Origin of the sequence: Mesorhizobium sp. M0040 (genome assembly GCF_040323505.1) — a bacterium.
In the GTDB taxonomy this organism is placed as follows: domain Bacteria; phylum Pseudomonadota; class Alphaproteobacteria; order Rhizobiales; family Rhizobiaceae; genus Mesorhizobium.
Map to the genome: position 1 here is coordinate 1 of NZ_JAMYVA010000032.1, position 52,257 is coordinate 52,257.

Consider the following 52,257-nt stretch of genomic DNA (forward strand, 5'->3'; position numbering starts at 1 on the left):
GGGGGTCGCACACAGGCCCCCCCCGGCGGCCCCCCCCCCCCCCCCCCCCCCCCGCCGGGGGGGGCCGTCTCAAAAAACCGCGCCGCCCCGGCCGCCCCCCTGCGGGGCCCCCCGCGCCCATCGCACGCTCGCGCTTCCTGATGATAGCAGTGGCGGTTTTTGCCGGCCTCGGTCTTGCTTGGTGGGCGGCAACAGGGCTGGGGCTGGTAAAGCCGATTTTCCTGCCCTCGCCGGGGAGCGTGGTGACCCAGCTCGGCAAGCTCTCGGGTGACGGCACGCTGTGGCTGGACCTCAGGACCTCGATATACCGTATTTCTGTTGGCTTCCTCATCGCCTCGGCATTGGCGATTCCGATTGGCGTGCTGATCGGCAGCTTCAGGACTTGGGAAGCGGCGATCGAGCCGCTTGTGGATTTCATCCGCTACATGCCGGTGGTCGCTTTCGTGCCCCTCTCCATCCTGTGGTCGGGGACGGGCGATGCCCAGAAGTTCCTGATCATCTTCATCGGCACCTTCTTTCAGCAGGTGCTGATGATCATGGACAATGTGAAGCGGGTTCCCGCTGATTTCATTGGCCTTGGCAGGACACTCGGCCTGCCGGATCGCAGGATCCTGACCCGCATCGTGGTTCCCAGCGCCTTGCCAGGCATCTGGGACACGTTGCGCATCAGTCTCGGCTGGGCATGGACCTGGCTGGTGTTGGCGGAACTTGTCGCGGCGACATCAGGGCTCGGCTACCGCATCACCGTGTCCCAGCGTTATTTCCAGACAAACACCATCATCGGCTACATCCTGCTGCTGGGCGTGCTTGGCCTCATCACCGACCAGGTCATGAAGGCACTGGGAAAAGTGCTGTTCCGGCAGGAGGGCCACGTGCAATGAGGCCGGGCCGATGAGTTTGCCCAAACTGCGGATCGAGGGTCTCCACAAGAGCTTCGGCACGGGCGCGCGGCGCACGGAAGTGCTGCGCGATATCAATCTCGATCTTGCCGACAACGAGTTCGTCTCGCTGGTGGGCACGTCGGGTTGCGGCAAGAGCACGCTGCTGTCGATCGTTGCCGGACTGCAGGATTTCGACGCGGGAGATCTTGCCATCGATGGCGCGCCGATCCTGCAGCCGGGCCTCGACCGCGGCGTCGTCTTCCAGTCCTACACCCTGCTTCCCTGGCTGACGGCGCAGCAGAACATCGAGTTCGCCCTCAAGGCCGCGGGTCATGATCGCGCGACCTGCCGCAGGATAGCACGCGAGCATCTCGATCTGGTCAAGCTCCCTCACAGCGCCAATCGTTATCCGTCTGAGCTTTCGGGCGGCATGAAGCAACGGGTGGCCATAGCGCGTGCTCTTTCCTATCGACCCAAAATGCTTCTGATGGACGAGCCCTTTGGCGCGCTCGATGCCTTGACCAGGCATCAGATGCAGGAACTCCTGACGCAGATCTGGGAGGAGCACAGGCTCACCGTGCTCTTCGTCACCCATGATGTGGAAGAAGCCGTCTACCTGTCGGACCGCATCGTCGTGATGGGGATCGGCCCGGGACGCATCATGCAGACCTTCAATGTCGATATCGAGCGCCCGCGCCGGGAAGAGGTCATGGAAACCCCGGCCTTCATGGATTTGCAGCGCAGCGTACACAAGGCGATCCGCGAGGCTTCAAAACGTCCCGAAATGGTTTAGGCGGGCCACTCAATTACTTACAATCGGCGACCACCGTTGCGCCCAATCTCGATATCGCGCCATCGCGATTCCTGACCAGGGGAGCCGCGATCGGCGGCTTTCTCCTCAACCTCGAAAAAAATTTGCAGGACAATGTCGATTTCCTAAACTCCGTTCGTCGTTTCGATGCCGGCCGGTGAGTCCGGCTCAACAAGGAGACAGACGATGCGTGTGATGGTGCTCGTGAAGGCTACCGAGGACAGCGAAAAGGGCTTTGTCCCCACGCCCGAGGCGAAGGAGGCGATGGAGGCGATGGGCAGGTTCAACGACGAGCTGCGCAATGCCGGCATCTTGCTCGACGCCGATGGCCTCAAGCCCTCCTCGCAGGGCAAGCGCGTTGCGTTCGATGGTCCCCGCCGGACGGTCATCGACGGGCCTTTCGCCGAGACCCGCGAACTGGTCGCCGGCTTTTGGCTCTGGGAAGTCAAGGACATGGACGAGGCTGTCGCCTGGGTGAAGCGCTGCCCCAATCCCATGCCCGGACCGAGCGAGATTGAAATCCGGCCGCTGTACGAGATGGCTGATTGGCAATGGGAATCTGACGCCGGAGGTCACGGAAATCCATGACCGGACGCGCGAGAAGCTCAGCGGCAACTGAACCTGTCGGCCGCAACCTGCTTTGCCTTCGTTATGGCTTTGGCCGATAAGGCAGCATGACGGCAGGCGAGACGCAGCAGGCGATCGAGGCGATTTTTCGCATTGAACGTGCCCGGCTCATCGCGGGCCTGGCCCGCCTCGTGCGCAATGTCGATCTTGCAGAGGAACTGGTGCAGGACGCCCTCGTCATAGCCCTATCCGAATGGTCCAGGACCGGCGTTCCGGCCAATCCCGGCGCTTGGCTGATGACGGTCGCCAAACGCCGCGCCATCGACGCGATCCGTCGCGACAAGATGCGCGAGCGCAAGCATGAGGAGATCGCGCGGGAGCTGGACGGCGACTGCGATGGTACGGCCGAGGGAAACGAAATGGCCATGAACGACGATCTTGGCGACGAGCTGCTGGGCCTCATCTTCACAGCCTGCCACCCCATACTTTCGGCCGACGCCCGCGCGGCCCTCACGCTGCGTGTCATCGGCGGCCTGACGACGGACGAGATCGCCCGTGCTTTCCTGTCGAGCGAGGTGACGATCGCCCAGCGCATCGTCCGCGCAAAGAGGACGATCGGAAAGGCCGGGCTCAGCTTCGAGGTGCCGCGCGGCGCCGAGCGTGCGGCGCGTCTGTCCTCGGTGCTGGAGGTCATCTATCTCATCTTCAATGAAGGCTATGCTGCCACGGCAGGCGACGACCTTGTCCGCCCGAGCCTGTGCCTGGAGGCACAACGGCTCGGCCGCATGCTGGCGGGGTTGATGGCCGAGGATGCCGAGGTGTTCGGCCTGCTGGCTCTGATGGAAATCCAGGCATCGCGCCTGCCGGCGCGCATCGGGCCGGACGGCGCCCTCTTGACCCTGACCGAGCAAAACCGCGCGCGCTGGGACCAGCTGCTGATCCGCCGAGGCCTTGACGCGCTGGCCCGTGCCGAAGCCCTCGGGGGCGATGGCCCCTATGTGTTGCAGGCCGCGCTTGCAGCCTGTCACGCGCGGGCGCGCAGTCCGGCCGATACCGACTGGCCCCGTATCGCAGCGCTCTACGACCGGCTGCGTGCAGTGATGCCCTCGCCGGTGGTCGATCTCAATCGAGCGGTCGCCCACAGCATGGCCTTCGGGCCCGAAGCGGGCCTGCGGCTGGTAGACGAGATTGCCGACGCCGCCGCCTTGCGCAATTATGCGCCATTGCCGGCGGCGAGGGGCGATTTTCTGTTTCGGGCCGGCCGGCTGGCCGAGGCCCGCGCCGAATTCGAGGCTGCGGCCAAGCTCACCCGCAACGTGCGCGAAGCGGCCTTTCTCCTCGCCCGCGCAGACGCTTGTGGTTGACAGCATCGCTCTCCGTGCCCGACGCGCCGCTCGGCAACATCGAAAGCCGCCAGTTCGCTCCCGGCCAGCCCCCTTCAATGAGCGTGATCAGCTCGCAACGCGAAAGGGATTAACGATGCGCAAGCCTTCGTCGAGCGCCATTGCGTGCTGCATGTCCTCCGACCAAAGTGTATCGCAGCCAGCGTGAACCGCCGCGGAGGCGATCATCGCGTCATAGGTGGAAAGGCCGTACCGCTCGGCGAGCCTCAATCCTGTTTCGTGGGTCTCGAGCGTGAGCGGATGAACCGTCAACAGGCCGCGCAGCGTGGTCAGCAGCGCATGCGTTTCGTCCCATGACATTTGCATCTTCCGACGCGCGACATTGGTGAGTTCATTGAGAACCTGCACGCTGATCGCCCCGCCATCGGCGATGACCGCCTCGGCCCGATCCGCCTTCGCCGTGTCGCCTGACGCGATATGAAGAAGGACATTGGTATCGAAAAAACTAACGGGCATTTGCCTCGTCCCGATCGAATTTGAAGTCAGCGGGAAGCCGACCGCGGAAGGCGCGGAGACGCTTCAGCAACTCCTCACGCCCGGGCTTCCGCGCGACGCCAAGCTGGCGGGCGTCAGCGACATGGATTTCGATCTCATCGCCTTCCCTGAGTTCAAGCGCTTCGACCACAGCGGCGGGAAGGCGGACCGCAAGACTGTTTCCCCATTTGGCGACCTGCATGCCACTTCCTCTCTTAGATATACGCTGGAAGAAATGTATATCCACAAGTCGTCAAGGTCAAGAATTGCAGCCAATCGGTTTATTCATTTTGGAGGAGAGGGCCTCGATCATGCCAGCAACTGCGTCGGCACGCCGAGAATCGGTCCTGCCTCGGCGAGCCGCTGGTCGAGGGTCCACACCGTGGCGCCATGCTCCGATGCCGTCGCGAGGTGCAGGGCGTCGCCAGCACGAAGCCCGAGCATATGCTGATCGGCGAATTTCGCGGCGACCCGAAAATGCCCGCCCGTCACCGGCAGCACGGTGAAGCTCTCAGCGACAAGCTTATTGAACATCGCGAGCGCTGCCGCGCGTTGCTCCAGGTCGATTTGTCCGGTCCGAAGCTTGATCGCCATGGCGCAGGACATCTCGGTGATGGTCCAGTCGCTGATCACAAGTTGCGCAGGGTCCTGCTCCGCCAGCCAGCCCTGAACGCGCGCGGTCATGGCTTCGTTGGATAGCGCCGCGATGATCAGCGAAGTATCGAGATAGGACGTCAATAGCGATCGCCATCTCGCATCGATCGCACCAGATCGGTGGCAGCCTGAGCCTGCAGAGGCATGGTTGCGGTCAGGGATTGGAGCAGGACGGCGTCGATCCGTTTGCGAGGGCGGGCCACGGCCGTGAGCCTGGCGACCGGCTTGCCACGCCGGGTTATGTCGATCGAGTCTCCAGCTTCAACCCGGTCGACGAGCTCACTCAGATGTGCCTTGGCGTCCGCCAGATTGACCGCGTCCATGTCACGCTCCTGACCATGTAGATAGTCATATAGCGCATCACACTTGACGATTCCAGCGCAGAGTACTTTGGCACACCAGGCTGCCCCCAGGTCAGCGACCGTCGCGGCGCTCGTTCCACTTCTTGAAGCAGACCGCTGTGTGAGCGAAGCAGGTGATCGCTCCTGCAACGAGAATTGTGCCGCTTCCCGCTTGACTCACACATATCCCGGTGGTTATACATCGATCAATAGCCGAAGGGTTATCGATCCCAATGCCAAAGGCTCACGATGTACTCTTCAGAACGCTTGCCGATCCGACTCGGCGCGCTATTTTTGAGCGGCTGTGTCGCGAAGGAGAGCAGACGGTCGGGGCTCTGACGGCTCAGGCCGGGATCTCGCAACCGGCCGTGTCAAAACATCTCGGCGTTTTGAGGCAGGCCGGGCTCGTGCGCGACCGCCATGCAGGGCGACAGACCCATTATAGCGCGCAGCTTGCTGCGCTTGCCCCCCTGATTGACTGGACAAGCCAGATGACCGGGTTCTGGCAGAGCCGGTTCGACGACCTCGAAGACCTGCTCAAACGGATGGACCAGTGAACCGAACGTCGACCGAAACACTCTCCGTCATTGTTGAACGGGAAATCGCTTATCCGCCCGAGAAGATCTGGCGCGCGCTCACGCAACCACACTTGATCGAGGAGTGGCTCATGAAAAATGACTTCAAACCTGTCGCGAACCACCGCTTCAATCTTCACGCAGACTGGGGCTCTGTCGAGTGTCAGGTGCAGACGGTCGAGCCGAACAGAACACTGACTTACACGTGGGATACCAAGGATCTCAAGAGTGTCGTCTCCTGGACCCTCACCCCCACGAGCACCGGAGCCCGCTTGCGCATGGAACAGTCGGGCTTCCGGCCGGATCAGCAGCCTTACTTCCGGGGTGCCAAAGTCGGCTGGCCGAGGTTCTTTGACGATCTGGAGCAGGTTCTGGCGCGGACGGACTGAGATCCGCTGGGCTATCCAAGCAAGGGCTCTGTTACAGAGCGACATCACGAGGCGATAATGGAGGCAAGCCAATGAAGATCAAGTTGGCCAAAGTATACGTGGACGACCAGGAAAAGGCACTGGGCTTTTACACCGAAACGCTCGGCTTTACCAAGAAGGCCGATTTCAGCAATGGGCCGTTTCGCTGGCTGACCGTCGCATCACCCGACGAGCCGGACGGTGCCGAGCTGCAACTCGCGCTCAATGACAACCCGGCGGCCAAGGCCTACCAGCAAGCCATTTTCCAGCAGGGCCAGCCCGCGGTCATGTTCTTCACCGATAACGTCAAGGGCGACTACGAGCGCATAAAAGCGCGCGGCGCCGAGTTCACGATGCCGCCGACCGAAGTAACCGGCTCGACCATCGCCCAGCTGAACGACAACTGCGGCAATCTCGTTCAAATCACCCAACTGGCGCGCTGGTAAAGCATGCGTTCAGTGGCGTGGCTGCCCGGCGGGAGTCGCCAAACGGGCCGCCCGATCCGCTTCGGTTCGTCTTCAGAGGAGGTCTCAATGGATTGGAACAAATGGGTTCGGCAGATCCACCGCTGGCTGTCGATCATCTTTGCGGCGGTCGTCGCCGCCATCTTCATCAGCCTGGGAGCAGGCAAGGAACCCGCCTACTGGGTATACCTCTTGCCGCTGTTTCCACTCGGCTTGCTCCTGCTTACCGGACTGTACATGTTCGTGCTGCCTTACGCTCCCAAGTGGCGCAACGCAGGGGGCACCGGCGCATTGGAGTGAACGCATGGCCAACAAGACGTCCATCAAGTCAGCGGCGGTCGCGAAGAAGCCCGCCGCCAAGCCTGCAGCCGCCAAGCCGGTCCTCCTCGCAGGCGGCAACCCGCAGATCCCGAAGGGTGATGGTGACGCTCCTGTGCAGGCCTACATCGCGGCCATGCCGGGCTGGAAACGCGACGTCGGCCGCCGCCTCAACGCACTCATCGAGCGCAACGTTCCCAACCTGCGCAAGGCCGTCAAATGGAACTCGCCCTTCTATGGCGTAGAGGGTCAAGGCTGGTTCCTCAACTTCCATTGCTTCACAAAGTACATCAAGCTGGCTTTCTTCCGCGGCACGTCGCTGCATCCTTTCCCTCCAGGCGAGTCCAAGCACAAGGACGTGCGCTACCTCGACATCCGCGAGGACGACCAGCTCGACGAAGCTCAACTCACCGACTGGGTAAAGCAAGCCAGCCAGTTGCCTGGCGAGCGAATGTGAGTGGAATGCCAGTCATTCCCGCAAACCCGGTGCCGACTAGCGGTATTCATGTGACGGGCGAGCGGCAACAACCCTAGGGAAAGCGACAATGGTGATGAAGAGTGGCTCTATGGAAGGAAATGCAGAGAGCTCCCCCTCTCAGCTGATAGATGCGAGGATCAGTGAGCTGGGCGATTGGCGAGGCAAGACGCTTTCCCATGTCCGCGCTCTCGTCAAGCAGGCTGACCCGGAAGTGGTCGAGGAGTGGAAGTGGCGAGGCGTTCCGGTGTGGTCGCACGCCGGAATAATCTGCACCGGCGAGACCTACAACAACGTCGTGAAGGTGACCTTCGCAAAGGGCGCCTCCCTGCCGGATCCTTCAGGCCTGTTCAACTCCAGTCTCGAAGGCAACACCAGGCGCGCCATCGATATCCGTGAGGGCGAAGACATAGATGAGAATGCGTTCAAGGCGCTGATACGCGCTGCTGCCGCCCTGAACACGGCCCGATAGTCAGCTCCGGCCGATATGGTCGGCTAGCGGGCCGAGAGCGGCGAGCAAAGCTTCGCCGGTGGCTTGCGTCGCGTTCTCATGCGGCGCGCGCAGGTTCAGCCAGCGTCTGTCGCCGGCCCGTACCGCCAGCACTGCCTTCATCGCGGAGATGAGGCCGGCGTCCTGGATGATTTTGCGGAACGCCTTGATGGCGGCATCCGCGTCAGTAATGTCCTCTCCCGCCAGTGCTGCGTCGTAGAGGGCCCGGATCGCTGCGGCATTTAGATTGACCGTCGCCGAGATGCATCCCGCAGCACCGTTGGCGAGGCCTTTCGTCAGCTGTGCTTCCGAGCTCGGGAACACCGCGACCCTTGGGGCTGCCGCAATGACCGCCGCGGTGTTGTTCCAATCGCCGGCGCTGTCCTTGTAAGCCACCACGACATCCGGAAACGCTTGGCTCAAGCGGGCGGTCAGCGGCGGGCTCACCGGTACGCCGGAATTCTGCGGGATGTGGTAGAGGATCATCCTCATCGCCGGGTTCGCCACCCGTTCGATCAGCTCGCCATAGTAGCGGGCCTGTCCGTTGTCGCCGGCGGCCGTATAGAAGAACGACGGCAGCACCATCACCCCGGCACAGCCGAGCCCGACGGCATGCGCCGTCAGCTCGACGGTCTCGGCAAGTGCTGTGACACCGGTGCCGGGCATCAGATGGCTTGGCGAAATGCCGGCCTCGACCAGCCACTCCAGCGCTTGCATGCGCTCGCGCAACGAGACGGACAAGGCCTCGCCCGTGGTACCGAACGGCGACAGGAAATGCGCTCCCTGATCCAGCACCCATTTGGCGTGGGATATCCAGAGATCGCGGGCGATCCGGCCGTCGTTTTCGAACGGCGTCAGGATCGGTGCGATGGTTCCTTGTGGGCGGATCATTTGCGTCCTTCTAAAGCCGGCATCAAAAATGTCGAGCAAGCTACATGAAGCAATGTTGCTGAGTACCGGCCGTTCGACCTCGAAAGCAAGCGGCTCGCGCATAGGCGCGCGATTGTGATCGGGCGGCGGTTCTGAGGCTCTCGAGGTATATCCTTGTCACGGGATAACGTCGTCTGGCCGAAAGGGGGGTGACAAACGAGTTCTGCTGTTTCATCAATGCCGCCTTTTGAGGAGAAGCCCATGCGGAGGATCGGTGTCGGCATTATCGGCTGCGGCAACATTTCGGATGCCTATCTGAAGGCATCGCCACAATTCCCGGTGCTCGACATTGTCGGCGTCGCCGACATCAACCGGGCGGCAGCCGAGGCGAAGGCAGCGGCCTACGGCCTGGCTGCCATGCCGGTCGACGCGCTGTTGGCCGATCCGCGCGTCGAGATCGTGCTCAATCTGACGACGCCGCAGCATCATGTGCCGGTCGGCCTGCAGGCTGTCGGGCAAGGCAAGCACGTCTATTCCGAGAAGCCGCTGGCAACGACGCTCAGCGACGCCGAGCGGCTGGTCGCGGCGGCGCGCGAACAGGGCGTGCGCGTCGGCTGCGCACCCGACACCTTTCTTGGCGGCTCCCACCAGACGGCGCGGCGGCTGGTCGATGAGGATACGGCTGGGACCATTGTCGCCGGCTCTGCCTTCATGCAGGTGCCCGGCCACGAGCTCTGGCATCCCAATCCGGATTTCTACTATCAGCCCGGCGGTGGGCCAATGCTCGACATGGGACCGTACTATCTGACCTGCCTGGTCAATCTCCTGGGTCCGGTAAAATCTGTGACCGGGCAGGCGAAGTCTTCCTACGCCACCCGCACCATCGGTTCTGGACCGCGCCAGGGCGAAACCATCCGGGTCGAGGTGCCGACCCATATTTCCGGCCTGCTCGCATTCGAGAATGGCGCCGCGGTCTCGATCACCACCAGCTTCGACGTCTGGAAGCATGAACACAATCACATCGAACTTTACGGAACCAAGGGCTCGATGATCGTCTCCGATCCCAACCAGTTTCAGGGCGACATCAGGACCAGCCAGCGCAAGGGCGACTGGACGGTGGCCGATCAGATCCATTCGTATGGCGACGGCAATTACCGGGGCCTCGGCCTTGCCGACATGGCGCAGGCGGTCGTCTCGGGCAGGCAACACCGCGCCAGCCTCGATCTTTCCCTCCATGTCCTGGAAATCATGGAATCGATCATCTCTTCAGCAGAGATAGGCCAGCGTATCGACCTGAGATATGGCTGCGCCCGGCCGGCGCCGATGCAGGCCGACCTGCCTTTCGGAATTCTGGAATAGGGAATAATGCGATGAGCAAGACGGCACTGATTTTCTGGGGCGGCTGGGAAGGTCACACCCCGGCCCGGAGCGCCGAAATCGTCAAGGAGATGCTGGCCGGCAACGGCTTCGACGTGCAGCTGGAGCAGGGGACTTCGGCGCTTGCCGATCCGCAGCTGGGCATGCTCGATCTCATTGTCCCGGTGATCACCATGTCGACGATCGAAAAGCCGGAGCTGCAAAACCTGACCAGCGCCGTCGGGGCCGGCACCGGCCTTGCGGGCTTTCACGGCACGATGTGCGACAGCTTCCGCAACGAGCCGGAATACCAGTTCATGACCGGCGGCCAGTGGGTCGCCCATCCCGGCAACATCATCGACTATCACGTCGACATCACCAGGCCAGGCGATCCGGTCATGCAGGGCATCGACGACTTCGCCTACCGTTCAGAGCAGTATTACATGCATGTCGATCCGACCAACGAGGTGCTGGCGACGACTACTTTCACCGGCGAGCATCTCGATTTCATCGCCGGCGTCGTCATGCCGGTTGTCTGGAAGCGCCGCTACGGCAAGGGCCGCGTCTTCTACAGCGCGCTCGGGCACACCGCCGACGAGTTCGCCGTGCCGCAAATGCGCACGATGTTCGAACGCGGCGCGATTTGGGCCAGCCGAAACTCGGACCTTGGATAGCCGTTCAATCTGAACGCCACGTATCGTTGTAATCTCTCATGGGGCGGCCGCCCGAACGCGGACACAGGCACTGGACTGCGGCAATTGACTGCCATGGTAGCATCCAATACACCGGGGGCTCATCGAAAATTCCGTCGCTGGAGGTCGAATGGAGCAGACGTGGCGATGGTTTGGGCCGAGCGACGCAGCAACGCTTGCCCATGCCAGGCAGGCCGGCGCGACCGGTATCGTGACGGCACTGCACGACATCCCTTACGGCGAAGTCTGGCCGATCCACGCTATCAGGCAGCGCCAGGCGCTTATCGAGGCGGATCCGGCGATGGGCCTCAAATGGAGCGTCGTCGAGAGTGTGCCCGTGCACGAGGACATCAAGCTCGGCCGCGGCGATCTCGACCGGCTCTACGACAATTTCGGGCAGACCTTACGCAATCTCGGCGCCTGCGGTGTGCGCACGGTCTGCTATAACTTCATGCTGATCCTCGACTGGACCCGGACCGACCTGGCTGCGCCGCTGCCGGGCGGCGGACGGGCGCTCCGCATGAACATGCACGAGCTTGCCGCGTTCGATTGCTACATGCTGCAGCGCAAGGGATCTGAGCGCGACTATGCGTCCGATGTTCTCCAGCGGGCAAGCGAATGGTTCGAGGCGACGCCGGATGCGTCAAAAGAGCGTCTGCTTGCCAACATCATGGCCGGCCTGCCGGGCGCCTTCAAGCGCTATAACATAGCGGAATTGCGCGAAGTGGTGGCCGAGCAATCGGGCCTGTCGCACGACCGGCTGCGCGAGAACGTCGTCCGTTTTCTCGAAAACGTGCTGCCGGCGGCCGAAGAGGCGGGCGTCACGTTGGCGATCCACCCGGACGATCCGCCGCGCGATCTCGTCGGCCTGTGCCGGATCGTCAAGAACGCGGACGACATCGCCTTTATCCTGGACGCAGTGCCATCGGCCCATAGCGGCCTTACCTTGTGCACGGGGTCGCTGGGCGCCAACCCGGCCAATGACGTGCCCGCCATCGCCAGCCGCTTTGCGCACAAGATCAACTTCGTGCATCTGCGCAACGTCAGCAAGGACCCGGACGGCTCGTTCATGGAATCCGAGCATCTGAGCGGCGATGTGGACATGGTGTCGGTGGTTTCGATCTTGCTCGACGAGCAGCAACGCCGCCGCGACGCCGGGGAACCGGCGGCGCTGCTGCCCTTTCGCCCGGATCATGGCCACGAGCTGATCGATGACGCCGCGCGGCACACCCATCCCGGCTACCCCGTGATCGGCCGTCTTCGCGGCCTTGCCGAATTGAGAGGCGTGATGACGGCGATTGCCCATCAGCGCGGCTACCGGCTGCAATGACGGCGCCCCGCCTGCTCTGCGTCGGCGCGCTCACCTACGACACGATCTTGCGCCTCGATGTCCTGCCCTCCGGCGCCGGCAAGTTCCTGCCAAGCGAGGCCGTGCAGATCGCGGCCGGCATGGCAGCAAGCGCGGCCGCGTCGGCCAGCCGCCAGGGCGGGCAGGTCTGGCTATGGGCAAGCGTCGGCGACGATGCTGTCGGCCGCGATGTCATCGGCCAGATGGAGGCGGAGCGGGTCGACTGTTCGCTGGTGCGCAGGGTTGAAGGTGGCCGCTCGGCCATTGCCACCATCCTGGTCGATGCCGCCGGCGAGCGTATGATTGTGCCCTTCTACGATGCAGTCACGCAAGCCGATCCTGACCGTCTTCCGCCCGCGGATTTTTCCCGCTTCGACGCCGTGCTGGTTGATGTCCGCTGGCCCGGAGCCGCGGCCCTGGCGCTGGCGAAGGCTCGCGAGTGCGGCATCCCGGCGATCCTTGACGCCGATGTCGCGTCGCGACCGGTGCTCGACCGGCTGCTGCCGCTCGCCTCGCATGTCGTTGCTTCGCTGCCGGCGGCACGCATCCTTTGCGGTCCGGAGATATCCGCCGGTTCTGCCGTCGCCATTCTCGGCGAACGGACCGGCGCCTTCGTGGCGGTCACCGATGGGGCGAACGGCACCGTGTTCCGCTACTCGGGCAGCAATGACGTCCGTCATCTGCCGTCGCCGCGGGTCGAAGCCGTCGACACTCTGGCGGCAGGCGACGTGTTCCACGGCACCTTCGCTCTCGGCCTGGCCGAAGGTTGGGACGAAGAGCGGGCGATAGCAGTGGCCAGCGCCGCCGCCGCCCTGAAATGCCTGCGCTTTGGCGGACGTCTTGGCGCACCGACGCGCGCGGAAACGCTGGCTTTCATGCAAGGATCGACATGATGCCGAACCCGCTTGGGCCGGCTCGGTGGAAAGAGCACGTCAAGTGGCGGCCGTCGACTACCATGGCAGTTCCTGCGCAACTGTTCGAGGGAGGATAAATGGCTGAGTTCAAAAAACGCGCACTGGTCACGGGGGCGGCCATGGGCATCGGCCGTGCTGTCGCCGAAAGACTGGCCGAGCAAGGCGTCGACCTGATCCTGTTCGACCGGGCGGGCGATCAGCTGGATGAGGTCGCGGCGCAGCTTTCGGCGCGCGGCGTGACCGTGCACACCGTGCTCGGCTCGACCGCCGACACTGAGGCCTGCGGCCGCGCCGTCGAGCTTGCCCGGTCCGCGTTCGGCGGGCTCGACATGCTCTCCCACAATGCCGGCATCCAGCGTTACGGAACGGTGGAGACCACGGACGAGGCGCTTTGGGACGAGGTGATGAACGTCAACCTCAAGGCTGCCTACCTGCTCTCCCGCGCGGCGATGCCGCTGCTGCGGCAAAGCCGCGGCGCCATCGTCCATATGAGCTCGGTGCAGGGTCTGGCCAGCCAGGAAGGGGTTCTGGCCTACAGCACGGCCAAGCACGGCCTGATCGGCTTGGTCAAATCGATGGCCGTCGACTATGCGCCGCTCGGCGTGCGCGTCAATGCCGTCGCTCCGGGTGCGGTCGACACGCCGATGCTGCGGGATGCGGTCAAGCTCAACGATAAGCCCGACGAGATCCTGCGCATCCTCGACAATATGCATCCGCTCGGCCGTACCGCCCAGCCGCAAGAGATTGCCGCAGTCGTCGCCTTCCTGCTGTCCGACGATGCCTCCTTCGTCACCGGCGAGGTCGTACGCGTCGATGGCGGCCTGCTGGCGCGCATCGGCGGTTCTCCGCGCAAGGAATAACGTCGGCGCTGCTGCTTGCGCAGGCATTTCATGAACGGCTTGAAGCTGCAGAGCCTATAAGGGGTCGCCGATGGCAGGGCTTTTGGGAATGCGGACCATCACCGAGGGGCGGCTCGGCGAAACTGCCCCTGGCGCTTCAGTTGCGGCTAGGACGTTCGAGGTTTTGCTCGACCAGATCCTGACCTTCCGCCTGAAGCCGCACGAGCTGATTTCTGAAAAGGCGATGTCGGAAGCCCTCGGCGTGAGCCGCACGCCGGTCAGGGAGGCGCTCGCCCGGCTGGCCGGTCTTGGCTTGATCGACATTTATCCGCAGCGCGGCAGCATGGTGGCACCGCTGCGGATTGCCGATCTCGAGAAATCGCAGTTTCTGCGCGAAGCGCTCGAAGTCGGCCTGATCAAGCGCGCGGTCGAGAGCCCGCGCCGTGCCGACCTGCTTGCCGTGCTCAAAGGCGAACTGGCGGTCCAGGAGACGTTCGCCTCCATCGCGGACGACAGGCGCTTCTTCAAGTCGGACGAGCTGTTCCATCAGCACATCGCCAGCCATGCCGGCTTCCCCGGAATCTGGGCCGATATCAGCGCGGCGAAGCTGCACATGGACCGCTTCCGCTTCCTGTCTTTCCCGCGCCTCGACAGCATGTCGGTGGTTCTCGGCCAACATCGGCGGATCGTCGATGCGCTCGAGCAGGCCGACGCCCTTGCCGCGGAAGAGGCGATGCGAACGCATCTTCGCCGCATCTTCGAGGTGCTCGAAATCGTCCGGGAGCGCTATCCCCATTATTTCGAGGCAAACGGCAGTGTGAGCCCGCTTTCGGCCGGCTCAATCCAAGCCTGAGCCTTTCTTGCGCGCTTCCGAAGGCGTCTTGGTCTTGCTGCCGGATTTGTCGGAAGCTGGCTCGGCTTTGCGATCTTGACCCTCGCCGCCTTGCTCCTTGCGGAGCTGCTTTTCCACTATCGATCGCGATCCTTCCGCCGGGTCTTGTTCAGGATGAGTATCGGTTCCCGTCATGTCGGCTCCTATCCATTTTGATCAATTGCGTGCGGCGTGGGCTGACCTCCGCCGCCGGTTCTGTCGCGCCCGATCATCAGCCAGGCGGCGAACAGCACGACCAGTACGACCACGATCCAGGCGACGAAACGAGGCATCGGCCTCATGTCCCTCGCCGCCGCTTGCTGCCGCGTGCCTCCGGATCGGAGCCGGCCTCGACCGTTGGATCGGGCACGACCGGGCCGCGTTCGGCCTCGGAACCCTCAGCTTCGATCTCCTGCACGGCCTGATCCCAGTGCTCGCGCTCACGTCCTTGCGGACGGCCTTCGCGCTCCCAGATCTCATGGGCTCGCTGCCGGATACGCTCTTCCCTGTCCATGGCCTTTGCCTCCTCATCCCCTAATCCGGCGATCGCTGGTTTGTTCCGCGGTGCCAGCGCCGTTCATCGCGGTTCAGTTGACCTGATCACCCAGCGCTCTAGATCAAACTTCGCGCCGAAGTCGCTTGGTGCGGGGAGAACAATCGTGTGGCAGCAACGCTACAAGCACGTATTGTAAATGCCGTTACAGCCGTCGGTCTTCGACCAGACCGCCCGTGCTTGCTGCTGATAATATTTGTATTGACGGCATGCTCGCCTTCCGACCAGGTCGAGCAGCAGTCGAAAACCGCGGCTTCCGCCACACAGACTGCATCGCTGGTCCTGGAGAGCTGGATCGCTGGGGGAGCCCCGTCGGAATACACGTCGCGCACTTTGCAATCGGTCGGCAAGGCGCTCGCCGATGCCGGTGTGCAAATCCAGTCCGCCAAGTCGCCTGAGCCCAGCGGGCAAGCCGGTCTGACGATGGCGGTTGGACGGCTTTCCGCAACGGCAATGCGCGCGGCGACGGCCGTGCAGAACGGCAACCGCTCGGAAGTGGAACACGCGCAGCAGGATCTGCGGGCCGCCGCCGCCGATCTGAGCACGTCCTACGCGAAATATTTCGCGCCGAAATCATGAAGAAGCTGCTCGAAATATCGCTCGGCGTCGTCACCAGCGTTGGCGGCTTTCTTGAGGTCGGATCAGTGGCGACCGCCGCTCAGGCCGGCGCGGCGTTCAGGTTTCAGCTGATATGGGCCGTCGTCCTGGGCACGATCTGCATCATCTTCCTGGTCGAAATGGCCGGACGCTTCGCCGCAGTTAGCCATCACACCATCGCCGACGGGATCCGGGAACGGTTTGGCTTCAACGCCTTTCTGTGGCCGTTGCTTGCGACCTTGCTGGTCAACTTCCTGGTCATGGCAGCCGAAATCGGCGGTGTTGCCATTGCGCTCGAGCTCGCCACCGGCATCGGCTTTCAGTGGTGGGCGCTGCCGGTCGCTTTTCTGGCATGGCTGTTCCTCTGGAAAGGCACGTTCGGCTTCATCGAAAAAGGCATCTCGATCCTCGGCCTCGTCACGCTGTGCTTCGTGGTTGGCGCCGTCATGCTGGGACCCGATTGGGGGCAGGTCGCGGCCGGCGCCGTGCCCACTCTGCCGGACCACGACGCCGCCAAATACTGGTTCATGGCGGTCAGCATTCTTGGCGCGTCGATATCGCCTTACCTGTTCATGTTCTATTCGTCGGGAGCCATCGAGGACCAGTGGGACAAGAGCTATCTCGGGACCAATCGGGCCATTGCCGGATTGGGAATGAGTTTTGGCGGCACAATCTCGATCGGCGTGCTGATCGTGGCGGCGCTCGTGCTGGCGGCGCACGGCATAGAGCAGGTCGACGACTACCATCAATTGCCGCTGATGCTGATCCAGATCTTCGGTTTCTGGGGATTCGTCCTGTTCGTTGCTTCACTAGGCATAGCCTGCTTCGGCGCTGCGCTCGAAATCGGGCTGCAGCAAGCGTACTTAGTGGCGCAGGGTTTCGGCTGGACCTGGGGCGAGGACCTGAAACCGCGCGACGATCCCGGCTTCAGCACCGTCTACACGGTCTCGCTGTTTCTCGCCGCCATTCCGATCGCACTGGGTCTCGATCCGCTGAAGCTAACCATCTTTTCCATGGCGCTGACGGCCGCCAGCCTGCCGCTGACCGTGGTGCCGTTCCTCTTCCTGCTGAATGACGAGCGTTATGGCGGCGAGCACCGCAATGGCATGATAGCGAATGCCGCGGTCATCTTCATCATCGCGCTCGGTTTCGTGCTCGCGATCGTGACCATTCCTTTGCAGATATTCGGAGGCACGTGATGAAGTTGCTGCGCGACATCCTGGACAAGCAAGTGGTCGACCGCGAGCAGGTCAAGATCGGCAAGGTGGACGGGCTGGTGGCCGAGCTCAGGCCAGGCGAGCCGCCTAAAATCGTTGCGGTCGAGCTCGGCTCGATCACGCTGGGGCGTCGGCTTGGCGAGCGACCCGGGCGCTGGATGGCGCGGGTTGCGGCAAGGCTCGGCGGCAAGCGCCATGCCGAGCCGCACCGCATCGCCTGGAACAAGGTGCGCGACATCGGCGTCGACATCGAGTTCGATATCGACGTCCGCGAAACGGCGATTTTCGACTGGCAGGACTGGCTGCGCGATCATGTCATTGGGCGTATTCCGGGAGCTGGATGATGGCCACCGTCAATCTTGAGCAATTGGCTGGCAGGAATGTGCTTTCGCAGCGCGGCAAAAGCATCGGCCGTATCGAGGAGATACGCGCCGAACCGGATGGCGACGACCTGGTAGTTGCCGAGTACCATGTCGGCATCTACGCGGCCTTCGAGCGTCTGTCCGCTTCGGCCATCGGCATTGCGGTCCTCGATGCCTTTCGATTGCGCAGTCGCGACAGCGTGTACCGCATTCCCTGGGACAAGCTCGACATCTCCGACCCGGCGCGGCCGCGGTTGTTATGCACGACGGAAGAACTTTCCGGTATGAAGGGGAGTATCGAGGGCGATAAACCGGAATGAACGATACTTTCCCGCCGTCGGAGAATGGGGTCCAGTGAAAGTCCTGGTTACCGGCGCCACCGGCCTGATCGGTGCCTCCGTCGTGGCGCGCCTTCTTTCCGAAAGGCATGAGGTGATCGGATTGGTCCGCAGCCCCGGCGCAAACCGGGCCGGCAATTATCAATTGCTGGTGCTGGACATGGCGGCGGCGCTGCAGCCCGAAGACTGGCTACCGCATCTCAGGGGTGTCGACGCCGTCGTGAATTGTGCCGGCGTCCTGCAGGACAGCCTTCGCGAAAAGACGCGCGAAGTCCATCGCGACGCGGCGGCAGCACTCTTCCTCGCCTGTGCGCGGGCGGGGGTTGCCCGGGTAATCCACTTCTCGGCGATAGGCGTCGATCGGGCGCAGCCTTCGGCATTCTCGGCGACGAAACTGGTCGGCGACCAAGCGCTTATGGCGCTTGATCTGGATTGGGTGATCCTGCGCCCGTCCGTGGTGCTCGGCCGGCCGGTGTTTGGGGCCAGCGCATTGTTTAGGGGTCTCGCCTCGCTGCCGGTGCTGCCGTCCATGCCCGGCACCGGCCGGCTCCAGGTGGTACTACTCGACGATGTGGTCTCAACAGTCGTCTTCCTGCTCGATTCCGACAGTCCGTCTCGCGTCGTGTTGGAACTTGTCGGTCCCGAACAGCTGAGCATGGACGAGGTCGTCGGCAGCTATCGCCGATGGCTCGGCTGGGCTCCTGCAGCCAGGTTTGTCTTGCCGGCGGCTGTTGCAAGGCTTCTCTACCGCCTCGGCGACCTTGCCGCGATGTTCGGCTGGCGTCCACCGATGCGCACCAACGCGGCCAGAGAGATCGCCCGAGGAGCGGTTGGAGATCCCTCGGACTGGACCGCCGCGACCGGCATACGCCCGCAAACCCTGGCGGGCTTCCTCGCGCTCAATCCGGCAACGGTGCAGGAAAAATGGTTTGCCCGGCTGTATTTCATCAAGCCTGCGATCTTCGTCGTCCTGCCCTTCTTCTGGATCGTGACGGGGATTGTGTCGCTGACAACCGGCTACGGCAGCGGGGTCGATCTGATGCAAGGCACGGGGGCCGGCATCTTGTCGGCACCGATCGTGATCGCCGGCGCTCTTGCCGACATCGCCGTCGGCGCGCTCCTAGCCTGGCGGCCAGCGACGCGAAAAGGCGTCTATGGCGGCATCGCGCTCTCGCTCTTCTACTTGGTCGTCGGAAGCTTCCTGAGCCCCGATCTGTGGAACGACCCGCTTGGGCCGTTGCTCAAGGTGTTGCCGATCCTGGTGCTGCACTTTGTGGCCTTGGCAGTGCTGGAGGAGCGTTGATGCTCTATTTCCTGCTGAAATTTCTGCATGTCATCGGCGCATCCGTGCTGCTTGGTACCGGCGCCGGTATCGCTTTCTTCATGCTGCTCGCCCACAGGACCGGCAATGCCGCGACGGTTGCGGCAGTGGCGCGTATCGTCGTCGTCGCCGACTTCCTTTTCACCGCGACGGCCGTGGTCGCGCAGCCTTTGACCGGAGCCGCGCTCGCCTGGCAGGCAGGCTACTCGCTGTCGGAGGGCTGGATCGTACTTTCGATCGCGCTCTATATCTTCACCGGAATGTTCTGGCTCCCGGTCGTCTGGATGCAAATGCAGATGCGCAAGCTGGCATCGCAAGCCGCCGCTGCAGGCGCGCCGTTGCCGCCGCGCTATCATCGGCTCTTCTGGCTGTGGTTCGCCTTCGGCTTCCCCGCCTTCGCTGCGGTACTCGGGATTTTCTGGCTGATGATCACTCGGCCTGCGATCGACTGGTGAAGACAGGCCGCGTGCAGCTGCCGGGATGAGCGATGACTTTCATTTCAGCGAATAGAGATAGGCCGCGATATCCCGCGCCTCCTGCTCGGAAATTCTGGTCGAAGGCATTGCCGTGTGCGGATTGATCTCTCTTGCGGCGCGTATCCAACGGACCATGTTTCGCGGATTGTTGGACAATACGCCGCCGATATAGACCCGGGTGGCCAAGCTGGCGTCGAGGCGTGGACCGACCAGTCCCTGCGCGCCGGGCACGCCGGTGATCGTGTGGCATCCGGCACAGCCATTGGCCATGATGATTGGTATGGCGCGGGCGCCAACACCGCCGGTTGCATTGTCGGCCTTCTGCTCCACTCGACGGCTTTGCTCGAAGTACAACGCGATCCCGGCCAGGGCTGCAACAAGCACGACAATTGCCGCGGCGCCGAGGATGGGTCCGGACGGAGTGAAGCGCGATGTTGCGCGCACGCCGATGCTGCTAGGGGCATTGTCCGTCTTATGCGCGACCCTGACGAGGCGCTCCGGCCACAACGTCAGCGCCGCCCAAGCTGCGGCCAGCACGGCAATCGCCGTCCCGGCACCAATGACCAGCTTAGACAGCCTGGAGCGCATGCGACGCCTCCCATCTTCTCTGTCCACTTGAGCGAATCCACAGACCGGCCAGCAGCAACGCGGCTCCGCCATAAATCAGCCCGGCCGGAACCCACATCACCAAGCCGGCGAGTTGCTGGTCCTCGAGCGGGCTAAGGCTCCACAATTCCGCGCCGGCTGCGTTTACCGGGTACCACAGCCTTGGCGAGACCAGCAGCAGCACCCCGAGCAGGCCGGTGTGCAGCGAGGTGAAAAAGAGGTGCATGACTGCGCTGCCGTAGGCTTGTTCGCGGCCTGAACGCGGCAGCAGCACCCACCAGAACAGCAGCCCCGCACCGAAGAAGCTGGCATGTTGCGCATAATGCAGGACACCCTGTGCAAGCGCCGCCTCGAACAGCGCCGGAACGTGCCACGCCCATATCGCGACGCCGTGCAGGAAGGTCGCGGCTAGAGGGCGGCTGGCGGCGGCCCGAACGGTTCGAAGCACCTTCGCCTGCCCGGCTGCGCCAAATGCCAGCCGCAGCTTGGTCGGCAATGCCCACATCATCGCCGCCGCCGGACGGGAGGCGACCAGCAGGGGTGCCGCCACCGCCATCAACAGCTCGTGCTCGATCATGTGGGCGGTGAAAACGCGCTCACCGAATGCGTGGAGCGGACTGACCAGTGCTGCCGCCAAAATGGCCCAGCCGGTCGCAAACAGCAGGGCTTGCCGCAACCGCAACGGGCGGCTGCGGGCACTCCGCCGCCACAGCCGAAAGGCGCCTGCCGCGTAAAGCAGTGCGATCATGGTTAGCGGCAGCGTGATCGGCAACGCCAGCGTCCAGCCGGCCTGCGGGGCGCCGGCACCGTAGCAGATCGAGGTCGAGAAGAGCGCGTCGAAGCTCATCGTAGGCAGCCGTCAACAATGAGCGAAGCCGCGCCTTGCATGACGATTACCAGCGCAAACAGCACCGCGCTGAGAATGCCGATATTGGCGACGAAATGCTCGGTGCCGCGCGTACGATCCGGTTTGAAGGCGGCGCCGCCTTGCTGTCGCGCCCGCCACGAAAGCACGCCGCCGAGCAAGGCCAGCACTGTCAGCACCAGCGCAATGACCGGTATGACGGGAATACCGTGGGCGCACTGCCACTCCACGAACGCATAATTCAGCTGCGTCGACACCGCCCAGGCCAAAGGCCCGGACAACAGCCCGCCCCATGATGTGCCCAAGCGAAGCGCACGCATCTCAGTCAAGCCTCGGCATCCAGTAGATCAACAGATAGATCGGGATCCAGGTCGCGACCACGAAATCCCAGTAGAAGACGTTGTCGCCAACGTCCCCGAAACGCCGGCCGCTGTAGCCATGGCGCGTGAACATCAGGACCGTCAGCACCAGCGTGTCGCCGACGTCGGTAATCAGGTGCGTTGTGTGAAGGCCGAGCAGGACCCACAGCATCGAGCCGTACGCATTGGTATCCCAATAAATGTTGAGGGCCGGAAATTCGAACCACCGCACGACAAGCGGTGCGATACCGAGCAGCGACATGACGATCAGGCCGATGCGCACGGGCACCATGGCACAGGCTTCGGCGTAGCGGTTCAGTATGTGATTGGGCACCACGCTGGCGAGCAGCAACAGCGTGACGATGGTGCCCGGCCAATGGTTGGGCGGCGGCACGCCCAATGGCCATTTGGGCGACAGATAGGCGAGGTAAAGATAGGTGCCTGCGGCGAGCGCGAAGCCGGTGCCCTCCAGCGCCATGAAGGCGAGAGTGCCCCACCAGGTCGGGCTGCGCGGTCCGATCCCGAAGGTCGGGAGTTTGGAAAGATCGGCGGCAGGACGCTGTTTCATCCCTCATCCTCCGGATCGCCTTTCGGCCAGAACCAACCGATCAAAGTGATGGCGATCGGCCCGGCTCCCCAGACCACCGCCCACGGGCTGAAGATCGAATAGAGAAAGGTGGCGCCGACGGCGAGCGCGGCGAACAATGGCCAGATCGACGGCGTCGCCGACTTCTCGCGCACATCTGGATGCGCCTCTGCCACGGTCGAAATGACAAGTTCGCGCGCGTCGACGCGAAGCCCGGTCGCGACAGGCAGCGTGTCACGTTCGGCCCAGAGCGGCTCGGCGTGGGTAACCACCGGGATTCGAGCGAAATTATAGCTCGGCGGTGGAGAGCTCGTCGCCCATTCCAGCGTGCCGGCATTCCAGGGATTGTCCCCGGCCGGGGCGCCCCTCGAGGCGCTGTACACCAGGTTTATAGTGAACAGAACGAAGCTTAGGAACAGGATGACCGCGCCGGCTGTGATGAACAGGTTGATGTTGCCCCAGCCGAGTTCCACCGGATAGGTGTAGACCCGCCGCGGCATGCCCCACAGGCCGACAATGTGCATCGGAAAGAACGCCGCATTGAAGCCTAGGAAGGCAAGCCAGAAGTGCCAGCGTCCGAGACGTTCGCTCATCATCCGGCCGGTGATCTTGGGGAACCAGAAATAGGTCGCGCCGAGCAGCGGGAACACCGACCCGCCGACCAGCACGTAATGGAAATGCGCGACCACGAAATAGGTGTCGTGCACTTGCAGGTCCAATGGCACCGACGCCAGCATCACCCCAGTCAGGCCGCCCGCGACGAACGTGAAGAAGAAGCCGAACACGAACAGCAGCGGCGTTCTGATTATCGGGCGTCCGTCCCACAATGTCGCCAGCCAGCAGAAGATCTGCAGCCCGTTCGGGATGGCGATCAGCATGCTCGAGGCGGTGAAGAAGCTCGCGCCGAGCTTGGGCAGACCGGTTGCGAACATGTGGTGAACCCACAGGCCGAACGACAGAAAGCCGACTGCGATCAAGGCCAGTACCATACCCAGATAGCCGAATACCGGACGCCGGGCGAAAGCGGCGATGATCGAGGACACCATGCCGGTAGCCGGCAGGAATATGATGTAGACTTCGGGGTGGCCGAAGAACCAGAACAGGTGCTGGAATAGCAATACGTCGCCGCCCTCGGCGGGATTGAAGATATGGGTGCCGACCAGCCGGTCGAGGATCAGGAACGTCGACGTGATCATGACCGCCGGCATGGCGAACACGATGACGAAGGAGGTGACGAGCATCGCCCAGACATAGAGCGGAATCTTGTCCAGCGACATGCCCGGCGCACGCTGCTTCAGCACGGTGACGATGGTGGCAACCGCGACCGCCAACGATGACACTTCGGTATAGGTGATCATCTGCGCCCACACGTCGGAACGCTTGCCTGGCCCGAATTCAGGACCGGACAGCGGCACGTAGGAGAACCAGCCGACGTCGGGCGCCATGTCGAGTGCAAACGACACCCAGGCGAAGAGGCCACCGGAGAGATAAATCCAGAAGCTGAATGCATTGAGGCGCGGAAAGGCGATGTTGCGGGTGCCGACCATCAGCGGCACGAGGTAGATGCCGGTCGCCTGAACGATCGGCACCGCAAACAGGAACATCATGGTCACGCCATGCATGGTGAACAGCTGGTTGTAGCGGTCCGGCCCGATCAGCCCGCGCTCCGGCCCCGACAGTTGGATGCGCATGGCAACGGCGCTGAGGCCACCGAGGCACAGGAAGGCGAAAGCGGTGATCAGGTAGCGCCGCGCGACAATCTTGTGGTCGACGCTCGAGAGCGCACCGATGATGCCCGGTGCCGTCTGCCATGTCCGCGCCAGCCAGCCATCGAGGCTGGAGTCGTCGAGGCCGGTGTCGCGAGGACCGTCGCGCTCGGGGGCCAGGTCTCCTTTGCCGGCCGCTGCTCGCTCGCCGGCGAGCCGACGCTCACGGGCCACGTCGGCGCTGCTCATTTCAGGCCCTCGAGATAGGCGACGATCGCATTCAGTTCGTCCCCGTCCAGTCGCACCACGGGCATGTGGGCGCCTGGCTTGATCCCCTGCGGATTGGCTATCCAGGCTGCGAGATTGCCGCGGCTCATTGTCAGCGTGCCGGCAGCGAGCGTTTGCCGGCTTGCGATATGGGTGAGGTTTGGGGCGACCGTGCCGCCGGCGATGGTGCCGCCGATCTTGTGGCACATCACGCATGGCCGTTTGAGGAACAGGTCGTGGCCGGTTTTGGCCTCGGCCGACACGGGGGCGGCCGCCGGCCGCAGCTGATCGTTCAGCCAGGCATCGAAGACGGGCCGAGGTTCGGCGATGATGAAGGTGCTCATATTGGCATGCTGCGCGCCGCAGAACTCGGCGCACTGCCCGCGATAGACGCCGGGCTTGTCCGCCTTCAGATCGAGAACGTTCTCGTGGCCTGGAATGACGTCCAGCTTGCCCGAGAGGTTCGGCACCCAGAAGGAATGGATAACGTCGGTCGAGGTCACCACAAGCCGCACCGGCTCGCCCGCCGGGATGTGGATTTCATTGGCGGTCGTCAGGATGCGGTTCGGCTGATCGTTTTCGTAGCGCACCTCCCACCACCATTGATGCCCGGTCACCCGGATCGTCAGCGCCGCATCCGAGCCGATGGCGGCGAGCGTCCGGTTAGCGAAGTAGCTCAGCAGCGTCAGGCCGACCAGGATCAGGGCGGTAGCGGCGAGTGCGGCGACGACAATTCGCATCTTGCTGCGCTCGGCGGCAGCGTCGAGGACAAGCGGGTCGCCGAGCGGCGCCGGGCGCCGGGCCAATGGCACGATCAGCACGGCCATCACCAGGAGCCAGACCACCGTGCACAGTGCTGTGAAGAACCAGATCAGCCATGCGAGCTCGCCCGCGGCCGGGCCCTTTGGGTCGAGCGCGGATTGCCAGCCGCTGCACCCTGCAAGGAGCAGCATGCAGGCTGCGCCGCAGCACACGCTGCAAACAAGGCGGTTCACGGCGACTTCCCCAGAGTCGTGGCATCCGGCAGGCGATTTTCGGACGGATGGGGCATCATGTCGTCGTCGCGGCCCGGCGCGGCGGAGGACGGTGCGTTGCCGCTCAGTGCTCGGACGAAGGCAGCAAGTTCCCATATCTGGTCATCCGGGATCGTGTCGCGGAAGCTCGGCATGCCGTTTGGCCGGCCGTCCCTGATCGTGGCGTGGATGCTTTCGATCGAGCTGCCATAGAGCCACTTCTGGTCCATGAGGGCCGGGCCCATGCCGCCGCCGCCATTGGCATGGCAGCCGGAACAATTGAACCAATTGAACAGACGCTTGCCCTCGCTGAGGTGGAAGGCATTGGCCTCGAACACGCCGGCCTTGTTGTCGGACGAGGTCGGCCGTTGGCCGCCCGGCTCGAGGGCCGTCACGGCTGCCGGTTGATCGCCCGAGCCGAGCGCCGACTGTGGACGCGTTTCGCGTTCCTCACGCTGGCAAGCGGCAAGGACGAGCATCGCCGACAGCAAGCATGGAAGGCAGCGGTTCATCGCACTGCCGCCCCGGCGACGTCGAGGCGAGGCACGCCATATTCCGCCAGGATTGCATCGATCTCGGCGCGGTGCTTGGCGAGCGCTGCGTCTACTTCGCTGCGCAGCGCATCGTCGTCGTGGCGCACACCCATCGAGATGTCGTAGATCATCGGCAGCAGCGGACCGTCGATGCGCGGCGAAACCGGCGTGATCCGCAGCGCCACCTTCTGCCTGGATGCAAAGTAGCCGGCCAACGGTCCCCAGACGACGGCCATATCGATGTCGCCATTCGTGACCGCCTCAATGATGCGTGCTGGCGGGTTCGGCGCCGAATAGTCCCCATAGACGGGGAAACCGATGAGATGGCCGACGATGCCACGACGGCCAAGCGCCAGGACGGGTGGCGAGTTGGCGCCGTCGTCGCCGATCAGCTGGACGCCGATGTGCAGATCGAGCAGGCGAGGATCGTTGAAGGACGCGATTTCCGGCGCATCCCTGCGTGTCACGAAGACATAGGAAGACCGGTAGTAGGGCGCGGTGGTGCGCAGCATCTCGAGATTGGCGGGCGTGCCGGGCACAAGATCGCACAGGCCGGCCTTCAGCGTGTTGCGGACGAAGCCACGGCGCTGTGCCCACCATGTGTAGGAAACCGTTGCGCCAAGCTCCGTCGCGACGAGTTCGGCGATCTTGTTTTCAAAGCCCTGCCTGGCGGCATTGGAGAACGGCATGTTGTTGGGATCGGCGCAGATCCTCAATTCGCGCGCATCGGCAACGGCGGCGACGAGCGAGAGCGCCAGTGCGCCGACCGCGGCGCCAAACCGCCGGGAAGATTTTCTCCGTGCGCGCGCAACTCGGCCGGTCGTCTCAAGGGAGCCGGAACACATACAGCGCACCTCCCGGCGTGGTTACATCCTTCAGATCCTTCATGACGTTGACGAAGCCGAGCGCGGCGGTGGCGTCGCGCGGATCGAGATCGCCGGATACGATCGCACCGGCCCAGCCGCCGACGCCCGAAAGAATCGCGACATATTGGTGCCCGTCCGGGCCGCGATAGGTGATCGGCTGGCCGATGATGCCGGACGACGTCTTGAACTGCCAAAGCGGTTCGCCGGTCCTGGCGCTGACCGCCTTGAACCAGCCTTCCATCGTGCCATAGAACACGACATTGCCGGCGGTGGCGACGGCGCCGCTCCACACCGGAAAGTTCTCCTTCAGGCTCCACGCCGGCTTGGCGGCGGCGACATCCCAGGCAGTAAATGCACCGCGATTGCCGCCCGGCCCGGGAATCATGCGCACGTTCATGCCGACATAGGGCGTGCCGGCGATGTAATTCACCTCGACGCCTTCTTCGTCCATGCACATGTTATTATGCGGGATGTAGAGCAGGCCGGTCTTGGGCGAGAACGCCGAAGGTTGCCAGTCCTTGAGGCCCGATGCGGTGGGACAGATGTCGCGGACGACCTTGCCGGTGCCGGTCTTCTTGTCCGGATTTACAATCAGCCGGCCGGTCTTCAGGTCGACGCCCTTGCTGGAATTGACAGGCCCGAACGGCACTGCCGACAGTACTTCGCCCGTAGTGCGGTCCAACAAATAGACGTAGCCGTTGCGTTCCGGTCGGACCAGCACCTTGCGGGGCTTGCCCTGCCAGGTCATGTCGAGCAGCACCTGTTCGTTGATGCCGTCGTAGTCGTGCAAATCGTGCGGGGTCCATTGATAGAACCATTTGGCTGCGCCGGTGTCGGGATCGCGGGCAAAGATTCCGGCGGTCCATTTGTTGTCGCCAGGCCGCAGATCCGGATTCCACGGACCGGGATTTCCGGTGCCATGGAAGATCAGGTTTAGGTCCGGGTCATAGGAGATCCAGCCCCACACATTGCCGCCGCCGATCTTCCAGGCGTCGGGCGGCCACGACGTCACGCCGAGATCCTTGCCCTTGTCCATGTCGTAATGCGGCTTGAAATCGGGGCCGATCAGCACCTCGGCGTCCGGTCCGGTATTGTAGGCCGTCCAGACGACGTGCCCGTCGCCGGCGTCGAGCGCCTTGATCCAGCCGCGTACGCCCATTTCGCCGCCGGAATTGCCGACCAGCACTTTGCCCTTCACCACCAGCGGCGCCATGGTGATGGTCTCGCCGATGTTGATGTTGCCGATGTGGGTGTTCCAGACCGGTTTGCCGGTGGCCGCATCGACGGCGATCGTGTGGCCATCGAGCGTGTTGTAATAGATGCGCCCTTCGAAGAAGGCTGCACCGCGGTTGACCACGTCGCAACAGGCAACGCCCTGCGCCGCAGGCTCGGGATTGGGCTCGAACTTCCACTTCATCGGCGCGCCGGGCTTGGTAAGGTCAAGCGCGTAGAGAATGTTGGGAAACGGTGTCACGATGTACATCGTGTTGCCGACCACCAGGGGCGCAGCCTCCTGACCCTTGTTGACGCCGGTCGAGAAGGTGAAGGCCACCTGCAGGTTTTTGACGTTGTCTTCGGTGATCTCCGCAAGTTCGCTGTAGCGAGTCGAGGCGTAGTTCTTTGCCGGCATCGCCCATTGGCCGTCGTCGGGCGGAGCAGCTGCGGCAGGCGGATTTATCGCAAAGCTTGACGTTGACTGAGCAACCGCCGCGGTAGTCAGCGCGAAGCTTGCCAGCAGCGTCCATCCCAGCATCGCAGCCAATGGCCTCTTTCCCCTTTTGCCAGGCACCCTATTTTTCGCCGCCACCAGTCGCGCTTGCCTCATTGGCTGTCGAGTTTGCCGACGTTGGCGCAGAGCTCCATTAGCTGCAGCTGCGCCGTGTTTGTTGAACACTCTCCAACGCGTGAGCGGCGCAGAAGTGCCAATGCAACGAAATAAATGTCGGGTTCGGTTGGCCAAAGTCGGCGGCCGGGCGCTCGGAACAGCCGATCCGAGTGTTCGCACTCACGTCGGAAGTAAATCTATTCCGGCGGCGGTCCGGGCTCGGCTGGAACGGAGCGGCGCCTATCGCAGTTGTGTCGAATGCTGTCTGCAGTCGAGCAACTGGCTCAATCGGTGAAAGAGCGACGAGCTATCTTGTTCGTTGGAGCCGGGGTGTCGATGAGCGTCGGCTTGCCGTCCTGGCAAAAGCTCATCGAGCACATGCAAAGCGAACTCGGCCTTCACGAGGACATGATCGGCGCACCGGAGGCCAGCTATCAGGCCCTTGCCGAATACTACCGGCTGAAGCAGGGGAGCCTCGGCCCTTTGCGCAGCTGGATGGATCGCGAATGGAGCGTATCGCGCGAAGAAGTGCAGCGGTCGGCAATCCACAAGCTCATCGTATCGCTCGATTTTCCGATCATCTACACCACCAATTATGATCGCAATCTCGAGGTTGCCTTCGAGATCCATAGCCGGCCCTTTGTCAAAGTCGCCAATGCAAAGGACTTGCCAAAGGCCACCGGCGAGGTGACGCAGATCATAAAATTCCACGGCGATTTCGACGACGACAAATCGCTGGTTCTGGCGGAGACCGATTATTTTGAGCGGCTTTCGTTCGATTCGCCGCTCGACGTGAAGTTTCGCGCTGACGCGCTCGGGCGCACCATCCTGTTCATCGGCTACAGCATGTCCGACATGAACATCCGTCTGCTGCTGCACCGGCTTTGGCAGACCTGGCGCCGCTCCGGCTATGAGAAGAACCGCCCGAAATCCTTCATCTTCATGTCCCAGCCGAGCATCGTCCAGGAGGCTGTCCTCGGCCGCTGGGGCATCGATATGCTGACCGAAGCGGCCGACGATCCTGAGGACGCGCTGCTCGCATTCCTGAACGAACTCAAGGACAGGGTGGGCCGGCCAGACGGCGCGTGAGAAAACTTGCGGAAACTGATTGGCCAGGCGCTGGGAACCGGCTGATCCGGGACCGAGCCTGAATGGGCGCACGCAAACACCAGCGAAAAATGCATGCCAAACACGACCTGTCGGCCGAGTTGGCCTATGAGATCGATTGTTTTGCCCGCAGGTGCGGCCTGACCAGGGACGAAGCACTCAAGATGATGCGAAATGCCGGCAGGTCCAACGATGGCACCAAGGCATCTGGCGAACCCGGGCCGAAGTGGCCGCATGGGTTCTACATAGCGGGCGGCCGGACGGTCATCCGGCACAGCTGCTTCGTCGTCTGTCTCGGTATCCGCATGGCAGTCGGTGGTGGAGCGCACCGCTGAGGATCGAGCGATGCAGCGGCCGCCGATGGAACATCCGCCGACAATTTTCGTTGACATGCTCCACTAGGCGAAGAGGTCGAGCATGTCGAAGTTCCAAGCCGCTACCCCGGAGCGTTTGCAGCAGCTCAGGCTCGAGGCGACAGCGCACTTTGCGCCGCTCATACTGCGCGAGGCGCTGGTGCGTCTCTGCCGAGCGTGTGGAAGCGAGAGCCTCGAACGGTTCGAGAAGACCATGGTTGACCAAATCGAGGCATCGCGTGACGAAAAGGCCGATTTCGACACAATGAAGGAATTTGCCATCGAACAGCTCTATGGCTGGATTCGAGAAGTCAGGTCTTCACCGGACATGACACAGCCGCTGGAGAATGTAGACACCCGAAGGACCCCTGGCCGCTCGGAAGAGCCGCAGACGCTGGAAGACCAGCTGCAGGCGGGTCTGGAGGATTCTTTCCCCGCAAGCGACCCGCCGGCTGTTGTTTCCACCGCGATCCCCGGCGGATCGAAGAAGCTGGTCGGAACCGACGAGGTCCTCAGGCAGCAGCGGGAGAAAAAGGCCGAGGAAGCCAGCCATTCGTGATAAACGGCTCTGCGGGGAAGCAGCCTGCCGGTTCACCCGCCGTCCGGCATGAAGGCCGTCCGGGCATGTGTGTCATGCGGCTCGCCTTCGACAAGAATCTTCGCTTCCAAAGCCGCGTCGATAAATGCTTCGCGGGCTTCCGCTGCCGTAATCTGGCCGATCTGGGCGCCATCCAATGCATCTCCCGCCATCAGCGACAACGGGGCATTGCGGGCAGGCCATTTCTCGCTTTTGAGGCAGTAAGAAGCCTCGAAAACGGAGCTGACCATTCGCGATCGTCCCGGCTTGCCGAAGTAGATGCAAACCGGAGCATCGAACTTTATCTCCAGCATGGCGGTCCTCCCGATTTAACCACCCTTGATATAAATTAGCCTCAGCAGGTCACATGGCCTGCTGGGCATTTTAGCCGACGTCGCGAACCGCAGTGGGATTGGTGCCTGCTGGTATTTCGGCGGCGACATCGTGCGCCAGAATGCCCGCCTTGCGGGCGAATGCTTCGAACGCCGCGCGCACGGTCTCGGCATCGACCTCGTCAGCCAGCCCGGCGCGACAGGCGTCGAACGCCGCCTTGTGCGCCGGGCCGCGACTCGGCCATTCGTTCAAGACGTCATAGGCCTGCCAGATATTTTCGACATGGCGAGGGAAACCAAGGCCGACGAGAATTGGAACGGGGCGGCCAAACGATTTTTTTGTCATCTGTGTCTCCGCGAAAGAGCCTGTCGCATCAACGCTGGGCGGACGCGAGGCCCATGCTCTTTAACGCGGGATTGCTGCACGGGTTGCAGCGGGTTTGTTCGATCGTGCGCCGGCCGATGCTGGCGTCATTTGTTGGTCCGCATCTTTTGCCGTGGATTGATACCGCCTTGAGGCGTGGTGTCGTTCTCGACATCGCCTTCGAACGTGTTGTCGCCCTGATCGAGCCGGTCGCCCTCCTTGATCGTGCCCTTGGAACTGCCGATGCCGGGATCGTTGGCAAGGTCGCTATCGGCCGGCGTTTTGCCTTTGGCGTGCTTGTTTCCTGTCATGGGTTCCTCCTGTTTTGAGGTGGCGGACTGTCCTTGAGGTGGCGGCCCAGGCTCGCTGCGAAAATCGCGTTTCGACACGGCGCCCCGGATTTTCGGACGGCCTGGATTCCAACTCCGCGATACCGGTGGTTGTTCCGTCAAAAATATCACCGCCGGCTGGGTTGCCCAGCCAAGCCGCTCCGGTTCCCGATCCGGGTGATTTTCGCCAGCCGGAACGATCTTTCGCCCAATGCATTTAACTGGTCTGCGCTCACGAACTCATTCTGGACGGGAGCTGGACCATTGCCACCTACAGCCTACGCCTTGGCGACTCGCGAAACCGAAGAAGTTTCCATCGTCGACCTCATACCCGCTTTGAGGGCTTTCGCCCGCACCTTCTGCCGCACTCCCGATGATGCCGACGACCTGGTCCAAGAGACGCTGACCAAGGGCTTGGCCAACATTGACAAGTTCGAAGCTGGAACGCGCATGAAGTCATGGCTCTTCACGATCATGCGCAACACCTACTACACGCGTGTCAGGGCCGCGGTGAGGGAAGCGCCCGGCCTGCTCGACTGCGCTTCGCTGCGGCCGATCTCGGAAGCGACGCAGGAATGGTCCGTACAGGGCAAGGAGGTCCACCAGGCCATCCAGAGTCTTCCTGAGCACCAGCGCGAGGTTCTGATGTTGATAGGCGTTCTGGGCATCAGCTATGAGGAAACGGCCGAAATATGCGGTTGCGCGGTGGGAACCGTGAAGAGCCGGCTCAACAGGGCACGCGCCGGCGTGCTGGAATACCTTGGCGAAAGTTCCTCGCAAACCCTGATGGAAAGGCGCAGCTATCTGTCCGAAGGACAACTGGACTTCGAAGCCGAGAGGCGCCGCTAATACACGTCACGTTAGTTGCTGGTCTCGCGCAAGCGCCTTTCGACAAGCGCATGCTGCAACTCGATCGCAAGTTTGGTCAGCCTGTCAGGAACCCTTTCCTGCTCGATGGCCGCAAGCAAGGAAGCGATTTCCCGATCTATCGTCAGATCGGCACGCCTGCTGCCGGAATCTTCCCTTGAGCGAGACATCGCGTTCTCTTGGCAAATGTTGGTTCCTTCACCTCACTCTGGTGGCAACAGTGCGAGTTTGCAAGAATTTGCAGGGCGTCCATGCGACCGGCATCGGTCCTTGCACAGCTTCGTCAGCGGTTGGGCTCTCGCCGCCTTTCAATTGCTCACCGGCTGCAAGCCACATGCTGCCGCAACGATCAGTCTTCAGGCCGCCGATCCGCTGAATGATCCTGGTACTGCTCGGACTTGACCCGATTGCCGTCGAGCCCACGCTCCTTGGTGTGCTGCTTCTTGTCTCTGTTGGACAGAACGGCGTTCTCTCCGATCTTGTCCTTGGGAAGATCGGTCATCGCGCCAGCGCCAGCGCCTTTGCCGTGACTGCCGCGACCGATGTGCTTCTTGCTGCCGGACGCCATCTTGTCCTCCTTCATACTGTCGAATAGCGGCTTTTCCCGTTCGGCATCCGAACCATCGTTGGGCCGCAATGTTCCGCCGGAAATCGTAAGCAGGAAGGCATCGCCGTCCCAGTGCCGGAACGGCTTTTCGCCGTCGACGAGGACTTGCATGCCATTTGCGTTGGCGAAGTTATGAACATCGGCGCGATCCAGCGCCGGCGATCCGCGATATGAATAATTCAAAAGCACGGCCATGCCCGGTCTCTTCAGCACGCGCGCGATTTCCACGAAATGTCGCTCCGCAAGGCCGGCCAGCACCAGATAGGGAAAGCTGTCGACGGCCAGCACGCGGTCGAAGCTGGCATCGCAAAAATCGGCAAGATCGAAACCGCTCGTAGGGCGGAATTCTACATTGCCGAGCCCGGCGCATCGCCGGCGGGCGATCGAGATCATCGCTGGGGATATATCGCTGCCGACGATCCGGTGCGACAGAGCGGATAGCGCCTGTTCGAACCGACCGATACCACATCCGATATCCAGTATGTCGCGGTCAGTGCCGGTAAAGCCTCGCCTCTCCAGCCATGCAACGATCTCAGCCGTAGCGGCAGAGAGCTTTTCCTCATTGCCCAGCGATGACAGCTGGACGCTCGCCGCCGGGGAGATCGCCGCCGCCGCGTCAAACCCGGCCGCCAGCCGCTTGACGACCGCATCGTCGGTCTCGTCCTCGCCACGCTCGTGCCGAACGGCACCACCTGTTTTGCGCAGCGTGGCGAAGATCTCGGGCCTGCGCCGAAGCAGGTCCGCAATCCGTTGCAGTTTTGCCGTGTTTCGCGGGTCAGCCGAGTGCGTGTTTTGCGCAATCTTCGCCAATTCTGCAGCATCGATTCCTGTCTCGAAACGGAGAGCCAGCCTTGCGATGACGGCTTCGACGCCGGCACCGTCTGCCATGCACTCCTCCAGCACCCGCCTTGCTGATGTCGACCGCCGAGATTCCGGCTGGGTCGCGCTCATCGCCCTTTGCTCCGCGTCCAGATCTTGCGCATCGTCCACCGGTCTACGGCGCCCCAGCTGTACTTGTAGGCCTCTTGTCCGCGCAGAAAATCGAACTCTTCCGCGCCTTCGCAGATCGCCTGCCTTATCGCTTGGCCGATGAGCAGCGCGCCGGGACTTTCCTCGGCATAGGCCGGATCGAAGCCACCGAGATAAGCGCAAGCGCGGCCACGATGATGGAACCCGTAATAGGCGCCCACGATCGCGTTACCGATCGTGATAAGCCAGCATCGGGCAAGCGCTTGGGCGGCCATTTGCGGCAGCGCCTGACGGTGGAATGCTTCCACGCGGGAATCGGACAGCACGCCGTCGCCGTGTCCGGCCCAGCGCGCGCGGTGAAGGCGGATCAGGTGGTCGAGGAATGTCTGCGGATCGGACAAAGCGGGTTCGATGGAGACACTGCCGCGTCTCGACGCGGCCCTGTGGGCGCGGCGCAATTGGCGCCTCCGCCGCGCCGGAACACAGCCTTGAAGCGTCTGGTCGCCGGCGAGGGCGAGCACCGGGCAAGCGGCGTGACCGACGGCTTGGCATGATTCGAGCGCGGCATGCCTGATGGCAAGGCCGGCGCCGCCGGGAGGCAGGTCCTGCAAGATCCACTGTGACCAGCCGACGGAAAGAACGGCGCCACCGATGACTGCGCCGACCGGTTCGGCGATCTCGGGAAGACAAAGGACATCCAGATAGTCGCTCAACGAAATGCCGAGCGGAAGCAATCGCGCGCCGGCGTCGTGGCGTTCCAGATAGAGTGGCGCCAGGCCGACCAGATCGTCGCCACGCCAGATGGCGACCGTCGCTAGCTCGCCGGGAGCAAATGTCCGCCACCATGGCAGCAACCATGCGGGAGACTGGAACGGCGTCGCCGAGGGACTGCGCGACCAGAGTTCCCACCAGTGCGGCTCGAGGGCTTCGAGGTCCGCCGGATCGTCGATGATCTCACTGCGGAGCATGTCGCGCTCACTTTGCCGTCGCGAGCTGCCCGCTGTCTGTGCCGAGCCGTGCCAGCGCCCGATAGGCGTCCATGTAGGAGGAAACCATGCGGTCGAGTGAAAAGCGCCGCCGCGCCTCGGCTCGGCAGGTCTCGGGGTCCAGGCTGGGTGCGGCAGCGATGGCTTCGGCCATCTCGTCGACATCCCCGACCAGATACCCGGTCTTGCCGTGCTCGACCACATCCGGCAGTGCGCCATTCGGGAAGGCCACCACGGGGGTGCCGCAGGCGAGCGCCTCCATGGCGACGAGCGAACTGGTTTCCGCGGCAAGGCTCGGAATGACTAGGCAGCGGGCTGTATTCAGCAGGCGCCGCTTGGCGACAAAGCCGAGCGGACCAAGGAAGCGGCGCCGGTCGTCCAGCCGGGGTTCGACCTCGCCGCGAAAATACGCTGTGTGCGTTTCATAGGGGTAGACCTTGCCACCGATGACCAGCGGCACGCTGGCCTTCTTGGCTGCGTCCAGCGCCAGATGGATGCCCTTTTCCGGGCAGACGCGGCTGAGCACGAGCGCAAAGTCGTGTTTGGCCTGCGGCTCGCTCAGCGCGTCGACGTCCACTCCGTTGGGAATCGGCCCAATCAGCCTGGCTCCCGGCGGCGCGGTTCTTTGCTGAGCCGCCGATACCGCATGCAGCCACAGATCCTCCCGCGCCGGATTGAGAGCGTCGGCCGGATACCAGTCGAGCGGCAAATGCAGGGTCACCAATGTCGGCCCGTCGCCCGGCAGATAGGCATCGAAATCGATACCGTGCAAATGGACCACGTCGATTGGCCAGCGAGCGCGTGCGGTAGCAATTGCGGCGCGATGAGCACGCTGTGCCCGGCGCTTCGCCGCTTCATCGAGCACGCCCGGTTCGGTCGGCGTCTCGATGAGGACACCCGCAGCGCTCGAGCCCTGGCAGCCGATCACGATCGAGCGGTGTCCGGCCTGTACGAGCGCCTGGTCGAGCATCGACAGCACCTGCTCGGCGCCGCCGACCGCATCCGGCCCGACCGGGGCGAGGGGATAGGCGACGTTGAGGACGGTGAGCGTCATGGCTGGAGAGCCGAAGCTCCTCACGCTGCGGAGGCGCGCAGCCTGCCGATCGAAGGAGCGGCGATGCTGCCGGCATAGCGGCGCGTCATTGCCGCGCAGAACTCGGCGAATTCCTCGGGCACCAGCGGCGGGCTGGCGTGGTGCGGCATCATTCCGCGGTGTTCCGGCGTGAAGCAGAAGGTGACCGTCACGTCGAAGTCGGCCAACGCCTCCATCTGCCGGTCAAACCAGTCAAGTGCGTTGGGCCTGAAGCTGTCGGCCCAGGAAAGCCCGGTGCGCAGATTGGTGACGCCGAGCCGTTTCATCCAGGCGACGGCGTCATCCAGCCGGTGATCTTCGAAATGGAACCACTGCACCAGTCCCATTGCCGGCGCGTGGTGCAGGAATTCCTCGAGCGCGGGCTTTGGCGTGCCGTCCTGGCGCAGCAGGCCCATGTAGAAATGGCGGTAGTAGGAAGAGCCTTCCGCCTCGCGATGGCGCGTCGTCGCTTCCCACTCGCGCGGCAGGTCGTAGAGGCTGTACCATTGGATGCGCGGTGCGTTGCCGATCAGCAATTCCGCGGTCCGGCGCAGGCCCCAGACCTGTACCTCCTCGGCGCCGAAGGTCGACACGCCGACCTCGCTGACCCATACCGGAAGATCGGTGACAGCCGAAATCTCCCCGATCTTCTGCGGCCATTCGTGGATCTGCCAGAGGTTCCAGTCGAGCGGGAAACCGTGCACGGCGACAGCATCGACATGATCGAGCACGTCGAACTCCTTCATCCGTGTCATGAAACCGGCATCGATCGGCGAGATGCCGCCAAGGACCTTGGTCAAGGCCGGATTCTCCGACGCGATCGCGTCGGCGGCCAGGATTGCCATGTTGGCGAAGCGGCTCCAGTCGGGGTCGAGCTCGGGATCCCAGTGGGATTTGTTGTTGGGCTCGTTCCAAATCATCGCGGCTTCAATCATTTATCGGTCCTTTCGACGGGTAGACGACGCCGCCACCGGCTGGCACGCCGGCGGTGCGGCAGAAATAGACCTCCTGCTCCGGTTGCAGGACGATCTCGAAGCCGGCGCTGCGCAGCATGGCTTCGGTGCAGGCGCGATTGGGAATCCACCAGTTGGTCGGGTCGTCGGCATAGCGATGCTCGATGAAATGCAGCTTTGGGAACTCCGGCCGGTCGAACAGGTCGTGGGTCCAGAAATGATAATTCTGCTCGAGCGCCGGCACGTTGGTGCTGCCGCGCTGCATCGACTGGAAGATCATCAGGTCCCGGGCGACGTGCTCACGGATCAGATCGAGTGCGAGCAAGGGATGGCGCAAATGGTAGAGCACGCCCATGAACAGCACGATGTCGAACCGCTCATGCAGGGCGCCAACGTCGTAGACCGAGAGCTGCCGGAATTCGATGTCGCAGTCTGCTACCTCAGCGGCAAAGCGCGCCTGCGCCAAGTAAGCCTCATCGAAATCGATGCCAAGCACGCGGCCGGCGCCGCGGCGTTTCATCTCGATCGAATAGAAACCCGCATTGCAGCCTATGTCGAGCACCGCCTTGCCGGAAAGATCGGCGGGAATCGCGTCGGCGAATTTGCGCCATTTGATCAGCGGATAGTTGCCAAGGAAATGGTCGGGAGCGGTTTCGATGCCGGCCAGTTCCATGTTGTGGAACCATGGGCCGAGCGCATCGATACGGCGGCGGATTTCGGCATCGGAATGCAGCATGGCTAGCCTCCTTCGCCTGCGAGGACAGGGACGTGCTGGTGGCCGGGCAGCGTAATGGCGACTTGGTCGTCCTTGGTACCGGCGGCGCTTTCAAGCAGGCGAAGTGCGGTGCGGTAGCCGTTGAAGGTGCCGACGTCGACATAGGCGGTGCCAGCCTTGATGCCATAGGCATCGCCTCCGGCGGCGAGATAGGCATTGACCAGCGTGCCGATATATTCGTCGCACCGGTCCCGTTCCCGCCACAGCGCGGCGAGCTGGTGAAGGGTGCGGCCGGGCATCTTGAACGCACCCCAGATCCAGTTCGATTGGGCATTCTGCTGCTTGACCTGGATTTGCTTCACCCGGTCCTCCTGGTCGACAACGACGGCATCGAAGAACTCCGGCTGGTCCACCGGAAACAGCAGGAAGGACAGGCCGTCGTCCGGGAGGGCCAGGAAGCCGTCTTCGGGAAACCAGATCGTATCGGGCAACCCGACCAGAACGGTCTCATCGGCTGTGACGAGCGGTGCGGCACGGAAGATGGCGTCGCAAAGGCCGACCGGAGAGGGCTGCACCACAAACAGCGCAGTCGCGTCGGCATAGCCGGCAGAATAATATTCGAGGATATCCGACTTACCCGAGCCGATGACGAAGCAGATCTTGTCGGCCCCCGCGCGCACCATGCGGCGCACCAGGTATTCGCTGACCGCGCAAGGCCGCTCGGTGTTGCCGTCGATGCGGCTGCCGACCGGCAGAAGCTCCTTCGAAAAGCCGAGCGGCTGGATGCGGCTTCCCCGTCCGGCTGCGGGCACGATGCCCAACATCAAACTGCCTCCTTCAACGGCTCGCCATGCGTGGAGCCGTGCAGTGCATCGGACAGGATGCGGTCGAATTCCTTCGCGCGCCGCGCCGAGGTGTGTTCGTCCAGCACCCGCTCGCGCGCTCGGCGACGGATAGCGTCAAGCTCGGCGTCGGACAGGTCGAGCGCCGCGACCACGTCGTCGGTGCTGTTCGCCACGACGATCTCTTCGCCGGGCCGGAAAAAGGCCTCCAGTCCCGGCCATGTGTCGCTCACCATCGCGGCACCGCAAGCGGCGGCTTCGAACAGCCGGCCGGAAGGACACCAGCCCCTTTCGGCCATCGCCTCGCGGGTCACGTTCAGGGTCAGCCGTGATGATGAAAAGAAGGCGGGGTGGTCGGCCGGCGGCAGATGCCGGACGAAGAAAATATTGTCGCTCCACGGGAATTCCTGCGGATATTGTGCGCCGCCAATGATGAAGCGGCGCTCCGGCAGGCGCGCAGCCGGACTGACCAGCAGCCTCTCGACCCCGGCCTGGCGGTCTGCCGCATAGGTCCCGAGATAGGAAAGATCGCCGGCAAACTCCGGCCTGGGCGGGGCGGGCCGGTGTCGCTCTGGATCGACATGGCCGTAGAGCGGCATGACGCGGCGCGCACCCAGCATCGACCTCAATGCGTCGATCGCGGTTCCTCCCGTGTAGCTCAGCACGAGATCGAAATCGCGAAGCCCTTCCGGCCCGAAATAGGCCGGAGGCTCACCTTGTTCGATCCGCGCCAGCGTCACCGGCGTATCCAGATCGTAGAACACCTTCAGCCCGCGACAGGCCTGGTGGGCAAGGCGCGACGCGCTCACGGCATCGGGGCAATAGGAGGTGACGATGACCACATCGGCCTCATTCATCGCCTGCTCGGCAACGCGCTGGATGTCCTCCCAATCCTGATAAAGGACGAGGTTGCCGCCATCCAACTGGTCGAGGTCGCGCGTCCCGGCATAATAAGGAGTGTTGCGTTCGAAGAAGGTGATAGACCAGCCCAGCCCGGCCATCGCCCGGATCAATCCGCGCCACAGCGTGGCGTGCCCATTGCCCCACGACGATGTCACGGTAAGACCGAAAATGACCATGCGCATCCGGCAATTCCTCGTCAGGCAGCTTCGTTGAGTCTGATCAGGTTCGACCCCCAGTCCCCCCAAACAACCGTGGTGATCGACGCTGGGTCGATATCGAAGCGAAAGCAGTTTCCCAGCGACAGGCCGAGCACCTTGCACACGGCGGCCTTGATGACGTCGGCATGGCTGACCAGCGCGACGCCCTGGTTCTGGTAGGTGCCGCGGACCTGCTCGATCAATGAGACGACGCGTTGCTGCACGTCCAGCATGGTCTCGCCGCTCGGTGTTCTCGCCTGCTGACGCCGGTCGTTCCACACCCGCCAGTCGGCATCCTGGTTCAGCTCTTCGAAGGTCTTTCCCGACCAGGTGCCGAAGTCGATCTCATCGAGTTCCTCGCGGATCACGATTTCACCGGCATTGCAGGCGAGCGCGATCGGATTGGCAGTCTCCTGCGTGCGTTCGCGCGGGCTGCAGAAGATTGCCGCTATCGCCTCGCGTGCCATGCGGTCTGCCAGATGCGAGGCCTGTGCCTTGCCGGCTTCGCCGAGGCAAACGCCGGCCATCCGTCCGGCAAGATAACAGCCGACATTGTCGTGCGCGGCGTGGCGCACCAGAAAGAACGTCGTCGTCATTCCGCGGCATCGAGCATCGGCTCGTCCTTGCCGGCGATGAAAGAGAGCGTGCGCTGGCGGGCTTCCGCGTCGGTGAACTGCTCGGGCGGCGATTTCATGAAATAGCTGCAGGGACCGGTCAGCGCGCCCGCGATACCGCGGTCGAGCGCCAGCTTGGCGCAACGCACCGCATCGATGACGACGCCGGCCGAATTGGGCGAATCCCACACTTCCAGCTTGAGCTCGGCATTCAGCGGCACACCGCCGAAGGTCGTGCCTTCGACCCGGATATAGGCCCACTTGCGATCGGTCAGCCACGGGACATGGTCGCTCGGCCCGACGTGAATGTTGCCGGGCTCCAGGGGAACATCGATCTGGCTGGTGACGGATTGCGTCTTTGAGATCTTCTTCGATTCCAGCCGCTCGCGTTCCAGCATGTTGAGGAAGTCGGTGTTGCCGCCGAAATTGAGCTGGTAGGTGCGATCGATGCGCACGCCGCGCTCGCGGAACAGGTTGGCGAGCAGCCGGTGGACGATCGTCGCACCGACCTGGCTCTTGATGTCGTCGCCGATCAGCGGCAGGCCGTGCTGCTCGAAGCGCCGGCGCCACTCCGGCCGCGAGGCGATGAAGACGGGTATGCAGTTGACGAAGGCGCAGCCGGCCTCGAGCGCGCACTCGGCATAAAAGCGCGTTGCCTCCTCCGAACCGACAGGCAGATAGGACACCAGGATTTCGGCGCCGCTTTCGGCGAGGATCTTGCCGACGTCAACGACCGGTTCGTCGGCCTCCTGGATCTCGTCGCGCAGATATTTGCCGATGCCGTCCAGTGTCGGCCCGCGTTCGACGCGAACGCCGGTAGCCGCCACATCGGCAAAGCGGAAAGTATTGTTCGGCGCGCTGTAGATCGCGTCTGCCACATCGCGTCCGACTTTGCCCTTGGCGACATCGAAAGCGCAGACCACCTCGATGTCTTTGACATGGTAGCCGCCAAGATCGGCATGCATCAGCCCGGGGATGGGCTCATTGCTCCTTGCGTCACGGTAATAGGTGATGCCCTGAATAAGGGAGGAGGCGCAGTTGCCCACGCCGACTATTCCGATCCGAACTTTCTTCGATCCCACGAAACCGCTGCCTATGCTGTTGAAGGTAAGTTCTTCGTGCCAAACCACCTGCCTCGCTGATTGTTCCTTGCCGGCTGCAAAAATCGTGCAACCGATGGTGGATCAAAGTAGCGCTCGCCGAGTTGTGCAGTGAGGCCAACCGGGACGGGACAATGATCGTCTATGGCGACCACAAGCGAATGCAGAGCGCGCAACATGTTCGCGGCTCGGCCTGCGAAGCGGCCGGGCACATTGCGGATATGCCAAGCGGGATCGGACGCCACGCAGCCCTGGTCGGCCTGTTCATCAAGGTCTCGGAATTGGTCCAGGGCCTTGCCGATGCTGAATTCGAGGCCAACGGCATGGACAGGAATTCCCGACAGCGGATCGCGGGCGCAAATCTCCTGGTCGGCTTGGCCCGGGACGTGGGCAGATCGTGGGCGGCCGGATTCGCCATCGACGGCCCGGTCGATGCCGACGTGCCGCGAATGCTGGCCGAACTCGATTGCGACGGCGAAATCCTCACCGGCACGGCTGAGGGATATGCTCACTATGCGCTCTATCCGGAAAGCTATTTCGTCGCCGCGCGGCAGTCGGGTCTCGATGCGAACACATGCGTAATCGGCATCCGCAGCATCGGCCTGGGGCTTGCAGCGATGGTGGCTGCAGCCATCGGCGCACCGGCACCCGTCGGTGTCCGTCCGATCGGTCACCCGTTCCGCAGGCGGCTTGCCGCCGATCCGGAACTGATCGGCGGCTGGAGGACAAGGCCATCGGCCCATTTCGCTGTCGTCGATGAGGGCCCGGGCCTGTCCGGCAGCTCGTTTCACGCAGTCGTCGCATGGCTGCAAGCGCTGGATATCGATGCCGGGCGCATCCATCTGTTCCCCAGCCATTCGGGTGGGCCGGGTCCCGAGGCATCGGCGGACAGTCGTGAGGCATGGACGGTTTGCCAAAAACACACCGCGGATTTCGAACGGACTTTCCCCGCTGCATCCGCTGTCCCGACGTTGCGGGATTGGGTGGCCAGGGCGATCGGCCGCACAGCGGCCAGCCTGACCGAAACATCCGCCGGAGAGTGGCGTCGCTTGCACTATGGCTCGCTGGATCATTGGCCACCTGTCCACCGCAGCTTCGAGCGGCGAAAGTTTCTTGCTTCTGCGGGCCGGGAAAAATGGTCGGTCAAATTCGTCGGCCTCGGTGAAATCGGAATGCACAAGGCCGAGACTGCCAGGAGGCTGAATGACGCAGGCTTTGGCCCGGACATCGCCGGGCTGTGCCATGGCTTTCTCGTTGAACGCTGGATCGACGGTACAACGCTGGAGCGGGCAAGGCATTCGAAAGAAAAGGTGGTCGTTCATCTCGCGCGCTATCTGTCCTGGCGCGCAGCCAATCTGCCCGCCTCCGAACCGGGCGCCTCGCTGGAGGCGCTTGCCGACATGGCCGTGCAGAATACAAGCGAGGCTTTGGGCGAAAGCCGCGCGGCGGAGCTGCGGAACTGGTTCTCGAAACAGGCTCCACCAAAGACCATGCAGCGGGTCGAAATCGACGGGCGGCTTCATCCGTGGGAGTTCATCCTTTCGCGCGGCGGAACGCTGATCAAGACGGACGCCCTCGACCATTGTCGGTCGCACGATCTGGTCGGCTGCCAGGACATCGCCTGGGACATTGCTGGCGCCCGTGTCGAGTACAGCCTCGCCGACGCGGCGACTGCGGCACTGTGCAAAGCTGTCGAGGCGACTACGTCTCGTCCCGTCGATGCCAATCTGGTCCACTACTACGAGCCCTGCTATCTCGCCTTCCAGCTTGGCTTGTGGAGCATGGCTGAGCGATCGGGCGATGATCGGGAACAGATCCGGCTGGCGGCCGCGGCAAGACGTTACGCTGCCGCGCTGCTTCGTTTCCTGGAAAGCCAAGGCGACCTGCCGCCGCTCGACCAGGATCAGTCCAGCCGGCGCAGCATATCCGCTTCCTTTTCGAGGATGGCCGCTACCTCCTCGCGCTGAAGATGCGTCATCATCAGGCTCACACAACATTCCAGATAGGTGATGGAGGCGCGCCGCAGGAAGGCAGCCGTCTCCTTTGCGGCCATTTGTTCGATGTCTTTGGCGGATCGCTTCGGATGCACAATCGTCTCCATGCCGGTACCTTGACAGAACCAGAAGCTGGACGGGTTGTTCCCGCGACGAGAAAAAGTGACCAAATCCGAGACGACGGCGCTTTCCGTCGTGACCAAGCAGCGGCCAGACGCTCCCCGCCTTCAGGCCGGCAGGTTTTGCAGCCGGCCTGATGCAGCACGCACGGTGGCGGCAATTCGACGTCTTCTGTCGATCATCTGCGCCGTCTCAAGCTCGGCAAAATAGCCGATTGTGCGCACCAAACCCTGCCTGAGCGGCACTTTTGGCGACCAGCCGAGAAGCTTCCTTGCGCGGGAAATGTCGGGTTGCCGACGACGAGGATCGTCTTGCGGCAGCGGCAGGAATTTCAAGCCCGATTTGGTTGCGGTCATGCCTCTCACCAGGCTCGCCAGTTGCAGGATGGTAAACTCCCCCGGATTGCCCAGATTGACGGGCTGGCGCGGATTGGGATCGACCTCCATCAACCGGATCAAGCCGTCGACCAGATCGGAAACGTAGCAGAACGACCTGGTCTGCAGCCCGTCGCCGAATATCGTCAGCGGCCGTCTCTCGAGTGCCTGCATGATCAGATTGGAAACGATCCGTCCGTCCGCAGGGTCCATCCTGGGACCATAAGTGTTGAAGATGCGCGCGACACGGATATCGGCTTTTCCCATTCTCAGATAGTCGAAGCACAAGGTTTCGGCGGTGCGCTTGCCTTCGTCATAGCAGGCGCGGGGGCCGATGCAATTTACGTGGCCGACATAGTCCTCATTTTGCGGATGCTGTTCTGGATCGCCATACACTTCGCTGGTGGACGCCTGCAGGAAGCGGGCACCATTGCGGGCGGCGAGCTCCAGCAGATTGAGCGTCCCGATGACGCAAGTCCGTGTCGTGTGGACCGGGTCGGCCTGATAGCGTGGTGGCGAGGCCGCGCACGCCATGTTGAAGATGCGGTCCACCGGTTCGCCAAGCTCCAACGGTCGGCAAATGTCTTGCTTGATCAGCCGAAAATCCGGACGATCGGCGATCGATGCTATGTTCTCCATGCGGCCGGTAAGGAAATTGTCGACGCAGATCACGCGCCAGCCGGCCTGGAGCATTGTCTCGCAAAGATGCGAACCGAGGAAACCTGCGCCGCCGGCGACAAGCACGGTCTTGGTCCGTTGCGCCTTTCTTGATAGCTGCATCTCTATCTTCTCCCGTCTGCGGGTCATGCTGCGCTCTCGACGTCCAGATCGAGAACAGAACATGGCGATTTGGCCTGCGCCAGCAGCGAAACGAATTCGCGGGCTCTTGCGATGCTTGTGTGAGCTGCGAGGATGAGCACGCGCGCCTGCCTGGCCATGGCAAGCCGGGCGCCGTCGGATTCCCCAGACAGGATACCGATTACGTCCTCGGTCCTGCGCGCCGTGTGGATCGTCCGCTCTGGAAACAGGCTGTCCAGTCCGGCCCAGCTATCGCTGATGATCGCCGTGCCGCAGGCGGCTGCCTCGAAGAGGCGTACGCTGGGCGACCATCCGGCCGCGATCATGGAACTGCGCGTGACGTTCAACGTGTAGCGTTGGCGGCTGTAAAAGGCGGCGTGATCTGCCGGCGGCAGGTGTTCGATGCGATCCACATTGTCCGGCCAGACGGTTTCGCGCGGATATTGCGAACCTGCCACGACGAAGCGGCGCTCCGGCATGCGACGCGCCGGTTCGAACAGCAGGGCCTCCAGGGTCGCCTGGCGGTCGGGGCTGTAGGTGCCGAGATAGCCGAGATCCCAGCGGATTGGATCACCGGTTCCGTGATGCCGTTCCGGGTCGACGGAGCAGTAGAGCGGCTCGGCCCGCCTCGCGCCGAATTCCGCCGTCAGACGGGCAAGCGTCGGCCCGCCGGTGAAGGAGAAATAGACGTCGAAATACGGGACCTGCCGCCTGGCAATGTACTCGCAATCATCGGTCGAAAGCTTTGCCAGCGTGATCGGCGTGTCGATGTCGTAGAAGCAGAACTGACCCGTGCACAGCGATGCCACGACGTCGATGATTTCAGGGCCTTCGGGAACGAAGGAGCCGACGACCACGATATCGGCATCGCGCAGGCAGCGCGCAAAATTGCGGCGAAGATCATCGGTCGTCTCATAGTAGCGCAAGGCGCAGAAATCGGGATCGCGCAGATCCCGGTGACTTGCGTACCACGGCACGTCGCGTTCGAGAAAAGTGACGCGGTGGCCGAGTTCGTGGAGACCTTTAAGCAGCCCCCGAAAGGTGGTGGCGTGGCCGTTTCCCCAGGATGAGGAGAGCGACAGGCCAAGAAAGACGATGTCGAGCGGCTTTGTCATTCGGCCGCCTCCACGGTCGGACGCTCGAAATGGCGCCTGAAGATGGCGTCGGCTAAAACGGCACGTGTCGTATAGGTATGTTCGCCAAGCACGCGCCGAAGCGCCGATGTCCCGATCGCCTTGGCCCGTTCGGCACTAACGCTTTGCATGATCTCGGCGACGTCCTCGCCATCGCGCGCGACCAGGATTTCCTCGCCGGGTTTCAGGAACAGGTCGACGCCGAGCCAGGCGTCGGTGATGAGGCATGCGCCGGCGCCCGCCGCCTCAAAAACGCGCGTCGCAGGTGAAAAGCCATTGGCCGCCATGCTGTCGCGGCTGATGTTCAGCACCGCCTTGGCCGTGACGTTCAATGCATTGTGGTCGCGCGTGCCGACATGGCCGAGCCATCGGACATTGGCGGGCATCTGCTTGTCGCCCCAGCCCGATCCGCCGAGCAGGAAGCGCTGATCGGCGGAGAGGCCGGCCGGGTCGAGGAAGAAGGCCTCGACGCGCGCCTCGCGGTCCGGCAGCCGGTTGCCGAGAAAGGCGAGATCGCAGGCAAAGCGCATGTCCTTGCCGACCGGATGATGCGTTTCCGGATCGAGCGCGTTGTAGATCGGCGCGCATTCGGCCGCCCCCATTGCCCGATAGGCCCAGACCACCGGGTCGCCGCCGCCATAGGTCAGCACGAGGTCGATTTCCTGCAGCGCGCGATGCAGCGGATGGTCGGGCTCGTCGCGCAACTGGCCAAGCGTCGCCGGCGCATCGACATCCCAGAATACGGTGAGCGCATCGGCACGGGCGTGATCGAGCACCGCCCGCAACAGCGCGTCGTCGGCGAAACCGACGCCGCTCGCCTTGACGACGATATCTGCCTCCGCCGCCCGCGCCGCCACCTGCATCAGCGCCTGTGGGGTCGCCTCATAGACGACGACGGCACACCAGTCCGGCGCCTCGATGTCGCGGTTCTTCTGGCGATCGTAGACATCGGGCTCATAGAAGGTGATGTCATAGCCGAGCCTGGCCAGAGCCTTGAGAAGCCCGCGGTAATAGGTGGCCGCGCCGTTCCAGTAGGACGACAGCAGGCTTGACCCGTAAAATGCAATCTTCATTCGGCGGCCTCCGTTGCAAGGATCGTGTCGGCGGCTTGGCGGCGCCCGCATTCGGCGAGCACGCCGAACAATTGATCCGCCCGGTGCCGGCATGTGTGCCGCAAGCGGATGGTCTCGAGGCCCGATGTCGCCAGAGAAGCGGCGAGATCCGCGTCGTGCAGCACGGCGCGAAGATGACGCCGCATCTCGGAACCGTTGTTTGCAAACAGAAAATCTACGCCGGGCCTGAACAGGCGTTCGACATCGGACCACGGCGCCGAAACCAGCGGGATGCCGCAGGCGAGCGCCTCGAACATACGGATGGTCGGGATGCCTGGCAGGCTTTCGCGGTATGGACGCCTGGGGATGTGCACTGTGATGCGGTTTGCTGCAAACGCCTTCGGCACGTCGGCGTTGGCGATCCAACCTTCGTAGTGCAGGCCGGCGGCCGCAAGGTCGGCGAGCGCTTGCCGTGGATAGCGAACGCCGTGGACAGTGCCGCTCAATCCGAGCTCACGCACCGGCTCGACCAGGAATTCCCTGATTTCGGCGCTGCGCTCGTCGTCGCCCCAATTGCCGATCCAGATCAGGTCGGCGCTGCGCTCGATTTCAGGATGGGGCTGGAACAGATGGTTATCGGCTGCCTCGTGCCAGGTAAAGACCCGCTTGCCCCATCCGGCGCGAAGATAGCTTTCCCGCAGCGCCTCGCCGAAGGCGAGCACGCCGTCGTAATGTTCAAGCTGCAAGGCAGAAATCGCTTGCGTGGCCGAGATGGCGCGATGGTGCGTGTCGTGGAACAGCAGCGTGAAACGGCCGCCAGTTGCTTTCGCCTTGCCCAGCCGCGCAACAAGGTCCGGCTCGGTCCACTCATGCACGATCACCACATCGGCATCGGATATCCAGGCTTCGTGGTCGAAAGCGGCATCGTAGGTCACCGGCATCAACTCGGGGAAATCCTTCCGGAATCGCTCGATCGCGAAGGACCCTTTCTCGGCTACCAGGTTCGACCGGCTCCAACCGTCGGCGGGTTCCAGCGCGATCGCCTGGTGCCCGCGCGCGACCAGCTCGCGCATGATGCCGCGCAGGAAATGTGCGTTGCCGTGGTTCCAGTCGGAAACGATCGAATGGGTGTAGAATAAAAATCGCATAATCAGTTATCCGCCATGGTGGCCAGGGCCGCCTTGTCGTAGACGCCGCGCATGGCGGTCGCCTGCCTTGCCAGTGAAAATCTGCGGCTTCGGCGCGCCGCCGCCTCACCGAGCTCTCGCCGGCGCTGCGCGTCAATGCAAAGGCCATTGATGCAGCTGGCGAGATCACTCGGATCGCGCACGTCGTAGAACAGGGCCGCGCCGTCCCACAGTTCCCGGTAGGTCGAGATATCGGCAAGCACCAAGGGCGTTGCCGACATTGCGGCTTCCAGCGTGGCCAGACCGAACGGTTCGTAGAGCGACGGCGATACGAAAATGCCGGCCCGGGCCATCAGCAAGCGCACTTCCTCATGTGGCACCGGTCCGACGGGAACGGCGTGACTGAAGCCAACATGCTGGCCGTCCGGGCCTTTCAAGGAGCCGGCGACGAAGACCGGCCATTGCGTCAGGGAGGCGGCCTGGTCCAGCACCGCCGCATTCTTTCCTTCGTCCCACCAGCGCGCGGCGGCGAAAACGACCGATTCCCGTCTTTCGCTCTTCGCGCCGGGCCGCGCCCCGTTGCCGACGACGCTCAGGCGGGCGATCGGCCCGTAGCAGGTTTCGAGCATGTCGGCATGGCTGCGGCTGGGTGCAACGACCATGCCTGCTTTGTCGAAACCGCGCCGGTTGCGGTCCTTCTGCCAGGCCCATTCGCCGTCCGCCGCCTGTCCCTTGACGGCGTGGAACCATGTCACCACGCAGGAATGCGAGACCGCTATCACCGGGCAAGGCACATCGAGCCCCGCGGCCTGCGTCGGCGCGTTGAGATGGACGATTTCGACGGCGTAGTCACGTATGAGCGGGTGCAGCTCCTGCTGCAATGTGTCGAGGTCGTGCTCGTTGCGGGTCATCCAGTCGGGCGGCGTGTTGAGCCATGTCAGCGCCGCGAATGACTGGGCCTCCTCGGCCTGCTGCCTGGACGGTTCCGGACCAACCCCGGCAAGCACGACGCTGTCGCCGCCGGCGACCAGTTGCCTGGCCAGATCGAGCGCATAGCGCCAGACGCCACCGACGGCATCGACGGTCATCAGTATGCGACGCGGCGGGCTCAGCGTCCGCAACATGTGGCCTCCAATTCAGCCAGCGGACGCGGCCGCTTCTCCTGGATGTCGCTGAACGTTCGGAAGGATGCGAGGTAATGTTCATGCGCGCGCTCCCAGGCGAGATCGTCCGGCTCGCCCCAAAGTTCGCGGTAGCTCGGCGAACTCGGATAAGGATAGAGCGGCACCGGTTCGTTGGCCCAAACGCCGTTGTCGATCAGGTGCTTCCGCCAATAATCGACGAGCGCGGGATCGTCCTCGACCACGCCGATCAGATTGGCCTGCACGAACGGCACGTGGCGCCTTGCGTCGACCAGCAACGCGGCCAGCTCCTCGGTGCCCAAACGGCAGCGTTTTGCCAGCATGGCGCGGCCTTCCACAGTCAGGCTTTCGAGCCCCGCCTCTATGGAGACGCAGCCGGCGGCGCCGAGCATTCTCAGCAGTTCCGGTTTCCAGAGGTCGATACGGGTCTGCACGCCGAACTTCACATCGCGATCGACCAGCGCCTCCAGCAAAGCCTTTTGCGGCAGGAAGATCTCGTCGATGAAGTAGATGTAGCCGACGCCCTGTGCGATCAGCCGGTCGATCTCGGCGATCACTGCTTCGTGGTTCCGGCGGCGATAGGCATCGCGGAAATCGATCTTGGCGCAGAAGCTGCAATTGTACGGGCAGCCGCGTGACGCTTCGACCTCCGCTCCGAAACCGACCTGATCATCATCGAAGCGATGATGGTGGTGCGAATGGGCGGCAATCCAGTCCGATGGCCATTCGAGCGCTGGGTGATCGATGAACGAGCTCGCATGGACGCCGCCGTTCGAGACCAGTTCTCCATCCTCGAAGTGGGCGGTAGACGGCACCGCGCTCCAGTCGTCGCGCCGGGCAAGTTCCGCGACCACTTCCTCGCATTCGCCGCGCACGACGATGTCGACGCCAAGCTTGCGCAAAGTCGGCGTCGGCGTCGCCGAGCCATGCGGCCCGACGGCGACGGTGCGACCGCCGCGCCCGGCAAGATGGTTGAGAAAATCGGCCGGCACGCGCAACTCGGGCGGTGCGCAGCGCCAGAACAGGTAGGTCGGCGCGGTGCTGACGACGGTCATGTCAGGCTCGAATGCGGCGGCGCGATCGGCGAGCGCGGCGTTGTCGAGCTTCTGGATCTGCCCGTCCAGCATCAGCACCTCGTGGCCGGCTGCTTCGAGCAGCGCTTTCGAATAGCCGAGTTCGAGCGGCAGATGCGGCTGGCGGCAGCCGAAATAGATGCTGTCCTGGTAGGTCCAGGACGGATTGACCAGAGCGACCCTCATGCCACGTACCTCGCCGGTTCGGGATGCGGGTCGAGGCGATGACGCTGCAGCCAGTCGGCGAGGTCGCGGATGCCGTTTTGCCACGGGACGTGCGCTTTCCATCCCAGCGCCGCCTCGATCGCGCGTGTGTCGGCGACGAAGAACGGTTGGTCGCCGGTGCGTTCGCGGTCGTAACGAATCGGAACGTCCCGTTTCGTTATGTCGCGAATCTCCTTCAGCAGCATGCGCAGGCTGACGGCGTTGTCCGGTCCGCCGCCGAGATTGAATGGCTGGCCCTTGACCGCCTCGATGCGGTCGAGCACGGCGCGGTAAGCCGCGACCGCGTCGGCAACGTGGAGGATGTCGCGCACCTGCTTGCCATCGCCATAGATGGTGATCGGCCGGTCGGAGAAGGCACTAAGCAGGAAATGGGCGACCCAGCCCTGATCCTCCGTCCCGAACTGGCGCGGTCCATAGATGCAGCTCATGCGCAGCACCGCCGTCGGCAGATCGTATGACTTGGCGTAATCGAGGACATACTGGTCCGCCGCGCCCTTGGAGCAGCCATAGGGCGTGCAGAAATCGAGGCCGCGCGTCTCGTCGATGCCGTGCGCATGGACGCCCGCGTCGCGAGGCGCGTATCTGCCGCCTTCTTCGCGCATGGCGAGATCGGCGAGGCGGCCATAGACCTTGTTGGTGCTGGCGAAAACGACGGGGATGCGCTTGCCGCTGCGGCGAGCGGCCTCCAGGACGTTGAACGTCCCGCGCAGGTTGATGTCGAAATCCTCGTCCGGCCGAACCAGGCTCGTGGTGACGGCGGTCTGCGCGGCAAAGTGGAAAACCGCCTTCGAACGCGCCACCAGCGGCATCAGCGCCTCGGCGTCACGGACATCGGCGATTTCGACGGCGAGGCGGTTGCCGTGCTTTTGCGTCAGCCATTCCAGGTTCTGTTCGACGCCGGGACGGCTCAGATTGTCGATGACCAGCACCGGCTCGCCGTCCGACAACAGGCTGTCGGCGAGGTTCGAGCCGATGAAGCCGCTGCCGCCGATAATGGCGACGGGCGCTTCGCGAAAATTGCGTGAATCCGGTCTCATGATACCAGCCCTCGCGCTTCGAGTTCCCGCTTCATCTCGGCGCTGCGATCGATGGCGACCGTGTTACGCACCCAGGCGACGAAATCGCCGAGCGAATGCTCCAGCCTGTACTGCGGCTGGAAGCCGAGCAGTTCGCGCGCCTTCGAGATGTCGGCAAAGCAGTTGCGGATATCGCCGGAGCGTGCCTTGCCGAGGATTTCCGGCTGGCGGCCAGGCACGCCCATTGCTTCGGCGAGCAGCCGGGCGACCTCGCTGACCGCGTAGGCTCGCCCGCTGCCGATGTTGATCACGTGGCCGCGCGCCTGGGGCTGTTCCAGCGCCAGCCGGAAGGCGAGGGCGACATCGCGTACATGAACGAAGTCGCGCTGCTGTTCGCCGTCTTCGAAAATCAGCGGCCGCTGGCCATTGGCGATGCGCGAGGCGAAGTTCGCCAACACGCCGGTATACGGGTTGGAGAGTGCCTGTCCGGCACCGAAGACATTGAACAGGCGCAGCGCCACCGCATCGACGCCATAGGCTTCGCCGAAGATCAGCACGGCGCGTTCCTGGGCGTATTTCGTCAATGCGTAGATCGAGGCGAGGTCGACCGGTTTCTGCTCGTCGGTCGGCAGCGGCGACAGGACTTCTCCTTCCGGCGACAGGGGATTCCATTGGCCGCTGCGGATGTCGTCCGGCTGCCGTCTTGCATTGTCGATGCGCCGGCCGTCCGGCGTGGCATAGAGACCCTCGCCATAGACGCTCATCGACGAAGCAACGACGATCCGTTCGATCGGCCGTTTGATCAGTGCCTCCAGCAACGTGGCGGTGCCGAGGTCGTTGGCGCCGACATAGCGGGCGATCTCGTACATGGACTGGCCGACGCCCACTTCAGCCGCCAGGTGAATGATCGCGTCGACATCGTCGACCGCCTCTGCGATGGCGTCGCGATCACGAACGTCGCCCTTGATCAGCTTGGCGCCTGGCGGCAGGCTGATTGCCTCGCCGCCATGCACCTGCTCCAGCAGCGCATCGAGAATTGAAACCCCATAGCCATGTTCAACGAGTTCCTGGGCGAC

Annotated in this window: 66 protein-coding genes and 1 pseudogene (1 of these 67 only partly in view); 28 read left to right on the top strand and 39 right to left on the bottom strand. The window is 63.3% G+C overall.

Annotated elements, in window-relative coordinates; translation table 11 throughout:
- Positions 1-140: 140 nt before the first annotated feature.
- From NKJ91_RS22970 to NKJ91_RS22985, 4 genes are all read left to right on the top strand, one after another.
- A complete protein-coding gene (locus NKJ91_RS22970; RefSeq protein ID WP_352457396.1) occupies positions 141-881 on the top strand; it encodes an ABC transporter permease in 741 nt (246 codons plus the stop codon).
- A gap of 10 nt (positions 882-891) precedes the next feature.
- The gene (locus tag NKJ91_RS22975; protein WP_352451005.1) at positions 892-1,674 is read left to right on the top strand and encodes an ABC transporter ATP-binding protein; all 783 of its coding nucleotides are present in this window, start codon (positions 892-894) and stop codon (positions 1,672-1,674) included.
- Between the two features lie 165 nt (positions 1,675-1,839).
- A complete protein-coding gene (locus tag NKJ91_RS22980; protein ID WP_245274676.1) occupies positions 1,840-2,280 on the top strand; it encodes a YciI family protein in 441 nt (146 codons plus the stop codon).
- 86 nt (positions 2,281-2,366) lie between these two features.
- Positions 2,367-3,623 (top strand): RNA polymerase sigma factor, encoded by a 1,257-nt coding sequence (locus tag NKJ91_RS22985; protein WP_023676184.1) that lies wholly within the window; start codon positions 2,367-2,369, stop codon positions 3,621-3,623.
- Between the two features lie 87 nt (positions 3,624-3,710).
- Here the strand turns inward: NKJ91_RS22985 and NKJ91_RS22990 are convergent, their stop codons facing one another.
- The 4 genes from NKJ91_RS22990 to NKJ91_RS23005 all read right to left on the bottom strand — a co-directional run bounded on the left by NKJ91_RS22990 (position 3,711) and on the right by NKJ91_RS23005 (position 5,113).
- Positions 3,711-4,118, bottom strand: a complete 408-nt coding sequence (locus NKJ91_RS22990; protein ID WP_023676183.1) for a PIN domain-containing protein — start codon at positions 4,116-4,118, stop codon at positions 3,711-3,713.
- Positions 4,108-4,338 (bottom strand): AbrB/MazE/SpoVT family DNA-binding domain-containing protein, encoded by a 231-nt coding sequence (locus tag NKJ91_RS22995; protein WP_023676182.1) that lies wholly within the window; start codon positions 4,336-4,338, stop codon positions 4,108-4,110. Before NKJ91_RS22995 ends, NKJ91_RS22990 begins: the two co-directional genes overlap by 11 nt.
- A gap of 107 nt (positions 4,339-4,445) precedes the next feature.
- Positions 4,446-4,874: a type II toxin-antitoxin system VapC family toxin gene (locus NKJ91_RS23000; protein ID WP_352457397.1), complete on the bottom strand. Its 429-nt coding sequence runs from the start codon at positions 4,872-4,874 to the stop codon at positions 4,446-4,448.
- Positions 4,871-5,113 carry a type II toxin-antitoxin system Phd/YefM family antitoxin gene (locus NKJ91_RS23005; protein ID WP_023676181.1) on the bottom strand — a complete coding sequence of 81 codons (243 nt, stop codon included), beginning with the start codon at positions 5,111-5,113 and terminating at the stop codon, positions 4,871-4,873. The genes NKJ91_RS23000 and NKJ91_RS23005 overlap by 4 nt, the downstream gene beginning before the upstream one ends.
- Before the next feature lie 251 nt (positions 5,114-5,364).
- On the opposite strand from NKJ91_RS23005, the gene NKJ91_RS23010 reads away from it, so the two are divergent.
- From NKJ91_RS23010 to NKJ91_RS23035, 6 genes are all read left to right on the top strand, one after another.
- Positions 5,365-5,688 (top strand): ArsR/SmtB family transcription factor, encoded by a 324-nt coding sequence (locus NKJ91_RS23010; RefSeq protein WP_023676180.1) that lies wholly within the window; start codon positions 5,365-5,367, stop codon positions 5,686-5,688.
- Complete coding sequence (locus tag NKJ91_RS23015; protein WP_023676179.1) at positions 5,685-6,095, top strand: SRPBCC family protein; 411 nt, start codon at positions 5,685-5,687, stop codon at positions 6,093-6,095. Before NKJ91_RS23010 ends, NKJ91_RS23015 begins: the two co-directional genes overlap by 4 nt.
- A gap of 71 nt (positions 6,096-6,166) precedes the next feature.
- Positions 6,167-6,559, top strand: coding sequence for a VOC family protein (locus NKJ91_RS23020; RefSeq protein WP_352451012.1), 393 nt, complete (start codon positions 6,167-6,169; stop codon positions 6,557-6,559).
- Between the two features lie 87 nt (positions 6,560-6,646).
- Positions 6,647-6,877 (top strand): hypothetical protein, encoded by a 231-nt coding sequence (locus NKJ91_RS23025; protein WP_023716563.1) that lies wholly within the window; start codon positions 6,647-6,649, stop codon positions 6,875-6,877.
- A 4-nt stretch (positions 6,878-6,881) separates the two neighbouring features.
- Positions 6,882-7,352 carry a DUF1801 domain-containing protein gene (locus tag NKJ91_RS23030; RefSeq protein WP_352457398.1) on the top strand — a complete coding sequence of 157 codons (471 nt, stop codon included), beginning with the start codon at positions 6,882-6,884 and terminating at the stop codon, positions 7,350-7,352.
- Between the two features lie 109 nt (positions 7,353-7,461).
- Positions 7,462-7,842, top strand: coding sequence for a DUF1801 domain-containing protein (locus tag NKJ91_RS23035; protein ID WP_352457399.1), 381 nt, complete (start codon positions 7,462-7,464; stop codon positions 7,840-7,842).
- On the opposite strand, the gene NKJ91_RS23040 is transcribed toward NKJ91_RS23035, so the two are convergent.
- Positions 7,843-8,751 carry a dihydrodipicolinate synthase family protein gene (locus NKJ91_RS23040; RefSeq protein ID WP_352457400.1) on the bottom strand — a complete coding sequence of 303 codons (909 nt, stop codon included), beginning with the start codon at positions 8,749-8,751 and terminating at the stop codon, positions 7,843-7,845.
- Positions 8,752-8,991: 240 nt separating this feature from the next.
- Between NKJ91_RS23040 and NKJ91_RS23045 the strand changes: the two genes are divergently transcribed.
- The 6 genes from NKJ91_RS23045 (at position 8,992) to NKJ91_RS23070 (ending at position 14,732) form a co-directional block, all read left to right on the top strand.
- Positions 8,992-10,089: a Gfo/Idh/MocA family protein gene (locus tag NKJ91_RS23045; protein WP_352457401.1), complete on the top strand. Its 1,098-nt coding sequence runs from the start codon at positions 8,992-8,994 to the stop codon at positions 10,087-10,089.
- Between the two features lie 11 nt (positions 10,090-10,100).
- Entirely contained in the window at positions 10,101-10,760 is a 660-nt protein-coding gene (locus NKJ91_RS23050) for a ThuA domain-containing protein (RefSeq protein ID WP_352457402.1), read from the top strand.
- 148 nt (positions 10,761-10,908) lie between these two features.
- The gene (gene uxuA / locus NKJ91_RS23055; RefSeq protein WP_352457403.1) at positions 10,909-12,108 is read left to right on the top strand and encodes a mannonate dehydratase; all 1,200 of its coding nucleotides are present in this window, start codon (positions 10,909-10,911) and stop codon (positions 12,106-12,108) included.
- Positions 12,105-13,019 (top strand): PfkB family carbohydrate kinase, encoded by a 915-nt coding sequence (locus NKJ91_RS23060; RefSeq protein WP_023676170.1) that lies wholly within the window; start codon positions 12,105-12,107, stop codon positions 13,017-13,019. Before uxuA ends, NKJ91_RS23060 begins: the two co-directional genes overlap by 4 nt.
- A 98-nt stretch (positions 13,020-13,117) precedes the next feature.
- A complete protein-coding gene (locus tag NKJ91_RS23065; protein WP_352457404.1) occupies positions 13,118-13,900 on the top strand; it encodes an SDR family NAD(P)-dependent oxidoreductase in 783 nt (260 codons plus the stop codon).
- A gap of 70 nt (positions 13,901-13,970) precedes the next feature.
- A complete protein-coding gene (locus NKJ91_RS23070; RefSeq protein ID WP_084641055.1) occupies positions 13,971-14,732 on the top strand; it encodes a GntR family transcriptional regulator in 762 nt (253 codons plus the stop codon).
- Here the strand turns inward: NKJ91_RS23070 and NKJ91_RS23075 are convergent.
- From NKJ91_RS23075 to NKJ91_RS23085, 3 genes are read right to left on the bottom strand one after another with little or no spacing between them, the layout of a single operon-like run.
- The gene (locus tag NKJ91_RS23075; protein WP_352457405.1) at positions 14,718-14,906 is read right to left on the bottom strand and encodes a hypothetical protein; all 189 of its coding nucleotides are present in this window, start codon (positions 14,904-14,906) and stop codon (positions 14,718-14,720) included. The two genes, NKJ91_RS23070 and NKJ91_RS23075, sit on opposite strands and share 15 nt — an antisense overlap.
- An 8-nt stretch (positions 14,907-14,914) precedes the next feature.
- Positions 14,915-15,043 carry a hypothetical protein gene (locus NKJ91_RS23080; RefSeq protein WP_280952094.1) on the bottom strand — a complete coding sequence of 43 codons (129 nt, stop codon included), beginning with the start codon at positions 15,041-15,043 and terminating at the stop codon, positions 14,915-14,917.
- 5 nt (positions 15,044-15,048) lie between these two features.
- The gene (locus NKJ91_RS23085) at positions 15,049-15,264 is read right to left on the bottom strand and encodes a DUF2934 domain-containing protein (RefSeq protein ID WP_023676165.1); all 216 of its coding nucleotides are present in this window, start codon (positions 15,262-15,264) and stop codon (positions 15,049-15,051) included.
- 219 nt (positions 15,265-15,483) lie between these two features.
- On the opposite strand from NKJ91_RS23085, the gene NKJ91_RS23090 reads away from it, so the two are divergent.
- The 6 genes from NKJ91_RS23090 to NKJ91_RS23115 are packed head-to-tail and all read left to right on the top strand — an operon-like array spanning position 15,484 to position 19,593.
- Positions 15,484-15,882 carry a hypothetical protein gene (locus tag NKJ91_RS23090; protein WP_352457406.1) on the top strand — a complete coding sequence of 133 codons (399 nt, stop codon included), beginning with the start codon at positions 15,484-15,486 and terminating at the stop codon, positions 15,880-15,882.
- A complete protein-coding gene (locus NKJ91_RS23095; protein WP_352457407.1) occupies positions 15,879-17,099 on the top strand; it encodes an NRAMP family divalent metal transporter in 1,221 nt (406 codons plus the stop codon). Before NKJ91_RS23090 ends, NKJ91_RS23095 begins: the two co-directional genes overlap by 4 nt.
- Entirely contained in the window at positions 17,099-17,461 is a 363-nt protein-coding gene (locus tag NKJ91_RS23100; protein WP_023676162.1) for a hypothetical protein, read from the top strand. The genes NKJ91_RS23095 and NKJ91_RS23100 overlap by 1 nt, the downstream gene beginning before the upstream one ends.
- The gene (locus NKJ91_RS23105) at positions 17,458-17,799 is read left to right on the top strand and encodes a hypothetical protein (protein ID WP_352457408.1); all 342 of its coding nucleotides are present in this window, start codon (positions 17,458-17,460) and stop codon (positions 17,797-17,799) included. Before NKJ91_RS23100 ends, NKJ91_RS23105 begins: the two co-directional genes overlap by 4 nt.
- 34 nt (positions 17,800-17,833) lie before the next feature.
- On the top strand, positions 17,834-19,120 hold the full coding sequence (locus tag NKJ91_RS23110) for an SDR family oxidoreductase (protein ID WP_352457409.1): 1,287 nt from the start codon (positions 17,834-17,836) through the stop codon (positions 19,118-19,120).
- Positions 19,120-19,593, top strand: a complete 474-nt coding sequence (locus NKJ91_RS23115; protein WP_023676159.1) for a DUF2269 family protein — start codon at positions 19,120-19,122, stop codon at positions 19,591-19,593. The genes NKJ91_RS23110 and NKJ91_RS23115 overlap by 1 nt, the downstream gene beginning before the upstream one ends.
- A 39-nt stretch (positions 19,594-19,632) precedes the next feature.
- On the opposite strand, the gene NKJ91_RS23120 is transcribed toward NKJ91_RS23115, so the two are convergent.
- The 9 genes from NKJ91_RS23120 to NKJ91_RS23160 are packed head-to-tail and all read right to left on the bottom strand — an operon-like array spanning position 19,633 to position 28,168.
- Positions 19,633-20,202 carry a c-type cytochrome gene (locus tag NKJ91_RS23120; RefSeq protein WP_352457410.1) on the bottom strand — a complete coding sequence of 190 codons (570 nt, stop codon included), beginning with the start codon at positions 20,200-20,202 and terminating at the stop codon, positions 19,633-19,635.
- Positions 20,183-21,067, bottom strand: coding sequence for a cytochrome c oxidase assembly protein (locus NKJ91_RS23125; RefSeq protein WP_352457411.1), 885 nt, complete (start codon positions 21,065-21,067; stop codon positions 20,183-20,185). The genes NKJ91_RS23120 and NKJ91_RS23125 overlap by 20 nt, the downstream gene beginning before the upstream one ends.
- Positions 21,064-21,405 (bottom strand): hypothetical protein, encoded by a 342-nt coding sequence (locus NKJ91_RS23130; RefSeq protein ID WP_352457440.1) that lies wholly within the window; start codon positions 21,403-21,405, stop codon positions 21,064-21,066. Before NKJ91_RS23130 ends, NKJ91_RS23125 begins: the two co-directional genes overlap by 4 nt.
- A 1-nt stretch (position 21,406) precedes the next feature.
- Entirely contained in the window at positions 21,407-22,012 is a 606-nt protein-coding gene (locus NKJ91_RS23135) for a cytochrome c oxidase subunit 3 (protein WP_352457412.1), read from the bottom strand.
- Positions 22,009-23,985 carry a cytochrome c oxidase subunit I gene (gene ctaD / locus NKJ91_RS23140; RefSeq protein ID WP_352457413.1) on the bottom strand — a complete coding sequence of 659 codons (1,977 nt, stop codon included), beginning with the start codon at positions 23,983-23,985 and terminating at the stop codon, positions 22,009-22,011. The genes NKJ91_RS23135 and ctaD overlap by 4 nt, the downstream gene beginning before the upstream one ends.
- Positions 23,982-24,956: a cytochrome c oxidase subunit II gene (gene coxB, locus NKJ91_RS23145; RefSeq protein WP_352457441.1), complete on the bottom strand. Its 975-nt coding sequence runs from the start codon at positions 24,954-24,956 to the stop codon at positions 23,982-23,984. The genes ctaD and coxB overlap by 4 nt, the downstream gene beginning before the upstream one ends.
- Before the next feature lie 38 nt (positions 24,957-24,994).
- Entirely contained in the window at positions 24,995-25,528 is a 534-nt protein-coding gene (locus NKJ91_RS23150) for a c-type cytochrome (RefSeq protein WP_352457414.1), read from the bottom strand.
- On the bottom strand, positions 25,525-26,394 hold the full coding sequence (locus NKJ91_RS23155; RefSeq protein ID WP_352457415.1) for a substrate-binding domain-containing protein: 870 nt from the start codon (positions 26,392-26,394) through the stop codon (positions 25,525-25,527). Before NKJ91_RS23155 ends, NKJ91_RS23150 begins: the two co-directional genes overlap by 4 nt.
- Entirely contained in the window at positions 26,375-28,168 is a 1,794-nt protein-coding gene (locus tag NKJ91_RS23160; RefSeq protein WP_352457442.1) for a methanol/ethanol family PQQ-dependent dehydrogenase, read from the bottom strand. Before NKJ91_RS23160 ends, NKJ91_RS23155 begins: the two co-directional genes overlap by 20 nt.
- 330 nt (positions 28,169-28,498) lie before the next feature.
- Between NKJ91_RS23160 and NKJ91_RS23165 the strand changes: the two genes are divergently transcribed.
- The 3 genes from NKJ91_RS23165 (at position 28,499) to NKJ91_RS23175 (ending at position 30,259) form a co-directional block, all read left to right on the top strand.
- Positions 28,499-29,329 (top strand): SIR2 family NAD-dependent protein deacylase, encoded by an 831-nt coding sequence (locus tag NKJ91_RS23165; RefSeq protein ID WP_023676149.1) that lies wholly within the window; start codon positions 28,499-28,501, stop codon positions 29,327-29,329.
- A gap of 62 nt (positions 29,330-29,391) precedes the next feature.
- Entirely contained in the window at positions 29,392-29,682 is a 291-nt protein-coding gene (locus tag NKJ91_RS23170; protein ID WP_156937320.1) for a hypothetical protein, read from the top strand.
- Between the two features lie 82 nt (positions 29,683-29,764).
- A complete protein-coding gene (locus NKJ91_RS23175; protein ID WP_023676147.1) occupies positions 29,765-30,259 on the top strand; it encodes a hypothetical protein in 495 nt (164 codons plus the stop codon).
- A gap of 32 nt (positions 30,260-30,291) precedes the next feature.
- Here NKJ91_RS23175 and NKJ91_RS23180 read toward each other — a convergent pair whose 3' ends face one another.
- The 3 genes from NKJ91_RS23180 to NKJ91_RS23190 all read right to left on the bottom strand — a co-directional run bounded on the left by NKJ91_RS23180 (position 30,292) and on the right by NKJ91_RS23190 (position 31,284).
- Positions 30,292-30,591 carry a DUF982 domain-containing protein gene (locus NKJ91_RS23180; protein ID WP_023676146.1) on the bottom strand — a complete coding sequence of 100 codons (300 nt, stop codon included), beginning with the start codon at positions 30,589-30,591 and terminating at the stop codon, positions 30,292-30,294.
- 70 nt (positions 30,592-30,661) lie between these two features.
- The gene (locus NKJ91_RS23185) at positions 30,662-30,955 is read right to left on the bottom strand and encodes a DUF982 domain-containing protein (protein ID WP_023676145.1); all 294 of its coding nucleotides are present in this window, start codon (positions 30,953-30,955) and stop codon (positions 30,662-30,664) included.
- Positions 30,956-31,080: 125 nt separating this feature from the next.
- On the bottom strand, positions 31,081-31,284 hold the full coding sequence (locus tag NKJ91_RS23190; protein WP_023676144.1) for a hypothetical protein: 204 nt from the start codon (positions 31,282-31,284) through the stop codon (positions 31,081-31,083).
- A 303-nt stretch (positions 31,285-31,587) separates the two neighbouring features.
- On the opposite strand from NKJ91_RS23190, the gene NKJ91_RS23195 reads away from it, so the two are divergent.
- On the top strand, positions 31,588-32,151 hold the full coding sequence (locus tag NKJ91_RS23195) for a sigma-70 family RNA polymerase sigma factor (RefSeq protein ID WP_023676143.1): 564 nt from the start codon (positions 31,588-31,590) through the stop codon (positions 32,149-32,151).
- A 50-nt stretch (positions 32,152-32,201) separates the two neighbouring features.
- A complete protein-coding gene (locus tag NKJ91_RS23200) occupies positions 32,202-32,330 on the top strand; it encodes a hypothetical protein (protein ID WP_352457416.1) in 129 nt (42 codons plus the stop codon).
- A gap of 188 nt (positions 32,331-32,518) precedes the next feature.
- Here the strand turns inward: NKJ91_RS23200 and NKJ91_RS23205 are convergent, their stop codons facing one another.
- The 10 genes and pseudogenes from NKJ91_RS23205 to NKJ91_RS23250 form a co-directional block, all read right to left on the bottom strand.
- Complete coding sequence (locus NKJ91_RS23205; RefSeq protein WP_023676213.1) at positions 32,519-32,737, bottom strand: hypothetical protein; 219 nt, start codon at positions 32,735-32,737, stop codon at positions 32,519-32,521.
- Between the two features lie 192 nt (positions 32,738-32,929).
- Positions 32,930-33,727 (bottom strand): annotated as a pseudogene (locus NKJ91_RS23210) (class I SAM-dependent methyltransferase); the annotation flags it as partial.
- Positions 33,724-34,713 (bottom strand): GNAT family N-acetyltransferase, encoded by a 990-nt coding sequence (locus tag NKJ91_RS23215; RefSeq protein WP_352457417.1) that lies wholly within the window; start codon positions 34,711-34,713, stop codon positions 33,724-33,726. The pseudogene NKJ91_RS23210 and the gene NKJ91_RS23215, both read right to left, overlap by 4 nt.
- A gap of 7 nt (positions 34,714-34,720) precedes the next feature.
- A complete protein-coding gene (locus tag NKJ91_RS23220) occupies positions 34,721-35,785 on the bottom strand; it encodes a glycosyltransferase family 4 protein (RefSeq protein WP_352457418.1) in 1,065 nt (354 codons plus the stop codon).
- Positions 35,786-35,805: 20 nt separating this feature from the next.
- On the bottom strand, positions 35,806-36,738 hold the full coding sequence (locus NKJ91_RS23225) for a glycoside hydrolase 5 family protein (protein WP_352457419.1): 933 nt from the start codon (positions 36,736-36,738) through the stop codon (positions 35,806-35,808).
- Positions 36,731-37,492: a TIGR04290 family methyltransferase gene (locus NKJ91_RS23230; RefSeq protein ID WP_352457420.1), complete on the bottom strand. Its 762-nt coding sequence runs from the start codon at positions 37,490-37,492 to the stop codon at positions 36,731-36,733. Before NKJ91_RS23230 ends, NKJ91_RS23225 begins: the two co-directional genes overlap by 8 nt.
- Positions 37,493-37,494: 2 nt before the next feature.
- On the bottom strand, positions 37,495-38,295 hold the full coding sequence (locus tag NKJ91_RS23235; protein WP_352457421.1) for a nucleotidyltransferase family protein: 801 nt from the start codon (positions 38,293-38,295) through the stop codon (positions 37,495-37,497).
- Positions 38,295-39,398 carry a CgeB family protein gene (locus NKJ91_RS23240; RefSeq protein WP_352457422.1) on the bottom strand — a complete coding sequence of 368 codons (1,104 nt, stop codon included), beginning with the start codon at positions 39,396-39,398 and terminating at the stop codon, positions 38,295-38,297. The genes NKJ91_RS23235 and NKJ91_RS23240 overlap by 1 nt, the downstream gene beginning before the upstream one ends.
- Positions 39,399-39,412: 14 nt before the next feature.
- Positions 39,413-40,009 carry a histidine phosphatase family protein gene (locus NKJ91_RS23245; protein WP_352457423.1) on the bottom strand — a complete coding sequence of 199 codons (597 nt, stop codon included), beginning with the start codon at positions 40,007-40,009 and terminating at the stop codon, positions 39,413-39,415.
- Complete coding sequence (locus NKJ91_RS23250; RefSeq protein WP_352457424.1) at positions 40,006-41,109, bottom strand: inositol-3-phosphate synthase; 1,104 nt, start codon at positions 41,107-41,109, stop codon at positions 40,006-40,008. Before NKJ91_RS23250 ends, NKJ91_RS23245 begins: the two co-directional genes overlap by 4 nt.
- A gap of 152 nt (positions 41,110-41,261) precedes the next feature.
- Here NKJ91_RS23250 and NKJ91_RS23255 point away from each other — a divergent pair, with 152 nt between their 5' ends.
- Positions 41,262-43,094, top strand: a complete 1,833-nt coding sequence (locus NKJ91_RS23255; protein ID WP_352457425.1) for a hypothetical protein — start codon at positions 41,262-41,264, stop codon at positions 43,092-43,094.
- On the opposite strand, the gene NKJ91_RS23260 is transcribed toward NKJ91_RS23255, so the two are convergent.
- The 9 genes in view from NKJ91_RS23260 to NKJ91_RS23300 are tightly spaced (at most 24 nt apart) and all read right to left on the bottom strand, a layout consistent with a single transcriptional unit that may run on beyond the window.
- Entirely contained in the window at positions 43,031-43,324 is a 294-nt protein-coding gene (locus tag NKJ91_RS23260; RefSeq protein ID WP_031211608.1) for a hypothetical protein, read from the bottom strand. The genes NKJ91_RS23255 and NKJ91_RS23260 overlap by 64 nt on opposite strands.
- 24 nt (positions 43,325-43,348) lie before the next feature.
- Positions 43,349-44,395 (bottom strand): UDP-glucuronic acid decarboxylase family protein, encoded by a 1,047-nt coding sequence (locus tag NKJ91_RS23265; protein ID WP_352457426.1) that lies wholly within the window; start codon positions 44,393-44,395, stop codon positions 43,349-43,351.
- Positions 44,396-44,418: 23 nt separating this feature from the next.
- On the bottom strand, positions 44,419-45,528 hold the full coding sequence (locus NKJ91_RS23270; RefSeq protein ID WP_352457427.1) for a CgeB family protein: 1,110 nt from the start codon (positions 45,526-45,528) through the stop codon (positions 44,419-44,421).
- Entirely contained in the window at positions 45,525-46,619 is a 1,095-nt protein-coding gene (locus NKJ91_RS23275; RefSeq protein WP_352457428.1) for a CgeB family protein, read from the bottom strand. Before NKJ91_RS23275 ends, NKJ91_RS23270 begins: the two co-directional genes overlap by 4 nt.
- The gene (locus NKJ91_RS23280; protein ID WP_352457429.1) at positions 46,616-47,746 is read right to left on the bottom strand and encodes a CgeB family protein; all 1,131 of its coding nucleotides are present in this window, start codon (positions 47,744-47,746) and stop codon (positions 46,616-46,618) included. Before NKJ91_RS23280 ends, NKJ91_RS23275 begins: the two co-directional genes overlap by 4 nt.
- A gap of 2 nt (positions 47,747-47,748) precedes the next feature.
- Positions 47,749-48,849, bottom strand: a complete 1,101-nt coding sequence (locus NKJ91_RS23285; protein WP_352457430.1) for a glycosyltransferase family 4 protein — start codon at positions 48,847-48,849, stop codon at positions 47,749-47,751.
- The gene (locus NKJ91_RS23290) at positions 48,834-50,126 is read right to left on the bottom strand and encodes a TIGR04295 family B12-binding domain-containing radical SAM protein (RefSeq protein ID WP_352457431.1); all 1,293 of its coding nucleotides are present in this window, start codon (positions 50,124-50,126) and stop codon (positions 48,834-48,836) included. Before NKJ91_RS23290 ends, NKJ91_RS23285 begins: the two co-directional genes overlap by 16 nt.
- On the bottom strand, positions 50,123-51,202 hold the full coding sequence (locus tag NKJ91_RS23295) for an NAD-dependent epimerase/dehydratase family protein (RefSeq protein WP_352457432.1): 1,080 nt from the start codon (positions 51,200-51,202) through the stop codon (positions 50,123-50,125). The genes NKJ91_RS23290 and NKJ91_RS23295 overlap by 4 nt, the downstream gene beginning before the upstream one ends.
- Positions 51,199-52,257, bottom strand: the 3' portion of a protein-coding gene (locus NKJ91_RS23300) for an NAD-dependent epimerase/dehydratase family protein (protein ID WP_352457433.1). 48 nt of this gene lie beyond the right edge of the window; the window shows 1,059 of its 1,107 coding nt (coding positions 49-1,107); its start codon lies beyond the right edge, outside the window; it ends in the stop codon at positions 51,199-51,201. Before NKJ91_RS23300 ends, NKJ91_RS23295 begins: the two co-directional genes overlap by 4 nt.

Excerpts from the sequence above, each read along its gene's own strand:
- NKJ91_RS23050 (WP_352457402.1), top strand. The coding sequence starts at position 10,101 with ATGAGCAAGACGGCACTGATTTTCTGGGGCGGCTGGGAAGGTCACACC.
- NKJ91_RS23125 (WP_352457411.1), bottom strand. The coding sequence starts at position 21,067 with ATGAGCTTCGACGCGCTCTTCTCGACCTCGATCTGCTACGGTGCCGGC.
- NKJ91_RS23285 (WP_352457430.1), bottom strand. The coding sequence starts at position 48,849 with ATGTTGCGGACGCTGAGCCCGCCGCGTCGCATACTGATGACCGTCGAT.
- NKJ91_RS23065 (WP_352457404.1), top strand. The coding sequence starts at position 13,118 with ATGGCTGAGTTCAAAAAACGCGCACTGGTCACGGGGGCGGCCATGGGC.
- NKJ91_RS23295 (WP_352457432.1), bottom strand. The coding sequence starts at position 51,202 with ATGAGACCGGATTCACGCAATTTTCGCGAAGCGCCCGTCGCCATTATC.
- uxuA (WP_352457403.1), top strand. The coding sequence starts at position 10,909 with ATGGAGCAGACGTGGCGATGGTTTGGGCCGAGCGACGCAGCAACGCTT.
- NKJ91_RS23155 (WP_352457415.1), bottom strand. The coding sequence starts at position 26,394 with ATGTGTTCCGGCTCCCTTGAGACGACCGGCCGAGTTGCGCGCGCACGG.
- NKJ91_RS23190 (WP_023676144.1), bottom strand. The coding sequence starts at position 31,284 with ATGACAGGAAACAAGCACGCCAAAGGCAAAACGCCGGCCGATAGCGAC.
- NKJ91_RS23275 (WP_352457428.1), bottom strand. The coding sequence starts at position 46,619 with ATGAAGATTGCATTTTACGGGTCAAGCCTGCTGTCGTCCTACTGGAAC.
- NKJ91_RS23255 (WP_352457425.1), top strand. The coding sequence starts at position 41,262 with ATGATCGTCTATGGCGACCACAAGCGAATGCAGAGCGCGCAACATGTT.
- NKJ91_RS23135 (WP_352457412.1), bottom strand. The coding sequence starts at position 22,012 with ATGAAACAGCGTCCTGCCGCCGATCTTTCCAAACTCCCGACCTTCGGG.
- NKJ91_RS23070 (WP_084641055.1), top strand. The coding sequence starts at position 13,971 with ATGGCAGGGCTTTTGGGAATGCGGACCATCACCGAGGGGCGGCTCGGC.
- NKJ91_RS23185 (WP_023676145.1), bottom strand. The coding sequence starts at position 30,955 with ATGACAAAAAAATCGTTTGGCCGCCCCGTTCCAATTCTCGTCGGCCTT.
- NKJ91_RS23270 (WP_352457427.1), bottom strand. The coding sequence starts at position 45,528 with ATGACAAAGCCGCTCGACATCGTCTTTCTTGGCCTGTCGCTCTCCTCA.
- coxB (WP_352457441.1), bottom strand. The coding sequence starts at position 24,956 with ATGCTGCTCCTTGCAGGGTGCAGCGGCTGGCAATCCGCGCTCGACCCA.
- NKJ91_RS23170 (WP_156937320.1), top strand. The coding sequence starts at position 29,392 with ATGGGCGCACGCAAACACCAGCGAAAAATGCATGCCAAACACGACCTG.
- NKJ91_RS23080 (WP_280952094.1), bottom strand. The coding sequence starts at position 15,043 with ATGCCTCGTTTCGTCGCCTGGATCGTGGTCGTACTGGTCGTGCTGTTC.
- NKJ91_RS23160 (WP_352457442.1), bottom strand. The coding sequence starts at position 28,168 with ATGCTGGGATGGACGCTGCTGGCAAGCTTCGCGCTGACTACCGCGGCG.
- NKJ91_RS23225 (WP_352457419.1), bottom strand. The coding sequence starts at position 36,738 with ATGATTGAAGCCGCGATGATTTGGAACGAGCCCAACAACAAATCCCAC.
- NKJ91_RS23290 (WP_352457431.1), bottom strand. The coding sequence starts at position 50,126 with ATGAGGGTCGCTCTGGTCAATCCGTCCTGGACCTACCAGGACAGCATC.
- NKJ91_RS23025 (WP_023716563.1), top strand. The coding sequence starts at position 6,647 with ATGGATTGGAACAAATGGGTTCGGCAGATCCACCGCTGGCTGTCGATC.
- NKJ91_RS22975 (WP_352451005.1), top strand. The coding sequence starts at position 892 with ATGAGTTTGCCCAAACTGCGGATCGAGGGTCTCCACAAGAGCTTCGGC.
- ctaD (WP_352457413.1), bottom strand. The coding sequence starts at position 23,985 with ATGAGCAGCGCCGACGTGGCCCGTGAGCGTCGGCTCGCCGGCGAGCGA.
- NKJ91_RS23035 (WP_352457399.1), top strand. The coding sequence starts at position 7,462 with ATGGAAGGAAATGCAGAGAGCTCCCCCTCTCAGCTGATAGATGCGAGG.
- NKJ91_RS23245 (WP_352457423.1), bottom strand. The coding sequence starts at position 40,009 with ATGACGACGACGTTCTTTCTGGTGCGCCACGCCGCGCACGACAATGTC.
- NKJ91_RS23005 (WP_023676181.1), bottom strand. The coding sequence starts at position 5,113 with ATGGACGCGGTCAATCTGGCGGACGCCAAGGCACATCTGAGTGAGCTC.
- NKJ91_RS22990 (WP_023676183.1), bottom strand. The coding sequence starts at position 4,118 with ATGCCCGTTAGTTTTTTCGATACCAATGTCCTTCTTCATATCGCGTCA.
- NKJ91_RS23200 (WP_352457416.1), top strand. The coding sequence starts at position 32,202 with ATGCTGCAACTCGATCGCAAGTTTGGTCAGCCTGTCAGGAACCCTTTC.
- NKJ91_RS23105 (WP_352457408.1), top strand. The coding sequence starts at position 17,458 with ATGATGGCCACCGTCAATCTTGAGCAATTGGCTGGCAGGAATGTGCTT.
- NKJ91_RS23040 (WP_352457400.1), bottom strand. The coding sequence starts at position 8,751 with ATGATCCGCCCACAAGGAACCATCGCACCGATCCTGACGCCGTTCGAA.
- NKJ91_RS23115 (WP_023676159.1), top strand. The coding sequence starts at position 19,120 with ATGCTCTATTTCCTGCTGAAATTTCTGCATGTCATCGGCGCATCCGTG.
- NKJ91_RS23030 (WP_352457398.1), top strand. The coding sequence starts at position 6,882 with ATGGCCAACAAGACGTCCATCAAGTCAGCGGCGGTCGCGAAGAAGCCC.
- NKJ91_RS23215 (WP_352457417.1), bottom strand. The coding sequence starts at position 34,713 with ATGCTCCGCAGTGAGATCATCGACGATCCGGCGGACCTCGAAGCCCTC.
- NKJ91_RS22980 (WP_245274676.1), top strand. The coding sequence starts at position 1,840 with ATGCCGGCCGGTGAGTCCGGCTCAACAAGGAGACAGACGATGCGTGTG.
- NKJ91_RS23100 (WP_023676162.1), top strand. The coding sequence starts at position 17,099 with ATGAAGTTGCTGCGCGACATCCTGGACAAGCAAGTGGTCGACCGCGAG.
- NKJ91_RS23240 (WP_352457422.1), bottom strand. The coding sequence starts at position 39,398 with ATGCGCATGGTCATTTTCGGTCTTACCGTGACATCGTCGTGGGGCAAT.
- NKJ91_RS23045 (WP_352457401.1), top strand. The coding sequence starts at position 8,992 with ATGCGGAGGATCGGTGTCGGCATTATCGGCTGCGGCAACATTTCGGAT.
- NKJ91_RS23205 (WP_023676213.1), bottom strand. The coding sequence starts at position 32,737 with ATGGCGTCCGGCAGCAAGAAGCACATCGGTCGCGGCAGTCACGGCAAA.
- NKJ91_RS23085 (WP_023676165.1), bottom strand. The coding sequence starts at position 15,264 with ATGGACAGGGAAGAGCGTATCCGGCAGCGAGCCCATGAGATCTGGGAG.
- NKJ91_RS23230 (WP_352457420.1), bottom strand. The coding sequence starts at position 37,492 with ATGCTGCATTCCGATGCCGAAATCCGCCGCCGTATCGATGCGCTCGGC.
- NKJ91_RS23280 (WP_352457429.1), bottom strand. The coding sequence starts at position 47,746 with ATGCGATTTTTATTCTACACCCATTCGATCGTTTCCGACTGGAACCAC.
- NKJ91_RS22970 (WP_352457396.1), top strand. The coding sequence starts at position 141 with ATGATAGCAGTGGCGGTTTTTGCCGGCCTCGGTCTTGCTTGGTGGGCG.
- NKJ91_RS23220 (WP_352457418.1), bottom strand. The coding sequence starts at position 35,785 with ATGACGCTCACCGTCCTCAACGTCGCCTATCCCCTCGCCCCGGTCGGG.
- NKJ91_RS23095 (WP_352457407.1), top strand. The coding sequence starts at position 15,879 with ATGAAGAAGCTGCTCGAAATATCGCTCGGCGTCGTCACCAGCGTTGGC.
- NKJ91_RS22995 (WP_023676182.1), bottom strand. The coding sequence starts at position 4,338 with ATGCAGGTCGCCAAATGGGGAAACAGTCTTGCGGTCCGCCTTCCCGCC.
- NKJ91_RS23075 (WP_352457405.1), bottom strand. The coding sequence starts at position 14,906 with ATGACGGGAACCGATACTCATCCTGAACAAGACCCGGCGGAAGGATCG.
- NKJ91_RS23165 (WP_023676149.1), top strand. The coding sequence starts at position 28,499 with ATGCTGTCTGCAGTCGAGCAACTGGCTCAATCGGTGAAAGAGCGACGA.
- NKJ91_RS23120 (WP_352457410.1), bottom strand. The coding sequence starts at position 20,202 with ATGCGCTCCAGGCTGTCTAAGCTGGTCATTGGTGCCGGGACGGCGATT.
- NKJ91_RS23010 (WP_023676180.1), top strand. The coding sequence starts at position 5,365 with ATGCCAAAGGCTCACGATGTACTCTTCAGAACGCTTGCCGATCCGACT.
- NKJ91_RS23175 (WP_023676147.1), top strand. The coding sequence starts at position 29,765 with ATGTCGAAGTTCCAAGCCGCTACCCCGGAGCGTTTGCAGCAGCTCAGG.
- NKJ91_RS23150 (WP_352457414.1), bottom strand. The coding sequence starts at position 25,528 with ATGAACCGCTGCCTTCCATGCTTGCTGTCGGCGATGCTCGTCCTTGCC.
- NKJ91_RS23130 (WP_352457440.1), bottom strand. The coding sequence starts at position 21,405 with ATGCGTGCGCTTCGCTTGGGCACATCATGGGGCGGGCTGTTGTCCGGG.
- NKJ91_RS23180 (WP_023676146.1), bottom strand. The coding sequence starts at position 30,591 with ATGCTGGAGATAAAGTTCGATGCTCCGGTTTGCATCTACTTCGGCAAG.
- NKJ91_RS23020 (WP_352451012.1), top strand. The coding sequence starts at position 6,167 with ATGAAGATCAAGTTGGCCAAAGTATACGTGGACGACCAGGAAAAGGCA.
- NKJ91_RS23235 (WP_352457421.1), bottom strand. The coding sequence starts at position 38,295 with ATGTTGGGCATCGTGCCCGCAGCCGGACGGGGAAGCCGCATCCAGCCG.
- NKJ91_RS22985 (WP_023676184.1), top strand. The coding sequence starts at position 2,367 with ATGACGGCAGGCGAGACGCAGCAGGCGATCGAGGCGATTTTTCGCATT.
- NKJ91_RS23060 (WP_023676170.1), top strand. The coding sequence starts at position 12,105 with ATGACGGCGCCCCGCCTGCTCTGCGTCGGCGCGCTCACCTACGACACG.
- NKJ91_RS23265 (WP_352457426.1), bottom strand. The coding sequence starts at position 44,395 with ATGCAGCTATCAAGAAAGGCGCAACGGACCAAGACCGTGCTTGTCGCC.